Below are 56,951 nucleotides of genomic sequence, written 5' to 3' on the forward strand. Positions count from 1 at the left end.
GCGAAACAAACACCAGCGGTGCAAAATGGCGATTCACCCCGCGGCTTCGCCTTCGCGCTGACGGCCTATCTGCTCTGGGGCTTCCTGCCGTTCTTCATGAAGGCTGTCGCCCATATCCCGGCATTCGAGGTCGTGGCACACCGGATTGTCTGGTCGGTGCCGCTGGCCGGCGCCATCCTGATCCTGCTTGGCCGCACGGAGGATGTGAAGGTGGCGTTGCGCACACCGCGCATGCTGAAGATGGCGATGCTGACCGCCGTTCTGATCACCATCAACTGGGGCATTTATGTCTGGGCGATCGGGGCAGGGCGTGCGCTCGAAACGGCGCTCGGCTACTACATCAATCCGCTATTCTCGATTTTTCTCGGGGCGGTCCTTCTGAAGGAAAAGCTCAATCCGGCACAGATCGTCGCGATCGTTCTGGCCGCTATCGCTGTCGTGGTTCTCGCTTTTGATGCGGGCGGATTGCCTTGGGTCTCCATCAGCTTGGCGCTGTCCTGGGGATTGTATGCCTTCTTCCGAAAGACGCTGCCGGTCGGTCCTAACCAAGGGTTCTTCCTGGAGGTGCTGCTGCTCAGCGTTCCGGCCCTCGGCTATATCGCCTATCTGGAATTCACAGGTCAGGGACATTTCACAGATACCGGATGGGCCGATGTTGCCTGGCTGATGGCCTGCGGCGTCGTCACCGCGATCCCGCTGATGATCTATGCCAATGGCGCCAAGCTGCTCAAGCTCTCGACCATCGGCATCATGCAGTATATCGCCCCGACGATGATCTTCATCATCGCCGTCTTCGTCTTCCACGAGCCCTTCGGCACGTCGAAGCTGATCGCCTTCATTTTGATCTGGGCAGCGCTGGCGGTCTATTCGACGTCGATGATTATGGAAAGCCGCGCCCGGCGTGCAGCTGTAGCGAACCCTGCCGAGTAATCGGCCGGGCTGGTTCACAGTCTTCAAGCTTTTCCTTCAGAGCTTGGCGATAATGCCGTCGTCGCCGTCGCGGTCGACCTGGCTGGCCCAATGGGCAAGGAGTGCGGGGACGACTTCGTCGGCCGCGTCGATGACCAGCGGCTGGACGAGATGGGCGGTGTGGATAAAGCCGCTGTCGGCCATATGATGGATCAGCTTCATCAGCGGATCCCAGAAGCCGTTGATATTGACGAGTACGATCGGCTTGCGGTGACGGCCGAGCTGCGCCCAGGTCATCACCTCGACGATTTCCTCGAGCGTACCGATACCGCCCGGCAGTGTCACAAACGCATCCGAGCGCTCGAACATCTTGTGCTTGCGGTCATGCATGTCTGGCGTGACGATCAGTTCGCTGAGCTGTCCCAGGGAATGACGGGTGGCCTCCATATCCATCAGGAATTCTGGTATGATGCCGGTAACGCGGCCGCCGTTCGAAAGAACGCCGCTTGCCACCGCCCCCATGATGCCTTTGGTGCCGCCGCCATAGACAAGGCGGAGATGATTTTCGGCGATGGATTTGCCGAGAATCCGGCCGGCATCCATGAAGGATTGGTCGCGACCGGGTTGGGAGCCACAGTAGACGCAAACGGATCGAATCGGGATATTTTTCTCACTCATGCCCCAAAGAGACATCGCGGGGCGGCATGCGTCAAGAAAAATGACGGGAAACAAGGCTTTCGACCGGTCTGAACATGCGGCGCTGCTTGTGGAAAACCTCGGGAATCGTTAGCATTTTTTAAACTTGAGCTGGCGTTATGGACAGGCTGATTCCGGTCAGCAAAAACAGGCGGAAAGCTGCGGGCATAAAGGCTTGGAAAAAGCTGTCCTTCTGCGCTCATGTCGGGCGCAGACGGTTCCGGGCCATTTGGAGATTTTGCATGATGAAGAACAAGGCCGGCTGGGTGGCCCTTATCGTCCTGGCAATTGCGTCACTGCTGATGATTTTCTTTGTCATGCCCAATATCAATGGCAGCAAGGACAAGGTCACGGCGGCAGCCCCGGCCGATGGTGTGGCCAAGCAGCCCGACGCAAAGGCAACCGACGTCAAGCCTGCGGACGCCGGCAGCGCCGACGCAAAGGGTGCGCGGCCGACAGCTGGCAGCGAAACGGCAAATGCCCCGGCGACGACAACCGGGACCGGCGCCAAACCCGCCGATCCGGCCGCTGCATGGACGGTGCCGGGCTTCGACGTGCTGCGCGTCGAGCCGGATGGCTCGACTGTGATCGCCGGACGGGCACAGCCCAATACCAAACTTGAGATCGTCAATGGCGAGACTGTGATCGGGACGGCCGATGTCGGCGCGACCGGCGATTTCGCTGCGATCTTCGACAAGCCGCTGCCGGCGGGCGACTATCAGCTGACGTTGCGCAGTGTCGGTGAAAACGGTGTGACCAAATCCTCGGAAGAAGTCGCGACCGTCTCGATTCCGGCGGACAAGACAGGCGAATTGCTCGCCATGGTGTCGAAGCCCGGCGAGGCAAGCCGCATCATCACCAAGCCGGCCCCTGACGCGACGGTCGCTGCCGCGGGTGACATGGCGAAGGTTGAACCAGCCCCAGCCTTGGCCGACACAGCGACAGGTGTCGCTACGCCTACTGATACCGCAGCTTCCACGCAGACCCCGGGAACGGGCGTTACTGCAGCAGGCGCAGCAACCGGCGACAAATCGCTCGTCGCGGTTTCTGCTGTCGAGATCGAAGGCAAGAAGATTTTCGTTGCCGGCAACGCCAAGGCCGGTGCGCTGGTGCGTATCTATGCCGATGACACGCTGGTCGGAGAAACCAAGACCGACGAGCAGGGCCGCTTCGTCGTTGACGGCACGATCGAGCTGCCTGTCGGCAATCACACAATCCGTGCCGATATGATGGGCGCCGACGGCAGCAAGGTCGAGCTGCGCGCCGCCGTGCCGTTCGATCGTCCGGTCGGCGATCAGGTGGCGGCTGTTGCGCAAGGCAACGCTCAAGGCTCCGTCGTGCCGTTCGATGGCGGCAGCTTCGATGGCTTGCGCCTGGAAGCAACCAAGGCGCTGAGCCTGCTGAAGGGGCTGTTTGCCGGTGGCAAGGTGCCAACGGCGGAAGAGCTGGCGGCTGCGCGTTCGGCCACCGAAATTGCGCTGAAGTCGCTCGCTGATTTCAAGGTCGCCGACAATCTGGATGCCAACGTCAAGGAAATGGCAGCCAAGACTGCCACGGCCGCGACGGATGCGCTGACCATGCTGAAGGCACTTCCGAAGGATGCGGCCAGCGTGTCTGCATCGCTTGGCAAGATCGAGACTGCGGTCGGATCAGCGCTGATGCCGCGCACCGATGGCACGGGTAACAATGCGGTTGCAAGCCAAACCGCGACGCCGGCGCCGGCTCAGGATACTGTCGCAGTTCCAGGTACGGCACCAGCCGAAGGCGGCGATGTCGCCAAGCCTGCGACGGCAGAAACGGCACAGAAGCCTGCCGCAGAGTCAGTTGCACCTTCCGCAGAGTCCGGTGCTGCCGCTACGGCAACCGGCAATGCGGATGCGGCGACCGGTCCGGCTTCTGCCGAACCGGAAACCGTCCAGCAGGCGCCTCTGCAGCAGAGCAAGACGTCGGTCATCATCCGCCGCGGTGATACGCTCTGGCAGATCTCGCGCCGCCTGTATGGCTCGGGCGTGCGGTACACGACGATTTACCTCGCCAACGAGGACCAGATCACGGATCCCGACCGGATCCTGCCGGGCCAGATCTTCGGCGTGCCGGACAAGGCAATGTCGGAATCCGAATCGGAAGAGATGCATCGCAAGCATGTGAAGCATCTGCCCTGACGGTTTTTACGTGCCGCTCCATTGCAGCGGTCATTGATGAGACCTATCTGAAACACAAAGCGGCGCCTTGAGAAAGGCGCCGCTTTTGATTGAAAAATTGTCTTTGTGCGCCACCGTTTGAATGTCCTTCATTGTCGTGACATTGAAGGCGCGCAAGAACTACAGCCCGTGACAAGCGGCTGGGGAATGAAGGCGGGACAGGACGTGGCAGCGCAAAAGAAGACGGTATCGGCGGATTCGGGCAATCCGCTGCAGACGATCATCAACCTCTGGCCCTACATGTGGCCGAGTGACCGCGTGGATCTGAAAATGCGCGTCGTCTGGGCGACCGTCATCCTGTTGATCGCCAAGGTCGTGCTGCTGCTCGTTCCCTATTTCTTCAAATGGGCGACCGATGCGCTGAACGGCAAGACCGATATCGTCGGTGTCCTTCCGGTCGTCTTCACTGGCGCTGTCATGCTGGTGCTGGCTTATAATCTCGCCCGACTGTTACAGGCGGGGCTCAACCAGTTGCGCGATGCGCTGTTTGCCAGCGTCGGCCAGCATGCGGTGCGCCAGCTTGCCTATCGAACCTTCGTCCATATGCATCAGTTGTCGTTGCGGTTCCATTTGGAGCGGCGCACCGGCGGCCTTTCGCGCATCATTGAGCGCGGCACCAAGGGCATCGAAACCATCGTCCGCTTCACCATCCTCAACACCGTGCCAACCCTCATCGAGTTTCTGATGACGGCGATCATCTTCTGGTGGGGCTATGGTTTCAGCTATTTGCTGGTTACTGCCGTCACGGTGGTTATCTATATCTGGTTCACCATCAAGGCGAGCGACTGGCGTATCTCGATCCGCCGCGCGATGAACGACAGCGACACAGACGCCAACACCAAGGCGATCGATTCGCTGTTGAACTTCGAGACGGTGAAATATTTCGGCAACGAGCAGATGGAAGCCCAGCGCTTCGACCAGTCGATGGAGCGCTACGAACGCTCGGCGACCCAGGTCTGGACCTCGCTCGGCTGGCTGAATTTTGGCCAGGCGGTTATTTTCGGTGCCGGTACGGCAGTCATGATGGTGATGTCGGCGCTGGCCGTCCAGCGCGGTGAGCAATCACTTGGCGATTTTGTCTTCATCAACGCCATGCTGATGCAGCTGTCCATCCCGCTCAATTTCATCGGCTTCGTCTACCGCGAAATCCGCCAGGGCCTGACTGATATCGAGCAGATGTTCGACTTGCTCGAAGTCGAGGCCGAAGTCGTCGATAGCCCGGATGCGAAGGAGCTGGCGATTGACAAGGGCGCCATCGCCTTCAAGGACGTGCACTTTGCCTATGATCCGGCCCGGCCGATCCTCAAGGGTATCTCGTTCGAGGTGCCTGCCGGAAAGACTGTCGCGGTTGTCGGTCCCTCCGGCGCCGGCAAGTCCACATTGTCGCGGCTGCTCTACCGGTTCTACGATGTGCAGGAAGGTGCCATCACCATCGATGGTCAGGATGTGCGCGATGTGAAGCAGAAGAGCCTGCGTGCCGTCATCGGCATGGTGCCGCAGGATACCGTGCTGTTCAACGATACCATCGCCTACAATATCCGCTATGGCCGCACCTCCGCCAGTCAAGCCGAAGTCGAGGCCGCAGCCGACATTGCCCAGATCGGCGGTTTCATCAAGAGCCTGCCGGAAGGCTATGGCGCGATGGTTGGCGAGCGTGGCCTAAAGCTGTCGGGAGGCGAAAAGCAGCGCGTGGCGATTGCCCGGACAGTTCTGAAAAGCCCGCCGATCCTGATCCTCGACGAGGCAACCTCGGCGCTGGACACCCGCACCGAGCAGGAAATCCAGACCGCGCTCGACATCGTCTCGCAGAACCGGACAACGCTGGTCATCGCCCACCGGCTATCGACCGTCATTCATGCGGACGAAATCATCGTCTTGAAGGACGGTGGCATCGCCGAGCGCGGCACCCATGGCGAACTGATCGACCGCGACGGGCTCTATGCCTCGATGTGGAACCGTCAGCGCGAAGCGACGCAGGCCGAGGAGACGTTGAAGAAGGTGCGCGAGAGCGACGATCTCGGCGTCGTGGTGCGCGGCCTTCCAGCAGCGGAGTAGTCAGTCGTTCGGACTGGCAAAGAGGATCAGGTTGCCGTCGGGGTCGGGGATGATGAAGTTACGCGCGCCCCAGGGCTGCTTTTTCAGCGGCATGTGAAATTCGACCCCGGCCGCCTGATAGTCCAGGAAAAGGCGCTTGAGTGCCGCAGCGCTGTCGAGCGTGATCGACGCCGACAGCAGTTCCTCGCGCCGGCGGATGTCGCCAACGAAGACGGGCTCTGAGACGAACCGCAGGCAAAGCCGCGCCTTGTCCCGTTGTATGACGCCGTAAAATGGCGGATCGCCATAGGTGAAATCGGTGGTGAAGCCGAGTTTCGCCGTGAAGAAGGTGAGGGACGCAGCGAAATCTGTCACGTAGAGGACCGCTTCCGTTCCGCTGAGGTAAGGGCGTGCGGGGATCGTTTCTGCCGGGTTATTCATGGCATGGGCACCTGTTTTGAGCTCCTCCCACCGGTCGAAACCGTTTTGACGGGCGACAAGCTCCTGCGCATCGGTGAGCGAGAACGGCGCGTCCAGCGTTTCGCTGTCGGCGAGATGGTTGAAACGCGGCAGGGTGGCGCGGATGACCGCCGCCACCGGATGATGCCGTTCGCGATGCCAGCGCAGATATTGCTTGGCTTGCTTCTTGAGGTTTTCGAGGTTTGGCATGGGCGCAGCTACTGTTTCTGTCGTAGGTGGGCATAGCCCCTTCGGCTCTTGCCGACGCGCCCTACAGCAACGAAGAGATTTTCTCGCGGCGGGCCGAGATTGTCAACATGGTGGCAAAGCGGCGTCGCTGCATTGCTCCCGCCTTGTTTTCAGGTTAGGTCCATGGCGACAAATTTGCAGGAGATGCCGTAAGATGAGCTTGATCAATACAGTGCGCAACACGTTGGTTCCGGTGCACAAGGAAGGCTATCCCTTCATTGCCGGTTTCTTCGTCGTTTCGCTGGTTCTCGGTTTTCTGTGGGAACCGCTGATGTGGATCGGCTTCGTCCTCACGGCCTGGTGCGCCTATTTCTACCGTGATCCCGAGCGCATGACGCCGCTTGACGATGATCTCGTTATCAGCCCGGCCGATGGCCGCGTGTCGTCGATCGCCATGATGACGCCGCCGGAAGAGCTTGGGCTCGGAACAGTGCCGATGCTGCGCATCACCGTGTTCATGAATGTCTTTAATTGCCATGTGAACCGTGCCCCGATGCGTGGCCCCATTCGCCGTATTGCCTACCGGGCCGGCAAGTTCGTCAATGCGGAACTCGACAAGGCAAGCCACGAGAACGAGCGCAACGGCCTGGTGATCGATACCACCCATGGCGAAATCGGCGTGGTCCAGATTGCCGGTCTCGTCGCCCGCCGTATCATCTGCTGGTCCGCCCCCAACGACACGCTGCAGGCTGGTGAGCGCTTTGGCCTCATCCGGTTCGGCTCGCGTCTTGATGTCTTCCTGCCGGAAGGCGCCGAGCCTCGCGTCAGCCTTGGCCAGACAGCCGTTGCCGGCGAAACCGTTCTGGCGGAGTTCGGCTCCGCCAAGGGCCCTGTCATCAGCCGTCGCGGTTGACCGCTCACACACAGACAGAGGAACACACTATGGAAACACCCTTTCCGTCCTTTGAACCGAACGGTCCCAACGATGAAGCCCGGGGGCCGCGCCTGCGGGAAATTCCGCTGCGGCTGATCGTCCCCAACGTGATCACGGTGCTGGCCATCTGCGCCGGTCTGTCGGGCGTGCGGCTTGCCTTTGAAGGCCGGTTCGAACTGGCTGTCGCGATGGTTCTTGTCGCTGCCTTCCTTGATGGTATTGACGGCCGGGTCGCCCGTCTGTTGAAGGCGACATCGAAGTTCGGCGCACAGATGGACTCGCTCGCCGATATCGTCAACTTCGGTGTGGCGCCTGCACTCGTCCTCTATGCCTATGTCCTCGATCAGGCGCGTTCGCTGGGTTGGATCGCGGCGCTGATTTACGTGATTGCCATGGGCATGCGCCTTGCCCGCTTCAATGTGATGTCCGAGCGCGAAGTCAAGACCTCCTGGCAATCCGAGTATTTTGTCGGGGTTCCGGCGCCCGCCGGCGCCATGCTGGTGCTGCTGCCGATGTATGTCGGTCTTCTCGGCATTGTGCCCGATCACACCATCGGTCTCATTTCCGCGGCTTACACCGTTCTGATCGCATTTCTGCTGGTCAGCAGACTGCCGGTTTGGTCGGGGAAATCGGAAAACCGGGTGCGCCGCGATCTCGTCTTGCCGATGATCCTGATCGTCGTGCTCTACGTCGCGACGCTGATGAGCTTCACCTGGGAGACGATGGTGGTCACAGCGGTCGGCTATCTCTGCACCCTGCCATTCGGTGCACGCAAGTGGCAGAAGAAGTATGGCAACTGGCCGCTGCATCCGGATCATCCGACCCCGGTCGAAGACGGCCTGCCGGATGAAAAGAAATAGGCTGAACTATCCCATCATGAAAAAGGCCGCCGCAGTCATCCTGCGGCGGCCTTTTTCATTGGAGTGTAGCACCGCTCAATCCGGCAGACGGTAATCCATGATGCGGTTTTCGCGGACGATGAACAGCTTGCCGGTTTCCGTCTGATCCGGGCCGACCAGCGGCATCAGCTTTGCGGCGACCTCGGACGGATGCGGAACAGTTGATGGGTCTTCGCCGGGAATGGCCTGGGCGCGCATCGCTGTGCGGGTGGCGCCTGGATCGACCGAGAGGATGCGCAAAGGCAGGCGCTGCGTCTCGCCGGCCCAGGTGCGCGCCAGAGCTTCAACGGCTGCCTTGGAGGCGGAGTAGGGGCCCCAGAAGGGCTTGCACTTGTGAGCAGCGCTCGACGACAGGATCAGCGCGCGGCCGGCGTCGGATTGCTGCAGCAGCGGATCAACGGAACGGATCAAACGCCAGGTGGCCGTGACGTTGACGGTCATTACCTTCTCGAACACCTTGGCCTCGACATGGCCAACGGGCGAGATGACGCCGAGAACGCCAGCATTGGCGACGAGAATGTCGAGCTTGCCCCAGCGCTCGTTGATGGCGCCGCCGAGCTTGTCGATTGCGGCCATGTCTGCAAGGTCGAAGGGAACCAGCGTCGCCGGCAGTCCACCAGCCGATTTGATGGCGTCGTCAAGGTCTTCCAGCCCACCGACCGTGCGGGCGCAGGCAATCACCTGCGCGCCGGCCTTGGCCAGTTCAAGTGCTGTAAAATAGCCGATGCCGCGCGATGCGCCTGTGACCAGTGCTATGCGGCCCTTGAGATCGATCATGTCTGGGTGGCTCCGAATTCATTGATGCGGGCTTGCTGTGCCACACGTCCGGGTTCCGACGCAAGTCAGGAACCTGAGTTCAGGGCGCAAGCGCGGTTTCCTCAAGCCCTTTCGGGCTCAAGGAAGAAGTTCAGCCATTGCTGGCGAGCATGGACAGTTTCGGGCTGGTCGTATCGCCGTTCTTGTCGAGCAGCCGCGTCGGATAGTCGCCGGTGAAATAATGATCGGTGAACTGCGGACGGGCATTGTTGCGATCTTCGCCGCCAACGGCGCGGTAGAGGCCATCGATGGAAAGGAATTCCAGCGAATCGGCGCCGATGAATTTCGCCATCGCCTTGATGTCGGTGTACTGGTTGGCGAGCAGCTTCTCGGCGTTCGGCGTGTCGATGCCGTAGAAGTCGGGGTAGAAGATCATGGGGCTCGCCACGCGGATGTGAACTTCGCGGGCGCCGGCATCGCGGATCATCTGGACGATCTTCAGCGACGTGGTGCCGCGCACGATCGAATCATCGACGAGAACAACCCGCTTGCCTTCGATCATGGCGCGGTTGGCCGAATGCTTCAGCTTGACGCCGAAGGCACGGATCGACTGTGTCGGCTCGATGAAGGTGCGCCCGACATAGTGGTTGCGGATGATGCCGAGTTCGAAGGGAATACCGCTCGCCTGGGCATAGCCGATGGCAGCCGGCGTGCCGCCATCTGGAACGGGAACAACCACGTCGGCCTCGACAGGAGATTCCTTCGCGAGGTTGATGCCCATGTTCTTGCGCGCCACATAGACGTTGCGGCCGCCAACGACGGAATCGGGACGGGCGAAATAGACATATTCGAACAGGCAGAGCCGTTCCGGCTGCGGATTGACCGGCTTGCGCGCATCGATCTGGATCGAGCCGTCAGCCTGGATTTCGCAGATGATAACCTCGCCGTTTTCAACGTCGCGGATGTATTTCGCGCCGATGATGTCGAGCGCGCAGGTTTCCGAGCAGAAGATCGGCTTGCCGTCGAGTTCGCCCATCACCAGTGGCCGGATGCCGGTAGGGTCGCGGGCGGCGATCAGCTTGGTGCGGGTCATGGCCAGCATCGAATAGCCACCTTCCATCTGCCGGATGGCATCGATGAAACGGTCGGCCGTCGAGGTATGGCGCGAGCGGGCGATGAGGTGGAGGACGACTTCGGTATCCGATGTCGACTGACAGATGGCGCCGGTAGCAATGATCTGGCGGCGCATCGTCAGGCCGTTGGTGAAGTTGCCGTTATGAGCAATGGCGATACCGCCGACTTCCAGCTCGGCAAACAGCGGCTGGACGTTGCGGAGCGCCACTTCGCCTGTGGTCGAATAGCGCGTATGGCCGATGGAGATGCTGCCGGGCAGCTTTGCAAGGATCGCCGGGTCGGTATAGTGATCGCCGACGAGGCCCATGCGTTTTTCGGTATGGAACTGCTGGCCGTCGAAGGTGACGATACCGGCCGCTTCCTGGCCGCGATGCTGCAGGGCATGCAGCCCGAGCGCCGTCAGCGCCGCCGCATCCGGATGTCCCAGAATGCCGAAGACACCGCATTCCTCATGCAGCGTATCGCCGTCCATTTCATCGTGAATTTCCGCGGCTCGCAAATGGGTCATCGCTGTTGGCCTTTGTGTTAACGGCTGGAAGGCGTTTGGCATATCGTATCGGGTCTCGACAGCGCTACGTGTCGGTCATGACGCGTGGCGCTGCAGCAGTTTCAATTTACTGCATAATTCTCAAATCAGCTTGGATTTAAGAAATATGCCGTAGGCCTTCAAGTCACAATGACCTGAGGGTTTCACATATCATCCTTGCAAAATGGACAGAGCCCGCAAAAGCGGGCCCTCATTCTATCGTTCGGCCTTAGCCGTTGGTCGCTGCACCGTTGGTGGCAGGCGTTTCTTCAGCCGGAGGCTGGGTGGTCGTGCCGGCCGGGGCTTCGTTCTCACCTTCGCCGGTCGTATCCTTGCCGCGCAGGCGGTCGAGGATCGTCGCATCGGCATTTTCAGGCAGGAGCGCGATCAGCTTGCCGCCGAGATTGTCGAGCAGCGGCTTGGATTTGGCGGTCGTGACCCAGACCGGCTGCTGCGGCGGTGCCACCAGCCAGTTGAAGAACAGCATGGCGACGACAACGAGCAGGACGCCGCGCGCGGCACCAAACAGAAAGCCGAGTGTCCGGTCCAGCGCGCCGATGCGGCTGTCGATGATGAAGTCAGCGATCCGCATGGTGATGAAGGAAACGACGATCAGCGCAACGAGAAAGACGACGCCGGCCGAGCCGATCATCGCCACCGTGTCGCTGCTGGTATAGTTCTTCGCGTAGGGCAGGAGGTACGGATAGAGGAAATAGGCGGCAGCCGCAGCGCCGACCCAGCTTGCGACCGACAGAACTTCCCGGGAAAAGCCGCGAACCATGGCCAGGATGGCTGAGAAAAGCGCGACGCCGAGAACGATACCGTCGAGAATTGTAATGGGCATATTGTCCTACTCCGAAACCGCCTTCAGGCGACCTCACGCTGATTATCCGCGAACCATATATGATGACGCCGGAAGCGTCTTTCGATGGTCCATGATTGAACACTGTTTTCACCGGAATTCGCCATTTTTAAGTGGCGGTTTCCTCAATCATCATTGTCGGCCTGTTTCAGGGCTCCCTTCGAGCCGGCAATGCGCGCCACCAGATCCGGCAGACTTTCCATCTCCGCCCAACTCATGCCACTGCCTTTGGGCAGGTCGGCGGAAGCGGCAGGCAGGACGGCCTGTGAAAAGCCGAGTTTTTCGGCTTCCTTCAGGCGCTGGGCGGTATGCGCAACCGGCCGGATGGCCCCGGACAGACTGACTTCGCCGAAATAGACGCAATCGGAGGGAAGGGCAAGACCGGCAAGCGAGGAAACCAATGCGGAAGCGACCGCAAGGTCGGCTGCAGGCTCCGAAATACGGTATCCACCGGCAATATTGAGATAAACGTCGTGCTGACCGAGCCTGACACCGCAATGGGCCTCAAGCACGGCAAGGATCATCGACAGGCGCGCTGAGTCCCAGCCGACGACGGCACGGCGCGGCGTTCCGAGCGATGTCGCTGCCACCAGCGCCTGGACTTCCACCAGCACGGGGCGGGTGCCTTCCATGCCGGCAAAGACCGCGGCACCTGGCGATTTCGAATTGCGCTCCCCGAGAAACAGTTCAGACGGATTGGTGACTTCGCGCAGTCCCTTGTCAGACATTTCGAACACGCCGATCTCGTCGGTCGGGCCGAAACGATTCTTGACGGTGCGCAGGATGCGATAATGATGACCGCGATCGCCTTCGAAATAGAGCACGGCATCGACCATGTGTTCGACGACGCGCGGTCCGGCGATCTGGCCGTCCTTGGTCACATGGCCGACCAGCACGATGGCGGCACCCGTCTGCTTGGCAAAGCGGATCATTGCCTGAACGCCGGTCCGGACCTGCGTCACTGTGCCGGGCGCCGAATCGGCGGTGTCGCTCCACAGCGTCTGGATCGAATCGATGATAGCAAGATCCGGCCGCTTGCCTTCGCCGAGCGTCGCCAGAATATCCTCGACATTGGTTTCAGCGGCGAGAAGTACCTCGGTATCTGCTGCACCCAGCCGTTGCGCCCGCAACCGCACCTGCGCCACGGCTTCTTCGCCCGAGACATAGATGACCCGGTGCCCCTGACGCGACAGGGCGGCGGCGGCCTGCATGAGCACGGTCGATTTACCGATGCCGGGATCGCCGCCGATCAGCACCGCCGAACCGCGCACGAAGCCGCCACCGGTTGCCCGGTCAAGCTCGGAAATCCCCGTCATGATGCGCGGGGCTTCCTCGATCTCGCCTGACAGTGTCGTCAGCGCCACCGGGCGGCCCTTCTTCGGTGTTCGGCCTGGGCCGCCACCGATGCCGCCCATCGGGTCTTCCTCGACGATAGTGTTCCACTGATTGCAGCCTTCGCATTTTCCCACCCAGCGGGCGTGAACGGTACCGCAGTTCTGGCAGATGAATTGTGTCCGGGCTTTCGCCATCAAATTTCGCTTTCGGGGAGGTCCGTGGAGGACATGCTGCGTCGTGACCGTGAGTGTTCACGATATGTACATAAATGCAGCGGGGTCGATAAGGAAGGGGCTATGAGCCGTTCTTTGAGATCAACCGCAAGTTTGCGCCGTCTGTCTGGCGTTCGGGCTTGGGGAAAACCTGATTTCGGCCGGCCCGCTTTGCCTGATAGAGCGCAGTGTCGGCACGGCCGATGGCATCGTGGATCGATTGATCGTTTGTAGTCGAGACATCCACGCCAAAACTGGCCGTGATCTGCGTGGATATGCCCAGATCGCTCCAGTCGAGACCGGCAAGCACCAATCGGGCAGCATTGGCCAGCGTATAGGCATCGTGCAGCGTGCAGTCGGCGATGCAGGCGACAAACTCTTCGCCGCCGAATCGGGCGATGTGGGCGTTCTTCGGTAGGGTATTGCGCAACAGCGCAGCCACACCCTGCAGAACAGTATCTCCCGTCGCATGTCCAAGCGTATCGTTGATGCGCTTGAAATAGTCTATATCGCAGGTGACGACCGCGAGCTTGGCCTTGTTCGTCCAGCCGATGGCCCGCTCGAAGCCGCGACGGTTGAGAAGCCCGGTTAGAGCATCGCGTTCGGCGGCCTCGCGATAGCGGAAAATAACGTTGACGGTGACGGCGGCAAGGGCGGTCAAGGCCATGATGATGCCGCCGAACATCGCCCCGACATTCATGACGAAGGCGTAGGGCGATGAGACGAACGTCTCCAGCCCGCCGGTGGTGCCTAAAAATACGAAGACGGCGTTACGCACGAGCAATTCGCCGACGACCAGTGACACTACCACGAGCAGCGTCGTCTCGACGCCATGCCGGCCGCTTTTGCGCACGCAGATGACCGGAATAGCCAACAGGTAGGCGCAGGTGAGATCGCTGACCAGCAGCTCGGCCTGCAGGTTCTTCTCGACGATGACGACATAGGCCAGAACACAGAGACCAAGGAGAAAGGCACCAAGCCGGTGCGCCAGATGCGTCGGTTTGCCGAAATGGACAAGCATCGCCTGACCGTAAAAGAAGAATGCCGACAGGAACAGGATGTCAGCGGTGAGTGCCTGCACTTCGATCGGCACGATACCGGTCAGGAACTGGGCGGAAAAGCCAAGGGCAGCCGAGAGATAACCGCAGCCCCAGTGAAGCGCTGGCTTTGATCCCCAGCGCCAGACGATCAGGAAGGCAATCCCGAAGAGCGCCAGCACCACTGGCAGCAAGAATGCGAATTGGTCACCTGAGTTCATCGCCCGTCTTCCAGCGCCACTGCGGCCGTCCGCCGCGCCGCATCCCGGAGAATGCATGGATATGCTGCGGTATGATTTCGGCTCAGCCCATATGAAGCGCGAAAAGTTTAAGAATTTTGTCTGCCGGCATGCCTAGATCATGCCGGCAGACGGTCAGTCCTCGATATAGGCGCGCTCGTAGCGCAACCCAAGGCTGGTCAGCATTTCGTAGCCGATCGTTCCACCGGCCCGGGCAACGTCGTCGATGGCGATATTGTTGCCGAACAGTTCGATATAGTCGCCGGGGCGAACGGCATTTTCCGGCAGGTCGGTGACGTCGAACAGGCTGAGATCCATGGTGACGCGGCCGAGATGCGGCACTTGTCTGCCATGCAGAAAGCCGTAGGCACCGGATGGTGTTGCCTGGCGCAGTGTCACGCCGCCGCCGGAAACCGAGCGGTGATAGCCGTCGGCATAGCCGATAGCGACGATCGCCACGCGGCTGTCGCGGACAAACTGGGCCGAGCCGCCGTAGCTTGCGGTGTCGCCGGTCCGGACGCGGCGGATCTGCAGGATGCGGGCTTCGGCGGTCACAACCGGTTTCATCGGATTTTTCACACCGCTGACGGCTTCGCCCCCATAGACGGCGATGCCCGGACGGGTCATGTCGAAATGGAAATCCGGTCCCAGATGCACGCCTGCCGAATTGGCCAGACTTGATTCGACACCTTCGAAAGCGGCTGTAACCGCCCGGAATGATTCGAGCTGCCGGCGGTTGAGCGGATGGGTCTGATCGTCGGCGCAGGCGAGGTGGCTCATCACCAGGATAGGCGAAAAACTGGCGGGGCGGGCGGGATCACCTGCAAGTGCCAGCGCTTCATCAAGCGTGAGACCCAGGCGGTTCATGCCGGTATCGATATGCAGGACGCATGGATGGTCGCCGCGCTCCGACAGAACCGACATGAAGAAGGCCAGCTGTTCCTCGGAATTGATGATCGGCACGAGGTCGTTGTCGAAGAATAGCTGTTCGTTGCCGGGCCACATGCCAGCGAGAATGTGGATGCGTCCGTCAGGCACGATCGGGCGCAATGCCACGCCTTCCTCGACGCTGGCAACGAAGAAATCCCGCGCCCCGGCGGCATAGAGCGTGCTTGCCGCAGGCTCGATGCCGATACCATAGGCGTTGGCTTTCAGCACCGCTGCCGCCCGCGCCTTGCCGGACAGCTTGTCCATACGGCGCCAGTTGGCGGCGAGCGCACCGAGGTCGATGGTCAGGCGGTTGGACGCAGCCTCAAAGGCAGGATCGGCGAAGGGGGGAGTGTGCAATATGGCCATGGCGAGAGAAATACAGCCAAGCGGCAGCGGCTGCAATCGTCTCAATTGGTCAATCCGCGAGCACTTTCGAAGGCATCGCGGATTGTCGTTGCAGGCAGGAAGTCCCGCCGTCTTTCAGCCAAGAGGCCCGATTACATCAGCGAAGACGTGATCAGCGGTTCGACTTCCATGAAACCTTCGTAGATCATCTTCAGCGCCACGAAGAGGATGATGGCCAGACCCAGATACGAAACCCAGGGGAACTTGTGCAGCAGCTTGGCGATGTAGGATGCGGCAATGCCCATCAGGGCCACGGACACGGCGAGACCAAGGATGAGGATATTCGGATGTTCGCGGGCAGCACCGGCAACGGCCAGAACGTTGTCGAGTGACATCGAGACATCGGCGATGACGATCTGCAGGGCTGCCTGTTTCAGCGTCTTGCGGGGCGCGCCGCTTCCAACCGAGCCGTCCTTGTTGACGTCTTCACCTGTCAGCGATTCCAGCCCGGCATTTTGTTCCTGAGCGGCGGTGCGCAGTTCGCGCCACATTTTCCAGCAGACCCAGAGCAGCAGAATACCGCCGACCAGCAGAAGGCCGAGGATTTGCAAAAGCTGGGTGGCGAGGAGGGCGAAGATGATTCGCAGGACGGTGGCGGCGGCGATACCGATCAGGATTGCCTTGCCGCGCTGTTCTTTAGGAAGTCCGGCTGCTGCAAGACCGATAACAATGGCATTGTCGCCAGCCAGAACGAGATCGATCGCAAGCACTTGCAGCAGCGCGATAAAAGCTTCCATGAACAGATTTCCCCAGGCTGATGACGGCAATCGCGGCAAAATGCCGCGAAGGTTTTGCTAATTTTCTTTCCGCTTATCCGCAAGCCTGGGGATTTGCAACACGGCCAGTGACCGTTGTGCGGTTCAGCGGCATTTTTCGCCGGTTACGCTTCCTCGTATTGCGTGAACGACGGATCGGCGAGATCGGTGAAGCGGGTAAACTCCGCCTGGAAGGCGAGCTTGACCGTGCCTGTTGGTCCGTGGCGCTGCTTGGCGATGATCACGTCCGCCGTGCCCTTGACCGCTTCGAACTTCTGCTTCCACTCTTCGTATTTCGGGTCGAATTCGTCGCGTGGTTCCATGTTCTTCACATAGTATTCCTCGCGGAACACGAACAGCACGACGTCGGCATCCTGCTCGATCGAGCCGGATTCACGAAGGTCGGAGAGCTGCGGGCGCTTGTCTTCGCGGCTTTCCACCTGACGGGAGAGCTGCGACAGCGCGATGATCGGCACGTTCAGTTCCTTGCCGAGCGCCTTGAGGCCCGTAGTGATCTGGGTGATTTCCTGCACGCGGTTGTCGCCGGATTTTCCGGAGCCGGTCATCAGCTGGATATAGTCCACCACCAGGCAATCAAGACCGCGCTGACGCTTCAGGCGGCGGGCACGGGCCGACAGCTGGGCGATCGAGATGCCGCCGGTCTGGTCGATATAGAGCGGTGTCTTCTGCATCGTCTGGGAAAAGCCGACCAGCTTCTCGAACTCGGCTTCGGAAATATCACCGCGCCGGATTTTGGAGGACGAAACGTCGGTCTGCTCGGAGATGATACGCGTGGCCAGCTGTTCGGACGACATTTCGAGCGAGTAGAACCCGACAACGCCGCCGTTCCTGGCCTTGAACGATCCGTCGGCCTGAACCTCCGGTTCATAGGCATGCGCAACGTTCCAGGCGATGTTGGTGGCAAGCGAGGTCTTGCCCATGCCCGGACGTCCGGCAAGCACGATCAAGTCGGAGCGCTGCAGGCCGCCCATGCGGGCATCAAGCGACTGGATGCCGCTCGAGATGCCGGAAAGATGGCCGTCACGCTCGAAGGCCTGTCCGGCCATGTCGATCGCCAGCGCCACCGCGTCGTTGAAGGCCTGGAATCCGCCGTCGTAACGGCCGGTTTCAGCCAGTTCGAACAGACGCCGTTCGGCATCTTCGATCTGGCTCTGCGGCGGCATGTCGAGCGGCGCGTCAAAGGCGATGTTGACCATGTCTTCGCCGATGGTGATCAGCGAGCGGCGCAGCGCCAGATCGTAAATCGCCCGGCCATAGTCTTCCGCGTTGATGATGGAGACGGCTTCCGAGGCGAGGCGGGCGAGGTACTGCGCCACCGTCATGTCGCCGACCTTCTCGTCGGCTTTCAGGAAGGTCTTGATGGTTACCGGATTGGCAGTCTTGCCCATGCGGATGATGTCGCCGGCAACTTCGAAGATCTTGCGGTGCAAGGGTTCGTTGAGATGCACGGGCTTCAGAAAATCGGAGACGCGGTAGAACGCATCGTTGTTGACGAGGATGGCACCCAACAGCGCCTGTTCCGCCTCAACGTTGTTCGGCGCCTCGCGGTACTGTGCTTCGGCCTGATCCTTGGCGATGGGTGCAAGTCTGCGCGCGATCTCGTTCATGGCGTCCCGTCTCTGTCTGTCGTCATTCTTTGGTGTGCTACCGGTCTGCGGGTCTTGCAGCCATGCGTCAATGACTTGGCGGCAACAGTGACCGCGGCATTGGCAGCGATGGCAAGCCGTCACCGTTGTTCACAGGGGCTTATGGTCGAACTCGAAATATCTGTCGATAGCGCTATTTTCGATTGACCGGATTTCTCCCGAATCGGTGCCCGTCAATGGATTGCCGCATTCTAGCCCGGTTGGCTGCGCTTTACACGGTTTTCAGCCCGGGTTGGATCAACAGCTTGAAAGTCGGGCTTCATTCAACTAAGTAGGACTGAAATAAGTAGTGTGCTACTAATATGAAAAAGGTATGAAATGCTCAACTCTGCCGTTAATCGCGAGCTCTTCGATGCGCTGGCCTCGGTGAACCGCAAGCTGCGAGCGCTGTTTGATGCACGGGTGAAGGAGCGGGGACTGACGCTGTCGCGTGCAAGAGCCCTGTTCGCCCTGTCCAAGCGCGACGGTCTCAACCAGCGTGAACTGGCCGACGAACTCGGCATCGAGACGCCGACGATCGTGCGGTTGCTCGACGGTATGGAGAAGCAGGGGTTCATTGAGCGGCGTGTCGAGGCAACGGACCGGCGCGCGAAACAGATCCACATGACTGCCCGTGGCCGCGACATCGCCGGCGAAATCGACAAACTGGCCTGCGAAATCCGCGAGCAGGTTCTGGGGGGCGTCGATAACAAGGATAAGGCCATAGCCTTGCAGGTCGTCAGCCTGATGGCCGGCAATCTCGTTTCCATCGGCAGGGATTGAGCGGCAGATGAACACGGCGGCACAGCCCATCGCCAACGATAACCGCGTCGCGCAGGAAACGCCGATTGCCGATCCAGTGCCGCAACCCATTCAGCCACCACCCGAACCGATGAGCCCTGCAAGGGCTGCCATTTACATGGCGTCCTCGCTTTTGCTGTTCCTGACCCAAGGCTTGGGCATGAACCTGCTCAATGCCAATATTTACCAGCTTCAGGGTTCGCTCTCGGCAACGACATCGGAGATCGCCTGGCTCTCGGCCGCCTACATCGCGCCCTATGCCTCGATGTCGATTGCCCTGTTCAAGATCCGTATGCAATACGGTCTTCGGCGGTTTGCCGAACTCAGCATCGTCTGCTTTGTCCTTGCCTCCGTTCTCAATATCTTCGTCTCCGACCTGCATTCGGCAACCGTCGTGCGCTTCCTCAGCGGCATGGCCGCAGCCCCTTTGTCGACGCTCGGTTTCCTCTACATGCTCGAAGCCTTCCCGGCGGCCCGCAAGCTGTCGGTGGGCTTGAGCCTCGCCTTGATGAACACCACGCTCTCGGCGCCGATCGCTCGCATCATCTCCCCACCGTTGATGGATCTTGGCGGCTGGCACGCGCTCTATACGTTCGAGATGGGGCTTGCGCTGATGGCGCTGCCGGTCGTCTATCTCCTGCCGCTGACGCCGCCGCCACGCGCAAATGTCATCCAGAAGATGGATATCCTCAGCTATCTGCTGCTCGCCACTGGTTTCGGTTGTCTGGCAGTGTTCCTGACGCTCGGGCGGCTCTACTGGTGGTTCGAGGTGCCTTGGCTCGGGATGCTTTTGGCCGGATCCATTGCAGCGTTGACGCTGATGGTTACCCTTGAACTGCCCCGCAAGATGCCGTTGATCGATCTGCGCTGGGTGTTTTCGAGAGAGAACATGCACATGGCCGGCATCTTGCTTTTGTTTCGCGTCGTCAGCTCCGAGCAGACGACGACAGCGGCAAATTTCTATATGCAGCTTGGCTTGCTCAACGAGCAGACGCAGACCATGTATGCGATCATCTTGCTGGCTTCGATCGCCGGTGGGCTGGTTTGCACGGTTCTCATGCTGACACGCTATGTCGAAACGGCGCATGTACTGGCGCTGGTCTTGATCGCCACAGGTGCTTTTCTGGACAGCCAATCGACCAGCCTGACCCGGCCGGAGCAGATGTATCTGAGCCAGGCGATGGTTGCGGCGGGCGCAGCGATGTTCCTTCCGCCGGTTATGTCCAAGGGATTTGCCACGGCTATGGCCAAGGGTGCCCCTTTCATTGTCAATTTTCTGTTGATCTTCCTGTTCACCCAAAGCATTGGCGCACTCGTTGCGCAGGCGGCGCTCGGTACCTTCGTCACTCTGCGGGAGAAATTCCACTCAAACGTCCTGGTCGAGCACATCCTGCTCACCAATCCCTTCGTTGCTCAACGCGTGTCACAACTCTCGGGGTCCTATGGCAAGGTCATTACCGACAAGTCGCTGCTGAATGCCGAAGGCCTGCAATTGCTCGGCCAGCAGGTGACACGCGAAGCCAATGTTCTTGCCTATAATGATGCCTTCCTCGTCATTGCCATCGCCTCCGTTACCGGCCTTGTCCTTCTGCTCGGACATCTGGCCTGGCAGCGTCTTATCCCGCACACGTCAGCCGCACCCGTGGTTGCCGCCCAGTCCTGATCCGTTCAGAGTATAGTTCATGCTGAAAACACTGCGTTCCCCCACGACTATCCTGACGCTACTGGCCGGTTTTGCCGGTGTGCTTTTGGTTCTGTACGCGTGGCGGCTGCCACCGTTCGCGACCACCGTCGAAATGACCGACAATGCCTATGTCCGCGGTTATGTGACGATCGTCAGCCCGCAACTGTCCGGTTATATCGATGCGGTCCCGGTCAAGGATTATGAGGTGGTCAGAGCGGGGCAGGTTCTCGTCAAGATCGATGACCGGATCTATGCCCAGAAGCTGGCGCAGGCAGAGGGAACGCTGGATACGCAGAAAGCGTCGCTGTCCAATTCCTATCAGCAGGAGCTTTCGGCAAAGGCAAGCATCGTTGCCAGCGAAGCTCAACGCGATAGCGCTGCCGCCACGTTGAAGCGGGCTCAACAGGCGTGGGCCCGTATCCAGCCATTGGCCGAAAAAGGGATTGCCACATCGGTTGATCTCGATACCGCGCGCGCGACGCTCGAGCAGGGAAGAGCAGGCGTCGATCAGGCAACGGCTGCCATCGAGGTGTCCCGCCAGAACCTCGCCACCACCATCGGTTCGCGCGCCGGTCTGGAGGCGGCCGTGCGCAGTGCGGAAGCGGCCGTTCAGCTGGCGCAGATCGATCTCGACAACACCACGATCACCGCGCCGCAGGATGGAACGCTCGGTGAAGTCGGTGCGCGGCTCGGCCAATATGTGACGGCGGGTACCCAGCTGATGGCCATCGTGCCGAAGGATGTCTGGATCATCGCCAATTTCAAGGAAACCCAGCTCGACGGCATGAAGATCGGTCAGCCGGTGGTATTTACCGTCGATGCACTCAACAAGGCGAAGCTGAACGGCCATGTCGAGCGGTTTTCACCGGCTGCCGGCTCCGAGTTCAGCGTCATCCGGGCCGACAATGCTACCGGCAATTTCACCAAGGTCGCCCAGCGGGTCGGCGTCCGCGTCTCGATCGATCCGGGTCAGCCGCTGGCAGAGGCTTTGGCGCCGGGCATGTCGGTGGAAGTTCATATCGACAAAGCGGCCGAGCCGCAGGCCAGCGTCAAGTAACGGCCAATTAAACCCTGAAATGCGAAAGGCCCGCGATCTGCATCGCGGGCCTTTCGTTTTTACCGATCCGGCAAGTCGGGCGCCGTAGGGGCGCCCGTCCTGTGACGATTACTCGTCTTCGCCGTCGAATTCGGCTTCCGGATTGAAGAAGTCTTCCGGCTTCAGGGCGTCTTCGTCAACGCCGTAGATGGCGTCGGCCGACGTCAGGCTTTCGCCCTTCGTCTGGCGTTCTGCTTCTTCAGCCGAACGGGCAACGTTCATCTGAACCTTGATTTCGACTTCCGAATGCAGGTGCAGGACAACGTCGTGCAGGCCGATGGTCTTGATCGGGTTGTTCAGGTCGACCTGGTTGCGGCCGATGTTGAAGCCTTCAGCAGCCAGAACGTCGACGATGTCGCGAGCAGCAACCGAACCGTAGAGCTGACCGGTTTCGCCGGCCGAACGGACGACGATGAAGGACTTGCCGCCGAGGGTTTCGGCAACGGCCTGTGCTTCGGACTTGCGCTCGAGGTTACGGGCTTCAAGCGTCGAACGCTCGGCTTCGAAACGCTTCTTGTTGGCTTCGTTGGCGCGCAGCGCCTTGCCGAGAGGAAGCAGGTAGTTACGGGCAAAGCCGTCGCGAACCTTGACGGTTTCGCCCATCTGGCCGAGGCGGGCAACGCGTTCGAGAAGAATGACTTGCATGATAGTGTCCTTTCGTTTGTCTGTTTTAGAGGTCTTTTGTTTCAGTCTCAGTGGTTTTCCCCGCCGGTGACAGCGCGATGGCGCGCCGCGTGTCCATCAGACCCGACAGGAGAAAGAAGAATGCCGGGATCGTGAAGAGCACGACCGACAGATAGCCAAGCCACAATACCGGAAGCCGCCAGGACTTGCCGCGTGTGCGGAAATGGAAGACGGCGAACCCGGCAAGCAGGAAACCTGCGCCAAAGGTGCCGCAAACGAGAGCGCCGACGATCGCCGGAACGCCGCCCATGAAGGCCAGCACCAGACCGCCGAGGAAGGCGAAGATCGAGAAGCGGTGCATACGCAGCGTCGAGGGCATGTCCTCGCGCGGACGCAGGCTCTTGCCGGAGGTCTGGACGATGCGGGTGGCGATGTAATAGGCGGCAAACAGCATCAGCACCCAGATGGCGCCCTGAACCATCGGCAAGGCGACGGAAAAGATCGACTTGATCTGCGCGATCGAGGCGGCATCCGGGTTGTAACCGGGCTCCTGCGCCTTCAGCGCTTCCATGACGATGTCGATCATCCGGTCCGACATGGAGCCGTCATAACCGATGATGACGCCGACGATGATCATGCCGAGCGTGACGAGTACGGCGAGATTGGTGAGGATATCCGAGAGGGGATACCAGGCCAGTGCGCCGTCGGGACCGCCCAGCTCCGATGCCGGCCGGGCCAGATTGGCAAGGTGGCTGAGCCATGCGGCCGGGATCAGGGTGATGACCGCGATCAAAAGGGCGAAATAGGGGGAGACGAGCACGGTGCCTGTGAGGCCGGCAACGACCACGGCGGCGATCGCAGCCGTATTGCCCCAGCCAAGGCCGGCAATCAGGATTGGCAGGGCGGACGCGGCATAGAGCACGATCGCAAACGACGACTGCGTGTTCGCGCCAAGCGAAAGCAAGGCGGCGGTCACGCCGGCGAATGCGCCGGTCAACAGCGATGTCGAGTTCAATGTCTTCACTGGTCGCTGTCCTGCTATCAAGCAGTTAGAGGCGTTTCTTTTATCAAGAACCAAGCCCCAACATGGGTTTTAGCGCTGTCTGCGCCGGTGTTTCCGATCCACGCCCAACGCGGAAGGGAGAAGGTGAGGCGATGCCGTCGGCTGTTCGCCTCACCTTGAGTCAGTTTCCGCAGAGTCCGAAGACCTCCGCAGAGTCAGGTCTTAGGACATGACGTAAGGCAGGAGGCCGAGGAAGCGGGCGCGCTTGATGGCCTGGGCCAGTTCGCGCTGCTTCTTCTGGGACACTGCCGTGATACGCGAAGGAACGATCTTGCCGCGCTCGGAAATGTAGCGCTGCAGCAGACGGATGTCCTTGTAGTCGATCTTCGGAGCATTGGCGCCGGAGAAAGGGCAGGTCTTGCGACGGCGATGGAACGGGCGGCGTGCCGGAGCGGATAATGTATCAGCCATAATTTCTCTCCTTATGCCCGGTCTTCGCGCGGACGGCGCGGACGGTCTTCACGGTCGCCGAAGCCACCTTCGCGCGGCGGACGCGGACCACGGTCGCCGAAGCCACCACGATCAGGACGGTCGCCATCGCGGCGCGGACGGTCGTCACGATCGCGCTTCTGCGTCATGGCGGACGGGCCATCTTCGTGCTTTTCAACAGCGATGGTCATGTAACGAAGAATGTCTTCGTTGATGCGCATCTGGCGCTCGATCTCGTGAACGGCCGGTGCCGGAGCATCGATGTCCATCAGAACGTAGTGAGCCTTGCGGTTCTTGTTGATGCGGTACGTCAGGGACTTGAGGCCCCAGTTTTCGACGCGCCCGACTTTACCACCGTTAGCTTCCAGTACACCCTTGTACTGTTCGACGAGAGCGTCGACCTGCTGAGCGGAAATATCCTGCCGGGCAAGGAATACATGTTCATAAAGAGCCATGAGGCTTTGCCTTTCTTGCGTTAATCGTCACCCGGAAATCGGCGGCTAAGCCTCAACGACTGTTCAAGTGGCTGCATGCAGCCGGCAAGAAAGTGTTGTTTCGAGACGGTCGAGAGCGGAGACACGGGAGGCTGGACCCCTTTAGGTCCTGACAGGTCTCTTAAGGAAACCGGCCCTCCGTTCAGCCACCAGCCAGAAGACCGGGTGTTGCGAACAGCGCGCTTATACGCATTTTTGGCCAGGAAGCAAGGGGCGGGAGGAATTAAGGGGGCAGTCCGCTTTTCCCTCCCCCTTGTGGGGAGGGTGGCCCGACGGGCCGGGAGGGGCTCTTTTGTTCTGGGTTTGCGGCTCTACCCCTCCCCAACCCTCGCCACAAGGGGGAGGGATTGGTTCGGTACCCGTCGCTACCCTCATACTCCGGCATCCTCCCCAAAAGGGTCGGGATGACGGAGTATGAGGGCAGGTGGGTCATCGAACAGCCACACCCCGGTTCACAACGTCCTTCATCCCCGCGCGACAACGTCGCCGTGGGTGTCAAAGAGCAAGTTGGACGGCGCGCTGAAAGCTGCCTCGTAAAGTAAAAGTAGGTGACACCTCTCAGCGCCCCGTTCGATGTGTTTTGCCGCGCTTCTCAGGTTCTTCTGCGCTCTCCCTTGTCAGAGGAAAGCCTCCAATGCCCCAGCCCGCCGCTTATCCGCGGGCTTTCCAATCGGCGGGGTTTAGTCCTGGACCGTCGAAGACGGCGTGACCACCCGGCACGCCCGGTTCATTTCATGAACCGGAGGAGAACCACCTTCCACGCAGCCCCGGGGATTTTGCGCGCGTTTCGCCAAACCGTCCGGGCACCGGTCTCACCTCGCCGGCAACGCAAACCGGTGTATCCGTGATGGGACGGAACAAGTATGGCACGGGTTTTGAGGGCGGGGATTTGCGGGGATGTTTTTTTGTTGGGAGAGGTGGCGAAGGGGGAGCTCGCAAGCCCAAGCTGCTATTTTGAGTTGTTGTTACCGTTACGTACTTCTGTTTGGCACAGCAAAATGCGAGGTTCCATGCTGTCCCCATTTTCGCTGGAGCCGGTCATGAGAGCAAAGTTTTGGTTACAGTCCTTCAAATTGTCCTCAGTGGCGGCGTTGCTTGCAACGCTCGCCATGTTGACGCCGGTTGTATCGGCGAGCGCCGCCGACAAGAGAACGCCTCCACCCGAGCTTGGCAAGCTGGAGGGCCCCGAGGCGCAGGCTTTCTATCTCGGCCTCAACGCCGTGATGTGGGGTTATCCATCGGTGTTCTTCGAAGACCTGATGCATGGCCGTACCGAAGCGGACGCAGAGAAGAAGACCGGAAACCCACGTTCTCAAGTCAACCAGTTTGCGCTGGTGCGCCATCTGCGCGGACCGGAATTCAAACAGATCGCCACCCCCAACAACGATACACTCTATGCGCAGGCCTTCAGCGACCTCAGCCGCGAACCTCTGATTCTCTCGGTCCCCGCTGTGGAACCCGATCGATACTATGTACTTCAGCTCTGGGACCCGAATGGTGACACATTCGCCTATATTGGCTCGCGGACAACGGGTCACGATGCAGGAAGTTTTGCTTTGGTTGGTCCGGGATGGAAGGGCGAGCTGCCGAAAGGCGTTACCCGCATCGACAGCGAATACAACACAATGGTTATCTGGGGACGCATCGGCGTTCGCGGACCGGACGACGTCAAAGCCGCGAACGAGATTCAGGACAAGCTGCGGCTGGTACCGCTGAGCCAGTATGGCAAGTCCGAAGACCAGCCGCCACCGGACATGGCTTTCTCGGAGCAACGGGTTGTCTACACGAGCCCTGCTGATCTGCCCGACGGACTGGAGTTCTATGACAAGCTCGCGCGTTCGCTGAAATATACGCCCCCAAAACCGGTGCAGGACAACGTGGTCGCCGATAGTCTGAGCCAGATTGGCTTTCGCGATGACAATACCCGGTTCGACTACAAGAGCCTGTCAAAAGCCGAGATTGCCGGACTGTCCAAGGCCTATCAGTTTGGCCTTCACCTCATGGACGTCAACGCGCAGAGCGCCGGCGTTGATGTCAACGGTTGGCGCTGGAGCCCGAAATCCGGCATCATGGGCACCGACTATCTGTTCCGCGCCGCCTGGGCCAAATGGTACACCGGCGGCAACGCCGCGGTGGAGGCCATCTATCTGGATGGGCGCAAGGACGACAAGGGTCACGCCTTCGACGGCTCCAAGGACTATACGATGCGCTTCGAGAAGGGCGAGCTGCCCCATGTCAGCGCCTTCTGGTCGCTGTCGATGTATCACCTCTCCGACGGCTCGTTCGTCGAAAACCCCATCAAGCGTTATTCCATTGGTGGCCTGACGCAGGGCCTGGAAACGGCCAGCGATGGCTCCGTGACGCTCTATATCCAGCACAATGCGCCGGACGACCCCGCCCAAAAGGCCAACTGGCTACCGTCACCCGCAGAGGGCTTCTATCTCAACCTTCGGCTTTATGGTCCGGATGACAGCCTGAAGGACGGCACTTGGAAGCCCCCGGTGGTGGTCCAGAAATAAATTTGACGTGGGTTACGACGAATATGCCGGCATTTCTATCGGTGACATCGGAACTGTCGGAGGGGCTGGATGTCAATCTCTATTCCGATCGGATCAACAAGCCGGAGTGCATGGAAGCCCTGCGTTGCAAACCGGATCCCAATGTTACGCCGTCAGTTACAGTCGCACTTGCGGGGGACGTTAAGTCGGGCATTATCTGAAGCGATAGCAGAGGAGTTTGCCAGAATCTCTGCTTTCCGTCGTGGCGTGCCTTGTCCGGTCCCGGCTCCGATAAGCGCAAAATTTCTCAAGAAGGCGCGACGCACCGTTTGCCTCCGTCTTCCACTGTGTTTCCAATACCCGTCATGCAAAAGGAGAACCGTAATGCGCCTCCACGTCAAATTGATTGCAACTGCGGCATTGGCAGGCTTCGTAGCTGCCGCCTGCCCGACGCTGGCGCAGGACGGAACCTCAACACTTGGTGGGCAGCCGCCTGCCGGCGCGACATCATCGGTCAAGGATTTTGACTACCAGATCAAATATCAGCGGGCGTTTGAGGCAGTCCTATGGAGCTTGCCGCTTATCCAAATTCGCGGTTTCAGGCGCGGCGCGTTTGAAGATCTGGGGGTAAAGGATAACGACATCGTTGCCTATTCCGGGACGGCAACACCGAAGCTGGAAGCAATTACCGCCAACAGCACCACGCCCTATATTGCCGCGTATACGGACTTGCGCAAAGGTCCGGTGGTTCTTGAAATCCCCCCAGCCGGAAAAGACGGTAGTGTCTATGGACAGGTGGTCGATGCATGGCAGTTGACCATCGCTGATGTTGGTCCGTCCGGTCTCGACAAGGGCAAGGGCGGAAAGCTTCTGTTCACGCCGCCGGGTTATACCGGCAAGGTACCGTCGGGCTATGTTCAGGTTGCCTCGCCTAACTATCAGATTTCCCTTGCCTTCCGTTCGGTACCTGCCCCCGGCAAGAGCGCGGCAGACGCCTATGCCTATTCCAAGAAGCTGAAAATGTACTACCTGTCAGATGCGAAAAAGCCGCCTGAACAGCGCTTTATCGATCCGCTCCATGAGCGTTATGCGACCCTGCCGTATTATGACGAACGGTTCTTTGCAGAATTGCACGACGTTATTCAGGTTGAGCCAGTCAATCCTCAGGATAAGGTGATGATGGGCATGCTCATGTCGCTCGGCATCGAAAAAGGAAAGCCCTTCGCGCCGGATGCGAAAACCACGCAGGCGATGCGGCAGGCGGCCGTGGATGCGTGGTTCTACCTTCAGCAGTGGTTCGACAACATTCCCAGCGACAAGCTCTATTGGCCAGACCGGCATTACGCCTCGCTGTTGATGACAGACGCCAACCGCCGGTTTGATTTTACCTATGACGGCCATATCGATTTGATTGCACGCGCCGCTGAATATTTCTGGTGCACCTACATGCCCAAAATGCTGTCAGACAATCCTGCTACTCAGTATTTGATGGCGATGGCGGACAAGGATGGAAAACTGCTTGAAGCTGGAAAGCTCTACAAGATCGACATTCCCGCTCAAATGCCGGTCAAGCATTTCTGGGCGCTTACTGTCTATGACCGCGCAACCATGTCGTTCATCTATTCCGACTCAGGACGCACAACGCTTTCGTCCTACGATCTGGAAAGGATGACGAAGAATGCAGATGGCAGCGCGACGATCTATGTGGGGCCGAAAGCTCCCCAAGGGCAGGTAAACAACTGGATACCGACAGCAGGAAAGCGCCCGCTGCCAGCAATGCGATTTTATGGTCCGACCGAGGCGTTGAACAACAAGACGTTCAAAATTCCGGATTTCGAATTGGCCGAATGATTTGATGGCAGGATGGTTTCTGTCCGCAATCGGTACAAAGCGTGGCATCAAGCTACCATCTGCCTCAAATCGGCGCCGGAAACTCCTTGTGCAGCTTTGCAATGCCCTTCAGCACGTCGGCTGACGGCACCACGTCCTTTGCGCCGATGTTCGTTTTCAGCTGCTCCATGCTGGTGGCGCCGATGATCACCAAGGTCATGAAGGGCGGGTGAGACTGAAGGCGAGCTGCATCTGGGCGAGATAGAGATTGCGCGCGGGCAAGGGCTGCGTAGACCGGCTCCGGTGCGGGGCACACTCCACGACTTTGATTGTCTTAAGAGTTCTCCTAGCAAATGCGAAGCAGACGTCAGTTCGCCGCGACATCATTGGCGATGTCGTCGAGATTGATCGCCGGTCTCTGGCTTGCCTGCTGGAATAAATTCCTCACGGACTTCATCCTCAAATCAGTCTGGGCATCCTCGCAATCCTCTTCGCCTAGGATCGCAAGCACAGCTTGAAAGCGATCAAACACTTCGACTTTGGTCAGTTTTCTCATAGTTCCACTCCCGGCCGATAAAGCCGAGTATCGCCGTAAAGGCGCGAAAGTCACGGTAGTGGGGGCCAGTTTTGCGCACTTTTCCACGCAATCCCCGCGATTTCATGTGCGGGTACAAGCTCTCCAGACGGTTTTCATCGCAACCGAAATGAAACGTTTGCGCTGCATGCTAAAGCCAACTGAGCGCAGTTATGAACTCGAGTGTAGGAATGGTCCATGCCTGGCAGTCTTCAATCTCAAAGCGAAAGCTGTCTTGAGGCAACGAAGGCAGATGCCGGTGGACATGTTTGCTCTGCTACTGCGAATTCCGAACAGTTCCATCGGCTGCAAAACCTGTTTGACAAGTCATTCAAGGCGGCTCGCGTCGGCATTTGGGAATGCACTCTGCCGGATGAAACGCTCACATGGACCGATACCGTCTACGAGCTGTTTGAGCTGGAACCGCGATCGCCATTGGTGCGGGAGGCGACTGTCGCGCTCTATCTGCCCGAATCGCGCAAGAAACTGACCGAGGTGCGCAGCGCAGCGATCCGCGATGGAGACGGGTTTACGCTCGACGCCCAGATCGTGACTGCGAAGGGGAACCTCCGTTGGATCAGGATTACCGCGATCGTCGAGCGAACCGATGGCCAGCCGGTGCGGCTATTCGGCATGAAGCAGGACATAACGGCCGAGAAAAACCTGTTTGAACACATTCGCCGCCTGGCGGAAACCGATCCTGTAACGGGACTTGCATCCCGGACAAAGTTTGACACGGCGTTCGATGAGGCTGTCACAGCCAGCTCGTCGAGGCAAAAGGCGCTTCTGCTCATTGATCTCGACAGTTTTAAAGCTGTCAACGACAGGTTGGGGCACCAGGCCGGGGATGATTGTTTAAGAGACGCTGGCCGGCGAATTTGCGAAGCAGCCCCCGATGCTGCCGCGATTGCCCGCCTTGGCGGCGACGAGTTTGCAATCATTCTCGATTGTGAATCGGTGGAAAGCCTGGACGCCACTGCCCGTCGCGTCGCAAGCAAATTGGAATGGTGGGTCGGATCGTATCCCGACAAACTCAAGGTGAGTGCTTCCGTCGGCACTGCGATGATCCTGCCGGGGAGAGCAGCAAAAGACATTTTTGCGGAAGCAGACCGGGCTCTGTATGTGGTCAAGGCAAAAGGCAAGAACAGTTCGGATCTGCCATCAATTGCCGTCAGGACTGTGGGAGCCGCCTGATCAAGGACTGACGGACATCGTTGAGATTTAAGGCCGTGCCTAGAAGGTTGCGCGACGAGACCAGCGGGTTTTACCCCTTGTGATCTGGCCCCGCGCATCCGTTTTGCGTGTCTTTCTGCCGATCTCCCGTCATCGATTCCGGGCATCAGAAGGCTGCGCGTCGACCGATCAAATCGGTGCCGGAAACTCCTTGTGCAGCTTTGCGATGCCCTTCAGCACGTCAGCCGACAGCACCACGTCCCTTGCGCCGATATTGGTCTTCAGCTGGTCCATGCTGGTTGCGCCGATGATCACCGAGGTCATGAAGGGGCGGGTCAGGCTGAAGGCGAGTTGCATCTGGGCGAGGTCGAGGCCGTGTTCGCGGGCAAGCGCTGCGTAGGCCTGGACGGCGGGTTCCTGCTGCTCGGTGTAGCGGCCGCCGAGATCGCCGTTGATGGTCAGACGTGAGCCTTCAGGGCGGGCGCCGTTGAGGTATTTGCCGCTGAGCAGACCGGCGGCGAGCGGCGAGTAGGCGAGCAAGCCGACATTTTCGTGGTGGCTGACTTCGGCAAGATCGAGGTCGAAGGCGCGGTAGAGGAAATTGTATTCGTTCTGCAGCGAGGCGATGCGCGGCAAACCGTGTCTTTCGGCAAGCGCCAGCATCTTCATCGTGCCCCAGGCAGTGTCGTTCGACAGGCCGATGGCGCGGACCTTGCCTTCCTTGACGAAGGCGCCGAGCGTTTCGAGGATGGCGGAGAGATCATCGAGCGTCGCTGATGTGTCCTGATGCGAGGGGTCGTAGGTCCAGGCTTGGCGGAAATGGTAATGGCCGCGGTTGGGCCAGTGCATCTGGTAGAGATCGACATGATCGGTCTGCAGGCGCTTCAGGCTGATGTCGAGCGCTTCGCGCATGGTTTTCGGGCTGGCCGGCGAACCGTCGCGGATATAGGGACGGCCTGGCCCTGCGACCTTGGTGGCGACGATGATCTCATCGCGCTTGCCGGATTTTTTCAACCAGGTGCCGATATAGTCTTCCGTCAGGCCCATGGTTTCGGGGCCTGCCGGTGTGACGGGATAGAGCTCGGCGGTGTCGAAGAAATTGACGCCTTGCCCGACGGCATAATCCATCTGCTCGTGTGCCTCAGCCTCGCTGTTCTGCGAGCCCCAGGTCATGGTGCCCAGGCAGATTTCCGAAACGGTGATGCCGGTACGGCCGAGTGTCTTGTATTTCATGGTGATCAACGTGCCTCAAACTTGTTCGGCGGCGAATGTAGAGGCTGTTTGCTGCGGCGCAAGAGAAAACCGGTTGCCGTGCACAGGTGCGGGCTTTGGGCCTCCAAAGCTTGACTCGGGCTTCAGGAATGTGAATGGAGAGGAAAAAGCCCGTGCCTGCCTTATGTTTGCCGGTAATGGGTTGGAATGAAACGGCGCGGCGCAAGCGCGCATGACGGGGAAAAACCTCATGGCAATCGCATTCACATTTCCAGGACAGGGCAGCCAGGCGCTCGGCATGGGCAAGGATCTGGCCGATGCCTTTCCTGAAGCAGCCGCCGTTTTCGCCGAGGTCGATGACGCGCTCGGCGAAAAGCTGTCCGACATCATGTGGGATGGCCCGGAAGAAACGCTGACGCTGACCGCCAACGCCCAGCCGGCACTGATGGCCGTATCGATCGCAGCACTCCGGGTGCTGGAAGCCAAGGGGCTCGACCTGAAGTCGAAGGTTGCTTATGTCGCCGGCCACTCGCTCGGCGAATATTCGGCGCTCTGTGCTGCCGGCACGTTTTCTTTGGCAGACACCGCACGGCTGTTGCGCATCCGCGGCAATGCCATGCAGGCGGCGGTTCCGGTCGGCAAGGGCGCGATGGCCGCGATCATCGGGCTCGAGCATGCAGATGTCGATGCCGTCTGCAAGGAAGCATCCACTCTCGGTTCCTGCCAGATCGCCAATGACAATGGCGGCGGCCAGTTGGTCATCTCAGGCGAGAAGGCTGCGGTCGAAAAGGCGGCAGCGCTGGCAACGGAGAAGGGCGCCAAGCGCGCCATCCTTTTGCCGGTTTCGGCACCCTTCCATTCGACCCTGATGGCGCCGGCTGCCGATGCTATGCGCGAGGCGCTTGCAACGGTTGCCAAGAACAATCCGGTCGTGCCGCTGATCGCCAATGTGCGCGCTGCCCCGGTCACGGATGCCAGCGAAATCGCTGCACTGCTGGTCGAGCAGGTCACCGGTCAGGTCCGCTGGCGCGAAACCGTCGAATGGTTTGCCGCCAATGATGTGACGACGCTCTATGAGATCGGTTCCGGCAAGGTGCTGACCGGTCTTGCGCGCCGCATCGACAAGACTGTGACCGGCATAACCGTCAATTCCCCCGCCGACATCGACGCGGCGCTTCAAACTCTGCTCGGCTGAGCCAAACCCAACAAGGACCCAAGACCATGTTCGATCTGTCTGGCCGCAAGGCCCTCGTTACCGGCGCATCCGGCGGTATCGGCGAAGAGATTGCCCGCATCCTGCATGCGCAGGGCGCTATTGTCGGCCTGCACGGCACCCGCGTCGAAAAGCTGGAAGAGCTGGCCAATTCGCTCGGCGAGCGTGTTCACCTGTTTCCCGCAAACCTTGCTGACCGCGCTGCTGTCAAGGCGCTCGGTGAAAAGGCGGAAGCCGAACTCGGCGGTGTCGATATCCTCGTCAACAATGCCGGGATCACCAAGGACGGCCTGTTCGTACGCATGAGCGACGAGGACTGGGATGCGGTTCTGGAAGTGAACCTTGCTTCGGTCTTCCGGCTGACCCGCGAACTGACGCATCCGATGATGCGCCGCCGTCATGGCCGCATCATCAACATCACCTCGATCGTCGGCGTCACCGGCAATCCGGGCCAGGCAAACTATTGCGCCGCCAAGGCCGGTATGATCGGCATGTCGAAGTCGCTCGCCCAGGAAATCGCCACCCGCAACGTCACGGTCAACTGTGTTGCGCCGGGCTTCATCGAAAGCGCGATGACCGGCAAGCTGAACGACAAGCAGAAGGACGCCATCATGGGCGCCATTCCGATGAAGCGGATGGGAACCGGCGGCGAAGTGGCCTCGGCCGTTGCTTACCTGGCTTCCAATGAGGCCGGTTACGTCACTGGCCAGACGATCCATGTCAACGGCGGCATGGCGATGATTTAATACCGTCGCACAGGCCGTCAAAGGCCTGTGCCGCCACGTTTCCGCATCAATCGGAGGCGTGGGGCCGAAATACCGGGAATTGCATGTTGACCAAGCCATTCCCGGAGATTTTCGGACTTTGCGACAGACATAAACCGTGTTAAGCGGGCCATGACTGTGCGCAGTCGATCGGAAGATACGTGGTATACGCTGGTTTTGGCAGGCGTGGTTTGCCCGCTTCCGGTTGAACGAATTGCCGGGCGGATCGTCTTGATCTGTCAGGCGTTAATAGGGTACCGATGTCAGAACGGCATCGTTGAGAAAAACAAAGGTCGAGGAATCCGACATGAGCGACGTAGCAGAACGCGTAAAGAAAATTGTTATTGATCATCTTGGCGTCGATGCCGAAAAGGTTTCGGAAGGCGCAAGCTTTATCGACGATCTGGGCGCTGACTCGCTCGACACCGTCGAACTGGTCATGGCATTCGAAGAAGAGTTCGGCGTCGAAATTCCCGACGATGCAGCGGATTCGATCCTGACGGTCGGCGACGCTGTCAAGTTCATCGAAAAGGCACAGGCCTAACATCAGGCCGTGTTGGGGCGGGGCGCTCTGCGGCCCGCCTTTCGTCCCCTTAAAGGGACCTGCTCCCCATTGCGGGAGCTAAAAGCGTGGTCAAGGAAAGCCTGATGGCTTCCGTACCTGAGATCACGCAAATATAGCATTCACAGAAAAGGATGTACGGATCCGGTTTTTTGCGCAAGGGTCCGGTCCGGTTCTGGAACGAACAGGCAGGATGGATCGCGGGCATGAGACGTGTCGTTATCACCGGTACCGGCATGGTATCTCCCTTGGGCTGCGGAACCGAGATATCCTGGTCGCGGCTTATCGCCGGCGACAATGCAGCCCGCAAAGTCACTGAATTCGAAGTCGAAGACCTGCCTGCAAAGATCGCCTGCCGTCTGCCGTTCGGCGATGGTACCAATGGCACCTTCAATCCCGACAACTGGATGGAACTGAAGGAACAGCGCAAGGTCGATGCGTTCATCATCTATGCGATGGCGGCTGCCGACATGGCGCTTGCCGACGCTGACTGGCATCCGAAGACCGACGAAGACCAGATCGCCACCGGCGTGATGATCGGCTCGGGTATCGGCGGTCTTGAGGGCATAGTCGACGGCGGCATCACGCTGCGTGACCGCGGCCCGCGCCGGGTTTCCCCTTTCTTCATTCCCGGCCGCCTGATCAACCTTGCCTCCGGCCAGGTGTCGATCCGCCACAAGCTGCGCGGCCCCAATCATTCCGTCGTCACAGCCTGTTCCACGGGCGCCCACGCCATTGGCGACGCAGCCCGCTTCATCATCATGGGCGATGCCGACGTGATGGTCGCCGGCGGTACGGAATCACCGATTTCGCGGATTGCGCTGGCCGGCTTTGCAGCCTGCAAGGCGCTATCCACCCAGCACAATGACGATCCAACCAAGGCATCGCGTCCTTATGACAAGGATCGCGACGGCTTCGTCATGGGCGAGGGCGCTGGTATCGTCGTTCTCGAAGAGCTCGAACATGCCAAGGCGCGTGGCGCCAAGATCTATGCCGAAGTCGTCGGCTACGGCCTGTCCGGCGACGCCCACCATATCACCGCTCCGGCCGAAGATGGCGACGGCGCCTATCGCTGCATGCAGATGGCGCTGAAGCGCGCTGGTCTGTCGGCATCCGATGTCGATTACGTCAATGCGCATGGAACCTCGACCATGGCCGACACGATCGAACTCGGCGCCGTCGAGCGCGTCATGGGTGACCATGCGGGCAAGGTTTCGATGTCATCCACCAAGTCGGCGATCGGGCACCTGCTCGGCGCGGCCGGTGCCGTCGAAGCGATTTTCTGTGCGCTGGCGATCCGCGACAATGTTGCCCCGCCGACGCTCAATCTCGACAATCCCTCGGTCGAAACCAAGATCGACCTGGTGCCGCATGTGGCGCGCAAGCGCGAGATCAACGTTGCCCTGTCGAATTCCTTCGGCTTCGGTGGCACCAACGCCTCGCTGGTTCTGCGCCGCTACGCCTGATTTAGGACACAACGGGTCTGCCGGATGGCGGCCCGTTCATCGACGCCAATACTGGCCGGTGTGCCTGGGAAGCATGATAATTCTCCCATTATCGTGCTTTTGCCGCATTGCTCGGTTCAAACATGGCATAAGGGCGATTGCGAGCGAGCCGGTAGCGCCTGCAAGTGGCTTTGTGGCCATTCTGACACAAGGCCAAGGGCTTAGTGTCGCTACACTCGTGACAAGATGATTCTCTTTCCTGTTTCTCTTCTGGAGTTCGCATCAGGGATGGAGACGTGCATGATGCGAATTCCAGAACCAGGACACCAGTGAACGACGCAAACGAAAACAACGCAGCGCCTTTCGGCCGCAACGAGGCGGGCAATAACGGCCCGATCATCCCGAAATCGGCGAGCGAAGCTCTTCGTCCGGAAAAAGTGCCGCAGCCGCCAAGGCGGTCGCGCAAGGCAAAAAGCCAGGTCGTTATCTTTCTGAATTTCCTGATGACTGTGATTGTCTGCCTGACGATCGCTGCGGCTGGCACAGTTTACTATGCAATGTCCGCCTATGAGGACAACGGCCCACTGACGACCAATACCAATTTCATCGTGCGCAACGGCGCCGGTATCCAGGAGATCGCCAGCAGCCTTGAGCGCAACGACATCGTTTCCGATGGCCGTGTCTTCCGCTTCATGTCGGAAGCCTATCTCGATGACAACGATACCCTGAAGGCCGGTGAATACGAGATCAAAGCTGGCTCCTCGATGCAGGAGATCATGCAGCTCCTGAAATCGGGCAAGTCCATCCTCTATTCGGTGTCGCTGCCGGAGGGCCTGACGGTCAAGCAGATGTTCGGCCGATTGAGCAGCGATCCGGTTCTGGAAGGCGACCTTCCGGCGGAGATGCCGGCAGAAGGCACATTGCGCCCGGACACCTACAAGTTCTCGCGCGGCACCAAGCGTGCGGAAATCGTCACGCAGATGACTGCAGCGCAAAAGCAGCTTGTCGACCAGATCTGGGACAGGCGCGACCCGGACCTGCCGATTGCCAGCCGTGAGGAGTTTGTCACGCTTGCATCAATCGTCGAGAAGGAAACGGGCATTGCCGATGAACGCTCGCGGGTTGCTTCGGTCTTCATCAATCGCCTGGAAAAAGGCATGCGTCTGCAGTCGGATCCGACGATCATCTATGGAATTTTCGGTGGTGACGGCAAGCCGGCCGACCGTCCGATCCTGAAATCTGACCTCGACAAGAGCACACCCTACAACACCTACCTGATCAAGGGCCTGCCGCCGACGCCAATCGCCAACCCCGGCCGGGCGGCGCTCGAAGCGGTTTCCAATCCGTCGCGCACGTCGGACCTGTATTTCGTCGCCGACGGCACGGGGGGCCATGTGTTTGCGGCTACGCTCGACGAGCACAACAACAATGTCCGCCGCTGGCGCAAGATCGAGGCTGAAAAAGCTGCTGCCGCGAAAGCGGCAGAGACGGCGCCCGCCCAGGAATAATCGGGCTTCTATCAGGCTTGTGGATGACACGGCTCCGGTACGCTTGACCCTTGCGGTTGACCGTGCCGGAGCCGTACACATTCAAGCATCAATTCAAAGTTCCACAGTCTCCTTCGCCTGTTTTGCGCGCGGATGCTGACGGGGCGGAAGGAGACAACGATGCCGCTGCAGTCCATGACGGGATTTGCCCGCCGCGAGGGGACCTCCGGACGCTATCGATGGGCGTGGGAACTGCGCTCGGTCAATGGCAAGGGGCTGGACCTCCGACTGCGGCTGCCGACAGGCACGGAGCATCTGGAGGCGGATGTTCGCAAGCTTGTGGGCGGCAGCTTTTCGCGTGGCAACATGCAGGTCAATCTCAGTGTCAGTGCCGGCGAGGCCGGTTTCGAGACCGTGATCAACCAGGGAGCACTGGCCTCGGTTCTATCGCTGCGTGAGCAGCTGCGCGACGTGATCGACCCGGCGCCGCTGCGCCTCGATACGCTTCTGTCCATTCGCGGCATCATCGATTTTCGCGAACCGGAAGAAAAGGAAGGCGAACGCGCCGCCCGTGACGGCGAGATCATCTCCGGCCTGCAAGCGGCGATCGCCGACATGACCGCGATGCGTGAGGGGGAGGGCATGGCGCTCTACCGGGTGTTTCTGGAGCAGATCGACAGGATTGAGATGTTGACCGGCGAGATCGAGGCGGACCCGTCGCGTAGCGTCGCCGTAATCACCGCGCGTCTGGCCAGCCAGATTGCATTGGTGATGGAGGGCGGTTCGAAGATCGATCCGGAGCGCCTGTATGGCGAAGTGGCACTGTTGGCGGCCAAGGCCGATATCCGCGAGGAAATCGACCGGCTGCGCACCCATGTGACGGCTGCCCGCGAGCTTTTGAAAAAAGGCGGACCGGTGGGCCGCAAACTCGATTTCCTTTCTCAGGAATTTAACCGCGAATCAAATACCATCTGTTCCAAGTCAAATGCCGCTGCGGTCACCACCGCCGGCATCGAACTGAAGGTCGTCATCGACCAGTTCCGTGAACAGGTCCAAAATCTGGAGTGACCATGAGCCCCGCGAGCCAAACCTCTACCAAAGCCATTCAGCGCCGCGGCCTCATGCTGGTGATCTCGTCGCCTTCGGGGGCGGGGAAATCGACGATTGCGCGTAACCTGCTCGAAGCCGATCCGCATATGAGCATCTCGGTGAGCGTGACGACGCGCAAGCGCCGCGCGAGCGAGATCGACGGACGGCATTATTTCTTCAAATCCATCCGTGAATTCGAGGGATTGCGCCAGACCGACGCACTTTTGGAGTGGGCCGAGGTTCACGGAAATTTCTACGGTACACCGCGTGACGCCGTTGAGGCCGCAATGTCGGAGGGGCAGGACATGCTGTTCGATATCGACTGGCAGGGCGCCCAGCAGCTGCAGGAAAAGATGGGTGGCGATGTCGTCTCGATCTTCATTCTGCCGCCGACCATGGCCGAACTGCAGTCCCGCCTGCACCGCCGCGCCGAGGATACTGAAGAGGTTATCGCCACGCGGCTGGCGAATTCACGCTCCGAGATCGAGCACTGGCTGGAATATGATTATATCGTCGTCAACGAAGACCTTGATAGCGCCTTTGCCTCGGTTCAGGCCATCGTCGAAGCCGAACGCCTGCGCCGCGACCGCCGCCCCGGCCTGTTCGAATTCGTCAACGGATTGCTGACCGAGACGCCGAAGCTTTGAGGGATACTGGTGGTTCGTGGGCCGGAAGTGCTTGATGCCTCTGGAAAATCCTGCGGAATTCTTGTTAGGAGGGTGGCTATCCATCCTCCGTCATGCTCGCCCTTGTAGCGGGCATCCAGCCACGCGACGTCTGTCGCGTGAAAAGTGTCTGCTGCGTTCAAGGACTTGAACGCACTGGATGCCCGCCACAAGGGCGAGCATGACGGAGACTGGAGAACCTCTCCGGCAAAACGATATCTTTAGGCGGCGGCAGCCTGAGGCAAATGCGTCCCTCAACGGGGCCGCATGCCGTTCACAGGCAATTGGCCAGCCGGCAGAACTCTTCCACAGACAGCGTTTCTGCCCGGCGTTTCGGGTCAATCTCCGCTTTGGCCAGCAAGGCCTCGCCGCCGATCGACTTGACGCTCTGGCGCAGCATCTTGCGGCGCTGGCCAAAGGCAGCCATCGTCACCTTCTCCAGATCCGCCGCAGAGCAGGGGATCGGGTTTTCAATCGGCTCCAGATGGACCACAGACGACGTCACCTTCGGTGGCGGCGAGAAGGCCTGTGGCGGCACATCGAAGGCCATGCGGGCATTCGTGCGCCAACCGCAGAGAACGCCGAGGCGGCCATAATGGTTGTCATCGGCGTTGGCGACGATCCGCAAGCCGACTTCGCGCTGGAACATCAGCGTCATCGACTGGTAGAACGGCGGCCACGTCTTCGGCAACAGCCAGTTGACCAGCAGCTGCGTGCCAACATTGTAGGGCAGGTTGGCAATGATCTTGACCGGGCCTTCGGTTACGAGATCCTCGAAGGCGATCTTCAACGCATCGCCCTCGATCACCTCGAGACGGCCGGGATAGAAATCCGAAATTTCGGCGAGGGCCGGCAGGCAGCGGGAGTCACGCTCAATCGCAATGACCTTCTTTGCGCCAAGCGACAGGATGGCGCGGGTCAGGCCACCTGGGCCTGGACCGACCTCGATCACCGTCACGCCCTCCAGCGGACCGGCCGTGCGGGCGATCTTCTGGGTGAGGTTGAGATCGAGCAAAAAGTTCTGGCCCAGCGCCTTCTTGGCATCGAGACCATGGCGCGTGATGACATCACGCAGTGGCGGCAGTCCGTCGATCGCGGCCATCAGGCTGTCCTTGCGGCGTTGTCGGCCAGTTGCTGTGCCATCCTGAGCGCTGCGAGCAGGCTGTCGGCGCGGGCTACGCCCTTGCCGGCAAGGCTGAAGGCCGTGCCGTGATCGGGCGACGTGCGGATGAACGGCAGCCCGAGCGTCACGTTGACACTGTCGTCGAAGCCGAGCGCCTTGGCGGGGATCAGCGCCTGATCGTGATACATGCAGATCGCCACGTCATAGGTAGCGCGGGCGCGGTCATGGAACATCGTGTCGGCGGGCAGGGGACCAGTGATATTGATGCCTTCGGCCTTCAACCGTTCGACGACCGGGCGGATGACCGCGTCGTCTTCCAGGCCGAGAGCACCGTTCTCACCGGCATGCGGATTGAGACCGGCAACGGCTACGCGCGGGGAGGTAAGACCGAAGCGATCCTTGAGGTCGCGCACGGTGATTGCGCAGGTCCGGTAGATCAGGTCGGCGGTCAGTTGCGCAGGCACATCCTTCAACGGGATATGGATCGTCACCGGCACGGCCATCAGCTTTGGCCCGGCCAGCATCATGATTGGCTGCAGGCTGTCGCCGGTCAGGCGCTCAGCGATATCGGCGAGGAATTCGGTATGGCCGGGAAACTTGAAACCCGCATCATAGAGAACCGATTTGGCAATCGGATTGGTGACGATGGCGGAGGCCTCGCCGTCCATCGTCAGCCGGACGGCCGTTTCGATGGCGCCGGTAATGGCTCCTGCATTGGCGGAATCGGGCTCTCCCGGCGTCACGGCTGTAGCGCAGGTCAGCGGCAGAACAGGCAGAGCGTCCTGAAAGACGCTAAGGGCTCCGCCACAATCCGTTACGCGGATGGCAACATCGTGCCCGAGAAAACGGGCACGCTGCGCAAGTGCAGCGGGATCACCGATCAGGATGAACGGCGGCGTCTGCCAGGTCTGCCTGTTGATCCAGGTATCAAGGGTGATATCGAGGCCGATCCCGGCCGGATCGCCCATGGTCAGGGCGAGCGGCCTGTCGCGTGTCGGGCTCATGATGCTACTTTTTACTTTTCGACGATCTGCGCGCGCTTGCGCAGTTCCTCGATATAACGCTTGCTGTTGGTGTCTTCACCATCGGTCTTCTTGCCGAGATCTTCGGCGCGGAAGACCATTTCAGCGGCGAGGTCGTCGGAGACTTCACGCTTCTTGCAGATGCCGAGATATTCGACACCGCGTTCGGTGACACGGGTTGCTGTCGTCGAGCTGTCGCCGGCCTTTTCGATCAGCGGCTTCCAGTCACCGGGAAGCTCCTGCGCCATCATGCGGCCGAGGTTGCGGATCGAGACGTCGCGCATCGTGGCGGCAAAGACCTTGGCCTGCTCGCAGCCAGGATAGTTGGCGCGCGAGGCATTGGCTTCGGCCTGGCGCTTGCCCATGATGGAGTTGCGCTTGGAAGCGGGAACAACAAAAATGACCTGCTGCAGGAAGTATTCGGTGGTCACCGGCTTGGTGCCGCCTGCTTCCTGCATGCGCCGGACCAAATCTTCATTGGACAAACGGCCGCCGCCTCCGCCGCCGTAGCGGGCATTGACGACACGCGGCCAGCTCATGGCCACGGCGACATAATTTCTGAAGTGATCGATACCGACGCCTGCCTGGTCGAGGACCTGCGACAGCTGCTGAACGGACAGCTTGTTACCGGCGGCGAAGCGCCCGACGGCGCCCTCGACTTCCGAAGTGCTGACGGAGGCGCCGACGCGCAGAACTTCTTCGCGCTTAAGAGATTCATCGATCATTTGCTGACGGGCTGCATCCGCACCGCCGCTCTGCTTCTGCAGGCGCATGAAAGCGGCGCGCTTGGCAATGTCGCCGGATGTGATGGGCGAACCGTTGACGACGGCAACAACCTTGCTCGCGGCGTAGGTGGCCGGCGCCGAGGAAAGTGCCAGGCCGCAGGCAAGGATCATTGCCGAAACCGTGCGCGTGATCGAAAGCTTCCCGCCCATTCTTTGTCCTTTTCATTTTCCACCGGACATCGCGTGTCCGGGGCCATGGTCTTCATGCCAAGCGCCAACATCCTGCGCATTTCTGCGCAACAGATGCATATTACATGCGGCCGAACAATGACAAGACCTGCCGGCCGCTGCAAAATAGCGCTTCGGCTGCCAATTCCCTGCGGCAGCGCGCCCCAAAAAAGCGGCTGCTACAGAGGAGGAGACGAGGGTGCCGTCACTGCGGCACGCCTCAGTTCAAGCCGTCGAACTTCGTGTCGCCCACGTCGATATCGCCGAGTGTGCGGAAGCTGATGCGGGCGCCGATCGACCAGTCATTGGCGATGGATTGATCGCTGTCGCGCTCTTCCTTGTACACCAGCGAAAAGATCGTATCCCGGTCGTCATAGGTGATGCCGATGCCGTTGCGGGTGATGACATTGCTGTTCAGGTCATAGGTGACCGATCCGAATACCGACCAGTAATCGGCGAACTTGTAGGCCGCCGCCGTCTGGATTTCATCCTGATCCTTGGTCGAGCCATAGAGTGGCTGCGCCTGGATGCTGGTATAGGTCACGGCCGTCTGCCACAGGATGCCCTGATAACCGAGCGACGCATCGGCGCGGCGCAAGTCCAGGTCACGCTCGTCGAAACGGCTGCTGAAGCTCGCCGTGATGCCTGAAGGAGCGTCGATACCAATCATCGTCACATAGTCGGAGCGGTCTGTCTCGAGGCCGGAATTGGCGCCGGCCTTGACCAGGTCGTCGGTCGCGAACGAATTGACGCCGCCGAGATGGAATGACTGTCCGGCAATGGCGCGCAGGGCATAACCGTTGCCAAGGGCGCCGGTATAGCGGACGCCAAGATTGGCGCGCGTTCCGCCTTCGATGCGGTCAAAGCCCGAGAACTTGTCGCGGTCGAACAGCGATGTCGCGTCGAAGACGAAGCTTTGCGCATCCTCGTTCGGCAGGCCGCCGGCATATTCCTCATTGGGCCGGGCGAAGATCTGGGCGATCGGCTCGATGATGTGGCTGCTGTAATCGGTGGTCAAAAGAATAGGGTAACGCGCATCGATACCGGCTGTGAGCATCCGCCGCGTTGTCGCGTCATCGCTGTTGAAGTCACCGGTATAGTCGATGCCCGGATTGGTCATCGACGATCCGATAACATCGCCACGGGCCGCGAAGATCGGCGTCAACGACAGGCCACCTGGCACGATGAAATTGCGTTTCCATTCAAGGTCGGCCGTCAAGCGGTGATAGGTACCCTCAAGGCCGCGAAAGCGATCAACGATGCCCGGTATTTGCAACTCGTCTTCGCGGTTGCGATTGACGTTGGTCAGGTTGATATCGGCTGTCAATTCGCCGCCGAGCACCGGTTCCGGGTGCGTGTAGGAATAATCGAGAACCTGGGCAACGGCCTGCTTGTTTTCAGCGATGCTGTCTGGATCCGCATCCTGGATGTCGAAATAGAAGGCGCGCGCATCGAAGGAATTGCGCTTGCCGAGACCGCTCAGGTAGACTTGGTTCGTAAAGGTCGTGCCGTCAAAGGTCGAAAGCTCGTAGGTCTTGGCGAAGTTGTTATCGCTCTGAACGAGAACATCCCAGCCAAAGGTCCAGCGTGGATTGATATCGAATTTGGCCTTGGAGCCGATCATGCCACGGTTGGTTTCCAGGGCGTCGACGGTGTTGCCGGTGAAACTGCTGCGGTTCAGCTGGCTGATGCCGGCCATGCTGAGGATGTGTTCGCCGTTTGCGAAGCGCTGGCGGAATTCGCCCTGGAGCAGAAAGCCCTGGCGTGACAGGCCCGTCGCGGTGACAGTCGCATCCATATAGGGCGAAATCGCCCAGTAATAGGGGATGCTGACACCGGCACCAAGTTTCTGGGTATAGCCGAATTTCGGAACCAGGAAACCGCTCTTGCGCTTGACCGTCTGGTCAGGCACCTCGAGAACGGGAAGATAGAGGATCGGCTTGCCGAACAGCTCGAACTTGGCATTCTCCATGCGGATCGTATGGGTTTTGCCGTTCTGAACGATGCGCTGCGCCTTGACGTGCCAGAGCGACTTGTAGTCAGGATTGGTCGCGCAAGGTGTGCAAGCGGTATAGACGGCGTTGTTGAGGATCATTTCCTCGCCATTGCGCCGTTCGCCTGAGACTGCGGCAAGCTTGGTCAGGTCGGTGGTTTCAAGGCGCAGCCGCTCGATAAAGCCGTTGCCGAAGTCATCGGTCACGTCCATCTGGTCGGCATAGACCTTGTTGCCGCCGGGTTCGATCAGCTCGATTTCGCCGGTCGCAATGATGCGCCCGGTCTTCTGGCTGTATTCGACCTGCTGGGCGACCATCTGGTAGCCGCCATAATTGATCTGGACTGCGCCGCGCACGATGACGCGCTCCGCATCCTTGTTGTAGACAAGCTCGTTGGCCGACAGAAGCATCTTGGCGTCTTCGGGCATCTTGGGATTGAACGAATCGATCCGGGTATCTTGTGCCCATGCGGGAGCGCTCGGGGTAAACGTTTGGAACGCAACACCTGAAAGCAGAACGGCCGCCAGCAGCCTGATATGTTTGCGGTTGCCTGCCGCCACTAGCCATCCTCCTCATGCAATAGAATCGTCGAACCCAAGGCCATTGCTACAACAACTGGCAACCAGGCTGCAACGAACGGAGGCACTATGCCGCTGCTCCCGAATGCTTTGACAAGCACGGTGACGACATAAAGCACGAAGCCCGACAGGATTCCACCGAGAATTACCGGTCTCGATTGGTTAAACCGGCTAAATTTTAACGAGACGCTCGCAGCGATCAGAGTCATGGCGACCAGAAGCAATGGAAGCGCCAGCATCGAGTGGAATTGGGTTTCCATCGCATTGGTCGGGAAGCCAAAAGACTTCGCCACTTCAATCTTGCGTCTCAAATCAAAAAACTGAATAGAATCAGCCTTAGTCAACGTTTCCTGAACGAATTCAGGCTTGAGATGCGTCGGCAGTTGTACCGTTGCGAGGCGACGCGGCAGCTCTCCGTTGCGGGTTTCCGTCACCCCGTTAAGGAGCCAGTAACCATCTTCCAGTTTTGCTGTGGCTGCATCCTGTCTCGAAACGATCGTGCCGAGCGGATCGAAATGGATCACTGTTACGTTGACCAGCGTCTTGCCCTCGTCCTGTACGGACCGGGCGCCGATGATCGTATCGTCGTTGCCGTAGATCTGGCGCAGCCAGGGGATGGAGATCGCCAAGGTAGCCGACGACGAGCTTCCCCATTCGGCCTCAAGCGCTTCTGCCTTTTTGGTGCCCCAGGATGCGATCGGATTGAGCGCAATCACCGTCGCAACGCCGAACAGGAATGCGCCGATAATGAAGGGCTGCAGAAACTGCCAGGCGGAAATCCCGGCGGCGCGCGTCACCACCAGTTCGTAGCGTCGATTGAGCGAGATCAGTGATGCCATGCCGGCAAACAGTGCGACGAACGGCACCGTCTGCTGCAGGATCGTCGGGATGCGGAACGTCGTCATCAACAGCGCCCCGGTCACCGAATAGCGCGGCAGCTGCGACATCCGGTTCGAGAGTTCGCTGAAGTCGATGATGAAGATCAACGCGAAGATGCCAGCGAGAAACCAGAACGTGGTGATCGCATATCGCTTTAGAAAATAACGCCCGAGCGTCGTGAAGATCATTTCACCTGGTTCCCGTCAGATGCCGGGTTGGCCTTGGTCAGGCGCAGGCGAACCAGAATCTCGTTGACCTTCTGCTCCAGCGTGAGCGGAATTTCAAGCCGCCTGTTGCCGATCAGCTGGCGGATCGCAAGATAGCCGGTGCCAAGCGGGATCAGATACATGATCGGGACGAAGAAGCGCGATTCCTCTGCGCTATTGGCCGCATAGAAGGTCGTCCAGCGGATGAAAAAGCAGGTCAAAAGTGCCGTGATCATCGGATGGACGCGGGCTTCCCGATGCGACCTTGCATCGCTGCTGAACACCAGCGCGATCAGGACGAACAGCAGGGGAAATGTCCATTCCGTGAGGCGGCGATGCAGTTCGGCGGTGAAGGCCTCAGGATTTTTTTCGTAGACCGGGTCTTTCGGATCGGGATTGATCAGGAAAGGCAGGTCACGGTCCTTGGCACGGATTGTCGCCTGGCCGGCCATTTTGGTCATATCGGTCAGGTCGAAGGCGTAGCTGTCGAATTTGATGATCGAGACGTTGCCATCCGGAAGTTTGCGGTGCACTTCGCCGTCCTTCATCACCAGTGCCGAGCCGCTGTCATCGACGGCGCCTTCGCGGGCGTAATAGACGAGCTCATAGGCCGGGTTGCGCGAATCGGCGACGAAGATTCCGTGCAGGACGCCACCGTTGCGCCGTGAGGCGACCTGGACATAGAGGCCATCGGCGATCTTGCGAAAGGTGTTTTCCTGAACGACGGATGACAGAAGGTCGGCATGCGCGGTGGCGATCATCTTGCGCACGGCCATGCGCGAATAGGGTTCGACGAAGTTATCGACGGCGAACGATACCACGCTGAGGGCAAGACCGAGATAGATCACCGGACGGATGATGGTCATGCGCGAGCTGCCAGCGGCATTCAGAACCGTCAGCTCCGAATCGGCATTCATCGCGGTCAGCGTCTGTGCCACGCCGATAACCAGCGCGAAGGGAAGAATGAGCGGAATGATCGATGGCAGCACGAGCGTCGCAAGATGCATGAAAGCCAGCACCGACTGGCCGCTATCGGTGACCAGATTGACGCTGGTCAGCGCCTGCGTTGTCCAGACAATCGCCATCAGCGGCAAGAGCGTGGCAAAGAACATGCCCGTTGCCCGCTTCAGGATATAGCGTTCGATCAGTTTCATGCGGGGTCCTGGCCCATTTTCTTGCCGTTTGTCCGGTTCGGTAACGCCTGCCTGGACATGGCCGGGCCGGATGTCCCTATCGCGCTGAATGAACCGGTTTGCAAGTTTTCCACGATAACCAAATTGTAAAGGGGCAGGGCTAAAGCTCGGCAAAGAATGATAGTTAACAGCATGTAAACATAAGGTGGCGCCTTGCCAAGGTCATCGAAACCGACAACGGTGCATGAACCTGTTTCCGGGCTTGCGGTTGATGGCGAATGTTTGCCACTGTAACCGCCATGTAACAGACCGGCGTCGGCCCAAGGCAATTCTGGAGTTTCTTCATGTCATTGAAATTTGAAATCGGTTTCAGCAAGTCAGCGCGCCTGTCGGGCGGCTTGGCGATCCTGCTCAAGACTCTTGACGGAAAAGAGGCGGCCGGGGCTGCGGAAGCTGATCCGGATGCAATTATTGCCAAAGCGACGCGAATCGCCAAGTTCAAGGCGAAATCGCTGCGCAGCCTCGACATCGTTGCGCCGCAGGGCGCGCCGGTCGACCGTATTCTGGTGCTAGGCATCGGCGACGGCGCCGATATGACGGCGCATGACTGGCTGAAGGCTGGCGGTGCTGCAGCGTCGAAAATCCGCGGTGCCGAAAGGGTCGCGATTTTCCTCGATGCGCCGGGCGTCGAGGTTTCCGGCAAGGCTGCGGCCGATTTTGCGCTCGGCATGGAGATGAATGCCTACAGCTTCGACACCTACAAGACGGCGAAGAAGGACGATGACGACCAGAAGGGACCGCCGAAGCCGGTGAAAGTGACGATCGTCACCGGTGCGGTGATCGCTGCCAAGAAGGCAGCGGCCAATTCGCAGGCGATCGCCGAGGGCGTTTTCATCGCCCGCAATCTGGTCAACGAACCCGCTAACATTCTCGGTCCCGTCGAATTTGCGGCCAAGGCCAAGGAACTGGAAAAGCTCGGCGTCGAAGTCGAAATCCTCACTGAACGCGAAATGAAGAAGCTCGGCATGGGCGCGCTGCTCGGCGTGGCGCAAGGCTCTGTGCGGCCGCCACGGCTGGCAATCATGCAGTGGAAAGGCGGCAAGCCGAAGGACCGGCCGGTCGCCTTTGTCGGCAAGGGCGTGGTGTTCGACAGTGGCGGTATCTCGATCAAGCCGGGTGCGGGCATGGAGGAGATGAAGGGCGACATGGGCGGGGCTGCCGCCGTCACCGGCCTGATGCATGTTTTGGCGACCCGCAAGGCCAAGGCGAATGTCGTCGGCATTATCGGCCTTGTGGAAAACATGCCGGATGGCAACGCCCAGCGCCCCGGTGATATCGTCACCTCGATGTCCGGCCAGACCATCGAGATCATCAATACCGATGCGGAAGGCCGGCTCGTGCTGTGTGACGCGCTCTGGTACTGCAACGATCGCTTCAAGCCGCTATTCATGATCAACCTGGCGACATTGACCGGTGCCGTCATGGTGGCGCTCGGCAGCCATCACGCGGGCCTGTTCACCAATGACGACCGGCTGGCCGGCCAGTTGACGGCGGCCGGGCAGACGACGCAAGAGCGCCTTTGGCGCCTGCCGCTCGGCAAGGAATATGACAAGATGATCGACAGTAAGTTTGCCGACATGAAGAACACCGGCGGCCGTTACGCCGGATCGATCACCGCCGCCCAGTTCCTCAAGCGCTTCGTCAAGGATACCCCTTGGGCCCACCTGGACATCGCCGGAACCGCGATGGGGTCGCCGACCGACGAGATCAACCAGTCCTGGGCCTCCGGTTTTGGCGTGCGGCTTCTCGATGAACTCGTTCGCGCCAACTACGAGAGCTGACAGCCGACGTGACCGAAATCCTGTTCTACCACCTGACGGAATCCAAGCTCGAAGACGCGCTGCCGCCGCTGCTCGACCGCTGTGTCGAGCGCGGCTGGCGTGTTGTCGTGCAGACGTCGGATGACGAGCGCCGGGACATGCTCGACAATCATCTCTGGACCTATCGCGACGATAGTTTTCTGCCGCACGGGACTGATGCGACCGATTTTTCAGACGATCAGCCGATCCTGCTCACCGCCGGAGACGGCAACGCCAACAGCGCCACCGTCCGCTTCATTATCGACGGCGCGGTACCGCCGCCGGTCGCCAGCTATGAGCGGGTCGTGTTCATGTTCGACGGTTATGATCAGGCGCAGCTGGAAGGGGCGCGTGCACACTGGAAAGTGCTGAAGGGCGAGGGGCATACCCTGACCTATTGGCAGCAGAACCAAGACGGGCGCTGGGTGAAGAAGGCTTGAGTCTTCACGCATCAAACGAAAGAAGGTCAAGGTCGCTCAGTTGGCCTATTATTTGAATGTCGAAGACGCGTCGTTGCGGGAATTGGTCGCCAAATTCGAAATCGTGCGACTCGTTTGCGGCATGACGTCGGCTTTGCGCCATGAGTGGACATTGCGGGGCGAGGCTAAGTCTCGCCCCGCAATGTCTTTTATCTGCCTAAATACAGAAGCGCATTCTCGAAGGGAAGGCCGTCATCATCAGTCGGCCTGCAAGATACCTGCTGGAAGCCGAGCGCCTTGTAGAACTCTACAGCCTGTTTATTCTGCTTATAGACTTCGAGCGAAAGTTCGCCCTTCTGTCCCATTGCATTGGCAATTAACGCACGTCCAACGCCTCTGCCTTGGTGACGAGGCGCAACAAATATTCCGCCGACAAACGAGCCCATCAAACTCATGAAGCCGACAGGCTTGGCCGCAAAGCAAGCTACCAATGTTTCGGCGTTTGGCAGGTATTTTTTCTCGATCAACTGTTGTTGTTCGAGAAGTCGATCTTCCCCAATGAAGGGATGCGCAATCATGGATGCATCGAGCCATATGGTCGATAGTTTCTTGATGTCCGTCGCCGCATTATAAGGCCGGATCACGATGTTCTGGTTCTTCATTAGAACTCCACAGAAGTAAGCATGCAAAGAGGATCGGCACCGGGCTGGTGCCGAGTGAGTCCGCTGTAGCGGTCAATCAAAGCCTCTGTGCATAAATCTCCATCTGTGACTGCGGCGTATCTACGTGCCTCACATCGTTGCGTCAACGGCCGCTACGGGCAAAAGCGGACACGTTACTTCGGCAGCCTCATGCCCCAGAACGGACGCGGTATTTAAGGTCGCGTCCGAAGGTCAAGATTGGTGTCGGGCCTCATCGAGGGTGATTCGGTCAGCCGTCATACGCGGCTTGTCTGAAATCACCAAAAGGCTTCACACAGCCGAGAATTTCACCGTTACGCCCCGCTGCCGAAAGTAGGCCTGCATGAGCTTCCTGCCAGAACGATTGTTCTGCACGAGCCTGGCCGGGTCGAAATCGGCTTCTTTCAAACCCGCCTTCGTCAACGCCGCCTTGAGAACCGCGATATGCGTGTCGATGTCGGCATTATCAGCCTGGAGCGATTCATAAATTCGGTTCGTTGCCTCTGCTACGGTCGGTTCGCTCACGATTACACTCCTGTTGATGTTTGGCTGGCGCTTACCACATTTTTCGGCTTGACCCTATTGTGGTGAAGAATATCCACATCAATGAGTGACGATGGAGTCGAACGCTGCATCGGCTGTCGGAGACGTGCCGCCAGAAGCAGACCAACGGGAACTGGCGCCTTCTGGTCTACCGGCTTGGGGCAGCTTCGCACCAACAACAGACGTCGGTCCTTATCGCAGAGGAGTAATGGATGCCGGATGACGAAGCCAATCCCAGTGTTGCTCGTGGCCTTTACCGGCTGAGTGTACTCTTCGGATGTGTCGCTTTTGTCGTATTTTTCTTTTGGGAGATGTATAGCACTGCCGCTGCCGTTAGCCGGCTTTCAGCCGCAGCAAAAAACTTTCCCTATGTCGAGAGGTGTGATGCCAATGGCAATCTGATCGAGACAGGGGAACCGAACTGCGTTGATCTTGGCCGCTATCTGCTGATTAGCGGGCCTGTTCTCAAGGCCTTTCGCAGAGCCTGTGGCGGAAGTGACTATCTCCCAGGTGTCGTGGTGCTTGAGGAGGGCATGGCGGCGAGGGCAGATATTGTCAGCGTGGGAAAAGCCTTGAGTTATCGAAAGCGTATCAGAGGAAGGATGCCATGCTAACCGCCTGCTGCGTCACCCTGAAAAACGTGGTTTGCAATCTCTTCACATTGGCAGCTCACGACAAAAAGCGGAAACATGCTGTTGTCGCAATGTTGGTGTCAGACGCTAACTCTATGTGCAGGATGCTTGATGCCGGTATTTTTCAGCAAGTAAAACTGCTTGCAAGATCTGGGTTACAGGCGGTTCGATATCAAAATACGCTTTGGTTTCACATTCCGTTTATGGGCCGCGGATCGCTCCGCGGCCTTCCTGATTGTGCAGACAATCCGAAGACTCAATCGAAAAACGCATCCACGAATTTGCGCCGTCCGAGCATGAAAGCATCGGCGACGTGGCGCAGCGGCGAGAGATCGACGTCGGATGTCTTTGCCTTGATGATGTCGGCGAAGCGGGCGTAAAGCGCCGGGTATTCCTGTTCCGGTTCGTCATGCACCAATTTGCCGTCGATCGACAGTTTGGCGCCGCCTTCCGAGAGAACCATCATGCCGGCATCGGTTTCGGCGACGATGTCCCAGCTCTGGTGGCCGGTCTGGCGCCAGTCGAATTCGGCCGAGACCGGCAGGTCGTTGGCATCGCTGAAGACGATCGAGGCGGCGATCGGCGCGTCGCGGTTTTCCGGGAACTCCAGCGTTGCAGACGTGATGAACAGCGGGTTCGGCAGGATATGGGTGACGATCGACAGGGCGTTGATGCCTGGATCGAAGACGCCGAGGCCGCCAGCCGCCCAGATCCAGTCCTGGTTCGGATGCCAGTGACGCACGTCTTCCTTCCAGATGACCTTGACGTCGTTGATCTTGGTCGACGCGAGGAATGCTTTTGCCGCTTCGACGGCCGGCGCATAGCGCGAATGCCAGCTGGCAAACAGCGACAGGCCCTTGCTATCGGCAAGCGCCTGAAGGTCAGCGACTTCGCTCAGCGTCGCGCCCGGCGGCTTTTCCAGGAACACATGCTTGCCAGCTTCCAGCGCCGTGCGGGCGGCCGCATAGCGGAACTGCGGCGGCATGCAGAGCGACACCGCATCGATGGACGGAACCGCTTCGAGCATGGCCTCGATCGACTTGAAATTGTCGATGCCATCGACGACGCCGTGACGGCTGGCGGCAGCGATCAGGTTGTAGTCGGCATTCTTGGCGATGGAAGGAAGATGCTGGTCGCGGACGATCTTGCCGACGCCAACGATCGAAATATTGATGGGGCTCATGGTGTGTCGCTCGATTTGTATGACTTTATGATGGGCGTTGTAGCAGAAAGAGAAGGCCGGGCAAGCGGCTGGCGCTGTCTGTCAACGATGAGCTGCGAACAAACGTCACTGCGGGTGGCGGACACTGGCCAGGTTGCGCTATCTGGGTAGTCTGCATTGTCAAACAGGAGTCTCCATGCCCCCGATCATCCGAAAAGCCAGCCGCGCCGATCTTGATGTCGTGATCGACTGGGCAGCCAGAGAGGGCTGGAACCCGGGTCTCGCCGATGCACCTGCGTTCTGGGCCGCAGATTCTGAGGGCTTGTGGATTGCCGAGGAAAACGGCACTGTTGCCGCAGCGCTGTCGCTGGTGCGTTACAGTGAAACCTATGCGTTTCTGGGGTTCTACATGGTACATCCCGATCATCGCGGGCAGGGGATCGGGCTTGCCTTGTGGCAAAGGGCGCTCGCGGAAGCTGGAAGCCGAACGGTCGGGCTCGATGGCGTGGTGGCCCAGCAGGACAATTACCGCAAGTCGGGCTTTGCCTATGCTCATGCCAATTTTCGCTATGGCGGCGAAATCCAGTGCACCGAACCGCCCGGCACCGATCTGGTCTCGGTCTCTCCGGTGCTGGTGCCGATGCTGGCCGACTATGATGCGCGGTTCAATCCGGCGCGGCGCGACACGTTTCTGCGTGAATGGCTGAAAGCCATGGATACCCGCGAAAGCTTTGCCCTGCTGCGCAATTCCGAGGTTGCCGGCTACGGCACCATCCGTGCCTGCCGCGAGGGCTACAAGATCGGTCCGCTCTTCGCCGACAGCGAAACAAACGCCGATCTCATCTTCCGCAAACTGGTGACCAGCGTTGGCGGTGGCCAGATCTATCTCGATATCCCCGAGCCGAATGCTGCTGCGCGCGCTCTCTGCGATCGCTACAATCTGAAGCCGGTATTTGAAACGACGCGGATGTATCGCGGTCCGGTGCCGGACCTGCCATTGGGGCAGATCTACGGGATTACCACGTTCGAATTGGGGTAGGGCGCGTCAGCGCCAGAACGGCAGGCCGCGATGGCCGCCAAGGATGACGATACTGGCGAACACGGCGATCACCAGAAGCACGACAAGAACCCAGAACAGGCGGCTTGACGCCTGGGGTTCCTCGACGAAAACCGGCTCCTTGTTGCGCAACGCGTTCATCGCGTGGCGGGGATCGCCCCATTTGACGCGCCTGAACCGGAAGGCATTTTGGGTTTCGTGCTTCATGGAACACGAAGGTAAAGCCTCCATTTGAATGGTGGCTTAAAGGTTTTGGTAAAATTTTAGCATTTGCTTGTGGATAAGCATTCATCCGGTATCGCGGCAACCATTTACCGCTTCCGGGCGATGGCCTTGCGCAGGGCCGCAAAGATGCGATCGTCCTGCGATTGCGAGACATTGAACCGCAGGAAGCCTGCTGCCGACTGCGACAGGCTGAAGACGTTGCCGGGGGCAAGAACGATATTGTCGGCCAGCGCTTCCCGGGCAATATCCGCCGAATCAAGGCCATCCGGAAGCTTACTCCAGAGAAACATCCCGGCCTGCGGCTCGATCCACGGTTCAAGCCCCAGATTTTTCAACCGGGCACCCACGTCGGCCATGGCACGGGAAAGGCGCAGGCGCAGCCCTTCCATATGTTTGCGATAGCTGCCGTCGCGCAACACGTTGAGCACCAGTTCGGCGGTCAGGCGGCCACCGCCGAATGTTGTAGCGATCTTCAGGTCGATCAGCCCTTCGATCCAGTCCGGCCGTGCCGCAATGAAGCCGCAGCGCGCCGAGGCCGACAGGGTCTTGGAAAAGCTGCCTATGTGGATGACGCGGTCAAGGCCGTCGAAGGCGGCGAGCCTTTGCGCGGGCACATGTTCGAAATCGGCAAAGATATCGTCCTCGATAATGGTCAACCCCGCCTGTTCGGCCAGTTTTAGCACCCGGTGGGCTGTCACCGGCGACAGCGTCGCGCCGGTCGGGTTGTGGATGGCCGAATTGGTGACGTAGAGCCGGGGCTTATGATCCTGCAGCGCCTGTGCAAACAGCGTGATATCCGGGCCTGTCGGCGTATAGGGAACGCTGATGATGCGGGCGCGATGGGCGCGCAGCAGCGCATGGAAATTGAAATAGCAGGGATCGTCTACCATGACGGTGTCTCCCGGCTCGAGCAGGAACCGGCACAATAGATCCAATGCCTGGGTTCCCGATTCCGTCAGCATGATCTGGTCCGGCGATGCGTCGATACCGTGATCGCCCAGTCTGCGCGCGATCAACTGGCGCAACGGCGGCAGGCCCAACGGTGTGCCATAGTCAGCGAGTGACGGACCGTCTGCGCGCGACAAAGTGCGCAAGGCGCGGCGCACACCGTCATCCGGAAGCCACGACGGTGGAAGCCAGCCGCATCCCGGTTTGAGATCGTCGCCAGCCGCATCGAGCGATTGGCGCGATACCCAGAAGGGATCGACCGCCCGGTCCAGTTTCGGCCCGATTTCCGACAAAGCAAGCGGCGCTGCCTGGCTCGCCACATAGAACCCGGAGCCGGGACGCGGCTGGATCACTCCTTCGGCGGCAAGCCGGTCATAGGCTTCGACCACGGTGGATGTGGAGACCTGCAGGGTCCGTGCAAAGGCGCGGATCGACGGCAGCTTGTCGCCGGATGTCAGGCTGCGGCTGGCAATGCGCTGCCTGATCGCGGCGATGACCGTGGCGATACGGGTGCTGCTCTTTACGTCGTCAAGCATCTGTACTGGATCCGATACCATAACAGTTTCATCAAACTGTACATGGCTGTTGCTGGTTTTGCCAGCCTCCACCGTCGATAAGGAGGAAACGAGGGAGTGTCGAATGGACCGGATGGCGAGCGGATGGATCAACGGATTGATCGGCGTGGTGATCTTCAGCGGCTCGCCGCCCGCAACGCGCGTCGCGGTGATGCAGCTGGATCCGGTGTTCCTGACAGTCGCACGCGCGGCGATTGCCGGCCTTCTGGCACTCTGCCTGCTTCTCGTCTTCCGGCAGAAGCGGCCCTCGCGCAACGATATCGTCTCGCTCGTAGTCGTCGCGCTGGGCGTTGTCGCCGGTTTTCCGCTTTTGACGGCGCTGGCTCTCCAGCATGTCACCTCGGCCCACTCCATTGTCTTCATCGGTCTACTTCCGCTATCGACGGCAATCTTCGGCGTGCTGCGCGGTGGTGAGCGGCCAAAACCGGCATTCTGGATATTTTCCACTCTCGGCAGTGCGCTGGTCGCCGGTTTTGCCCTGGTGCAGGGCGGCGTGGCTTCGCCTGTCGGCGATGGACTGATGCTTGCCGCCATCATTGTCTGCGGGCTCGGTTACGCGGAAGGGGCAAGGCTGTCGCGCACACTGGGTGGTTGGCAGGTGATCTGCTGGGCATTGGTTCTGTCGTTGCCGGTGATGATCGCGCTGTCGCTCGCCTTTATGCCGGAAACGTTCTCTGACGTCGCGCTGCCCGCATGGCTCAGCCTTGGTTACGTGTCGTTGTTCAGCATGCTGATCGGTTTCATCTTCTGGTATCGCGGCCTCGTGCAGGGCGGCATCGCCGCTGTTGGCCAGTTGCAGCTGCTGCAACCGTTCTTCGGTCTGGCGCTGGCGGCAACCCTGTTGCATGAGCCTGTGAGCTGGACGATGCTGGCAGTCACCGTTGCCGTTATCCTATGCGTCGTGAGTGCGCGAAAATTTGCCCGGTAGGATCAGCTTGCCTTGCCTGTGGCCGATTGCGTTCGCCAACAGAGCTTTTACACTTCGGTCTTCATCGAAGCATTCCGGCGTCAAGGTCGATATAGCAGGATGGAACTTGGCAATCCCTCTGATGCGAGACGATCATGACACCGGACACGATAAACCTGAAAAAGGAACTGGCGCTGCTTCTGGCGCTCGCAACGCTCTGGGGCGCATCCTACACCTTCATCAAGATCGGCGTGGAGACGATTCCACCGATCACGCTGATTGCCACCCGCACATTGATCGCCGGCCTGCTGCTGCTTGCGGTTCTGCGCATCCGGGGGCTTTCGCTGCCAAAGGATAGGGCGACGTGGGGTAGGTTCCTGTTTCAGGCCTGCCTGAACAGCGCGATCCCTTTCACCCTGATCGCCTGGGCGGAAAAGACCGTCGACGCGGGTCTCGCCGCCATCCTGAATTCGACGACGCCGATTTTTGCGTTCCTGCTGACCGCTGTGCTGACCCGCCACGAACCTGTGACGGGCCGCAAGCTGTTCGGGGTTCTCGCCGGGATCGCGGGCATTACCCTTGTTGTCGGTCTGGAAGCGTTGAATGGCGCCGGTGATCAACTCCCGGCTCAACTCGCCATCGTCGCCGCGACCATCTGTTATGCTGGTGCTGCCATCTTTGGCCGTGGTTTCAAGTCGCTCGATCCGATGATGCCGGCCGCCGGTTCGCTGATCTGCGGCGCTATCATCCTGATGCCGCTGAGTTTTGCGATCGACCGGCCATGGACACTGGCGCCGTCCACAGGCTCGATCCTCGCCTTGCTGTGCCTCTCGGTCTTTTCGACAGCACTGGCCTTCGTCATCTATTTCCGGCTGGTGCACACGCTGGGCTCCGTCGGCACGACGGCGCAGGCCTATCTGCGCGTCCCGATCGGCGTGGCAATCGGCGTTCTCTTTCTAGGGGAAAGCATCAGCAGTACCGCGCTGGTGGGACTGGCATGCGTCATTGCCGGCGTCGCAGCGATGACGATCCCGGCACGCAAGCGGATAGCGGCTACTTAAGGAGAAAGCTGGTGCGGTTTGATAAGGCGGGCACCTCAATATTCCGTCTTCCTCGCCCCTGTGGCGGGGACCCAGCAGCGGCGCGTCTGCGCTGCTAGAAGAGTCGTTCCACGCGACGGACGTCGCGTGGCTGG

The 56,951-nt window shown here is 59.7% G+C and carries 52 protein-coding genes (1 of these 52 cut by a window edge); 24 read left to right on the plus strand and 28 right to left on the minus strand.

From position 1 onward, the window contains the following. A protein-coding gene (rarD, locus tag R6X40_RS28770) for an EamA family transporter RarD (RefSeq protein WP_318418308.1) crosses the window boundary here: on the plus strand, positions 1-930 show its 3' portion. Its footprint begins 9 nt before the window's first position; only the last 930 of its 939 coding nucleotides appear in the window; its start codon lies beyond the left edge, outside the window; it ends in the stop codon at positions 928-930. A 36-nt stretch (positions 931-966) separates the two neighbouring features. Here the strand turns inward: rarD and R6X40_RS28775 are convergent, their stop codons facing one another. Continuing rightward, on the minus strand, positions 967-1,587 hold the full coding sequence (locus tag R6X40_RS28775) for a TIGR00730 family Rossman fold protein (RefSeq protein ID WP_318418310.1): 621 nt from the start codon (positions 1,585-1,587) through the stop codon (positions 967-969). Positions 1,588-1,847: 260 nt separating this feature from the next. Here R6X40_RS28775 and R6X40_RS28780 point away from each other — a divergent pair, with 260 nt between their 5' ends. Beyond that, positions 1,848-3,767 carry a LysM peptidoglycan-binding domain-containing protein gene (locus R6X40_RS28780; RefSeq protein ID WP_318418312.1) on the plus strand — a complete coding sequence of 640 codons (1,920 nt, stop codon included), beginning with the start codon at positions 1,848-1,850 and terminating at the stop codon, positions 3,765-3,767. 186 nt (positions 3,768-3,953) lie between these two features. Further along, a complete protein-coding gene (locus R6X40_RS28785) occupies positions 3,954-5,861 on the plus strand; it encodes an ABC transporter ATP-binding protein/permease (RefSeq protein WP_318418442.1) in 1,908 nt (635 codons plus the stop codon). Here the strand turns inward: R6X40_RS28785 and R6X40_RS28790 are convergent, their stop codons facing one another. Continuing rightward, positions 5,862-6,509, minus strand: a complete 648-nt coding sequence (locus R6X40_RS28790) for a VOC family protein (RefSeq protein ID WP_318418313.1) — start codon at positions 6,507-6,509, stop codon at positions 5,862-5,864. Positions 6,510-6,702: 193 nt separating this feature from the next. Here R6X40_RS28790 and R6X40_RS28795 point away from each other — a divergent pair, with 193 nt between their 5' ends. Beyond that, positions 6,703-7,401 (plus strand): phosphatidylserine decarboxylase, encoded by a 699-nt coding sequence (locus R6X40_RS28795; protein ID WP_318418314.1) that lies wholly within the window; start codon positions 6,703-6,705, stop codon positions 7,399-7,401. 29 nt (positions 7,402-7,430) lie between these two features. After that, complete coding sequence (gene pssA, locus R6X40_RS28800; protein WP_318418315.1) at positions 7,431-8,282, plus strand: CDP-diacylglycerol--serine O-phosphatidyltransferase; 852 nt, start codon at positions 7,431-7,433, stop codon at positions 8,280-8,282. Positions 8,283-8,357: 75 nt separating this feature from the next. Here the strand turns inward: pssA and R6X40_RS28805 are convergent, their stop codons facing one another. The 8 genes from R6X40_RS28805 to R6X40_RS28840 all read right to left on the minus strand — a co-directional run bounded on the left by R6X40_RS28805 (position 8,358) and on the right by R6X40_RS28840 (position 18,140). Further along, positions 8,358-9,098: an SDR family NAD(P)-dependent oxidoreductase gene (locus tag R6X40_RS28805; RefSeq protein ID WP_318418316.1), complete on the minus strand. Its 741-nt coding sequence runs from the start codon at positions 9,096-9,098 to the stop codon at positions 8,358-8,360. Between the two features lie 130 nt (positions 9,099-9,228). Next, the gene (gene purF / locus R6X40_RS28810; protein ID WP_318418317.1) at positions 9,229-10,719 is read right to left on the minus strand and encodes an amidophosphoribosyltransferase; all 1,491 of its coding nucleotides are present in this window, start codon (positions 10,717-10,719) and stop codon (positions 9,229-9,231) included. A 247-nt stretch (positions 10,720-10,966) separates the two neighbouring features. Beyond that, on the minus strand, positions 10,967-11,581 hold the full coding sequence (locus R6X40_RS28815; RefSeq protein WP_318418318.1) for a CvpA family protein: 615 nt from the start codon (positions 11,579-11,581) through the stop codon (positions 10,967-10,969). 143 nt (positions 11,582-11,724) lie between these two features. Then, positions 11,725-13,128: a DNA repair protein RadA gene (gene radA, locus R6X40_RS28820; protein WP_318418320.1), complete on the minus strand. Its 1,404-nt coding sequence runs from the start codon at positions 13,126-13,128 to the stop codon at positions 11,725-11,727. Positions 13,129-13,228: 100 nt separating this feature from the next. Then, entirely contained in the window at positions 13,229-14,404 is a 1,176-nt protein-coding gene (locus R6X40_RS28825) for a GGDEF domain-containing protein (RefSeq protein ID WP_318418321.1), read from the minus strand. A gap of 153 nt (positions 14,405-14,557) precedes the next feature. Then, positions 14,558-15,718 carry an alanine racemase gene (gene alr, locus R6X40_RS28830; RefSeq protein WP_318418443.1) on the minus strand — a complete coding sequence of 387 codons (1,161 nt, stop codon included), beginning with the start codon at positions 15,716-15,718 and terminating at the stop codon, positions 14,558-14,560. A 131-nt stretch (positions 15,719-15,849) separates the two neighbouring features. Then, entirely contained in the window at positions 15,850-16,494 is a 645-nt protein-coding gene (locus R6X40_RS28835) for a TerC family protein (protein ID WP_318418322.1), read from the minus strand. A 143-nt stretch (positions 16,495-16,637) separates the two neighbouring features. Beyond that, on the minus strand, positions 16,638-18,140 hold the full coding sequence (locus R6X40_RS28840; RefSeq protein ID WP_318418323.1) for a replicative DNA helicase: 1,503 nt from the start codon (positions 18,138-18,140) through the stop codon (positions 16,638-16,640). A gap of 357 nt (positions 18,141-18,497) precedes the next feature. Between R6X40_RS28840 and R6X40_RS28845 the strand changes: the two genes are divergently transcribed. The 3 genes from R6X40_RS28845 to R6X40_RS28855 are packed head-to-tail and all read left to right on the plus strand — an operon-like array spanning position 18,498 to position 21,700. After that, on the plus strand, positions 18,498-18,941 hold the full coding sequence (locus R6X40_RS28845) for a MarR family transcriptional regulator (protein WP_318418324.1): 444 nt from the start codon (positions 18,498-18,500) through the stop codon (positions 18,939-18,941). A 7-nt stretch (positions 18,942-18,948) separates the two neighbouring features. Then, positions 18,949-20,622: an MFS transporter gene (locus R6X40_RS28850; protein WP_412178483.1), complete on the plus strand. Its 1,674-nt coding sequence runs from the start codon at positions 18,949-18,951 to the stop codon at positions 20,620-20,622. Between the two features lie 19 nt (positions 20,623-20,641). Further along, complete coding sequence (locus R6X40_RS28855) at positions 20,642-21,700, plus strand: HlyD family secretion protein (RefSeq protein WP_318418326.1); 1,059 nt, start codon at positions 20,642-20,644, stop codon at positions 21,698-21,700. Positions 21,701-21,808: 108 nt separating this feature from the next. Here R6X40_RS28855 and rplI read toward each other — a convergent pair whose 3' ends face one another. The 4 genes from rplI to rpsF form a co-directional block, all read right to left on the minus strand. Next, positions 21,809-22,384 (minus strand): 50S ribosomal protein L9, encoded by a 576-nt coding sequence (rplI, locus tag R6X40_RS28860; RefSeq protein ID WP_318418327.1) that lies wholly within the window; start codon positions 22,382-22,384, stop codon positions 21,809-21,811. Positions 22,385-22,409: 25 nt separating this feature from the next. Continuing rightward, the gene (locus R6X40_RS28865; protein ID WP_318418329.1) at positions 22,410-23,387 is read right to left on the minus strand and encodes a DUF2232 domain-containing protein; all 978 of its coding nucleotides are present in this window, start codon (positions 23,385-23,387) and stop codon (positions 22,410-22,412) included. 201 nt (positions 23,388-23,588) lie between these two features. After that, positions 23,589-23,837, minus strand: coding sequence for a 30S ribosomal protein S18 (gene rpsR / locus R6X40_RS28870; protein ID WP_037107250.1), 249 nt, complete (start codon positions 23,835-23,837; stop codon positions 23,589-23,591). 11 nt (positions 23,838-23,848) lie between these two features. Beyond that, positions 23,849-24,310 carry a 30S ribosomal protein S6 gene (rpsF, locus tag R6X40_RS28875; RefSeq protein WP_113246009.1) on the minus strand — a complete coding sequence of 154 codons (462 nt, stop codon included), beginning with the start codon at positions 24,308-24,310 and terminating at the stop codon, positions 23,849-23,851. Between the two features lie 1,079 nt (positions 24,311-25,389). Between rpsF and R6X40_RS28880 the strand changes: the two genes are divergently transcribed. Together R6X40_RS28880 and R6X40_RS28885 are read left to right on the plus strand one after the other, a co-directional pair. Further along, the gene (locus R6X40_RS28880) at positions 25,390-26,868 is read left to right on the plus strand and encodes a DUF1254 domain-containing protein (protein ID WP_318418333.1); all 1,479 of its coding nucleotides are present in this window, start codon (positions 25,390-25,392) and stop codon (positions 26,866-26,868) included. 69 nt (positions 26,869-26,937) lie between these two features. Beyond that, positions 26,938-28,698, plus strand: a complete 1,761-nt coding sequence (locus R6X40_RS28885) for a DUF1254 domain-containing protein (protein ID WP_318418334.1) — start codon at positions 26,938-26,940, stop codon at positions 28,696-28,698. Positions 28,699-28,762: 64 nt separating this feature from the next. On the opposite strand, the gene R6X40_RS28890 is transcribed toward R6X40_RS28885, so the two are convergent. Both R6X40_RS28890 and R6X40_RS28895 read right to left on the minus strand, forming a co-directional pair. After that, the gene (locus tag R6X40_RS28890) at positions 28,763-28,897 is read right to left on the minus strand and encodes a hypothetical protein (RefSeq protein WP_412178484.1); all 135 of its coding nucleotides are present in this window, start codon (positions 28,895-28,897) and stop codon (positions 28,763-28,765) included. A 147-nt stretch (positions 28,898-29,044) separates the two neighbouring features. Beyond that, complete coding sequence (locus R6X40_RS28895; RefSeq protein WP_318418336.1) at positions 29,045-29,233, minus strand: hypothetical protein; 189 nt, start codon at positions 29,231-29,233, stop codon at positions 29,045-29,047. Positions 29,234-29,449: 216 nt separating this feature from the next. On the opposite strand from R6X40_RS28895, the gene R6X40_RS28900 reads away from it, so the two are divergent. Continuing rightward, entirely contained in the window at positions 29,450-30,445 is a 996-nt protein-coding gene (locus R6X40_RS28900; RefSeq protein ID WP_318418337.1) for a diguanylate cyclase domain-containing protein, read from the plus strand. 168 nt (positions 30,446-30,613) lie between these two features. Here the strand turns inward: R6X40_RS28900 and R6X40_RS28905 are convergent, their stop codons facing one another. Then, positions 30,614-31,657 (minus strand): aldo/keto reductase, encoded by a 1,044-nt coding sequence (locus R6X40_RS28905; RefSeq protein WP_318418445.1) that lies wholly within the window; start codon positions 31,655-31,657, stop codon positions 30,614-30,616. A gap of 229 nt (positions 31,658-31,886) precedes the next feature. Between R6X40_RS28905 and fabD the strand changes: the two genes are divergently transcribed. The 7 genes from fabD (at position 31,887) to gmk (ending at position 38,843) form a co-directional block, all read left to right on the plus strand. After that, a complete protein-coding gene (gene fabD, locus R6X40_RS28910; RefSeq protein WP_318418339.1) occupies positions 31,887-32,831 on the plus strand; it encodes an ACP S-malonyltransferase in 945 nt (314 codons plus the stop codon). Positions 32,832-32,857: 26 nt separating this feature from the next. After that, positions 32,858-33,595, plus strand: coding sequence for a 3-oxoacyl-[acyl-carrier-protein] reductase (gene fabG, locus R6X40_RS28915; protein WP_318418341.1), 738 nt, complete (start codon positions 32,858-32,860; stop codon positions 33,593-33,595). 325 nt (positions 33,596-33,920) lie between these two features. Continuing rightward, positions 33,921-34,157 carry an acyl carrier protein gene (locus R6X40_RS28920; RefSeq protein WP_018327362.1) on the plus strand — a complete coding sequence of 79 codons (237 nt, stop codon included), beginning with the start codon at positions 33,921-33,923 and terminating at the stop codon, positions 34,155-34,157. A 224-nt stretch (positions 34,158-34,381) separates the two neighbouring features. Continuing rightward, the gene (gene fabF / locus R6X40_RS28925; protein ID WP_318418349.1) at positions 34,382-35,641 is read left to right on the plus strand and encodes a beta-ketoacyl-ACP synthase II; all 1,260 of its coding nucleotides are present in this window, start codon (positions 34,382-34,384) and stop codon (positions 35,639-35,641) included. 308 nt (positions 35,642-35,949) lie between these two features. Beyond that, entirely contained in the window at positions 35,950-37,128 is a 1,179-nt protein-coding gene (gene mltG / locus R6X40_RS28930; protein ID WP_318418350.1) for an endolytic transglycosylase MltG, read from the plus strand. Positions 37,129-37,287: 159 nt separating this feature from the next. Continuing rightward, positions 37,288-38,175, plus strand: a complete 888-nt coding sequence (locus R6X40_RS28935) for a YicC/YloC family endoribonuclease (protein WP_318418352.1) — start codon at positions 37,288-37,290, stop codon at positions 38,173-38,175. A 2-nt stretch (positions 38,176-38,177) separates the two neighbouring features. Continuing rightward, complete coding sequence (gene gmk / locus R6X40_RS28940; RefSeq protein ID WP_318418354.1) at positions 38,178-38,843, plus strand: guanylate kinase; 666 nt, start codon at positions 38,178-38,180, stop codon at positions 38,841-38,843. Between the two features lie 292 nt (positions 38,844-39,135). Here the strand turns inward: gmk and rsmA are convergent, their stop codons facing one another. The 6 genes from rsmA to lptF form a co-directional block, all read right to left on the minus strand. Continuing rightward, the gene (rsmA, locus tag R6X40_RS28945) at positions 39,136-39,963 is read right to left on the minus strand and encodes a 16S rRNA (adenine(1518)-N(6)/adenine(1519)-N(6))-dimethyltransferase RsmA (RefSeq protein WP_318418356.1); all 828 of its coding nucleotides are present in this window, start codon (positions 39,961-39,963) and stop codon (positions 39,136-39,138) included. Then, positions 39,963-40,988 (minus strand): 4-hydroxythreonine-4-phosphate dehydrogenase PdxA, encoded by a 1,026-nt coding sequence (gene pdxA / locus R6X40_RS28950; protein ID WP_318418358.1) that lies wholly within the window; start codon positions 40,986-40,988, stop codon positions 39,963-39,965. Before pdxA ends, rsmA begins: the two co-directional genes overlap by 1 nt. An 11-nt stretch (positions 40,989-40,999) precedes the next feature. Continuing rightward, positions 41,000-41,941: a SurA N-terminal domain-containing protein gene (locus R6X40_RS28955; RefSeq protein WP_318418359.1), complete on the minus strand. Its 942-nt coding sequence runs from the start codon at positions 41,939-41,941 to the stop codon at positions 41,000-41,002. A 238-nt stretch (positions 41,942-42,179) separates the two neighbouring features. Next, positions 42,180-44,513, minus strand: coding sequence for an LPS-assembly protein LptD (locus R6X40_RS28960; protein ID WP_318418360.1), 2,334 nt, complete (start codon positions 44,511-44,513; stop codon positions 42,180-42,182). Beyond that, positions 44,513-45,598, minus strand: a complete 1,086-nt coding sequence (gene lptG, locus R6X40_RS28965; protein ID WP_318418362.1) for an LPS export ABC transporter permease LptG — start codon at positions 45,596-45,598, stop codon at positions 44,513-44,515. The genes R6X40_RS28960 and lptG overlap by 1 nt, the downstream gene beginning before the upstream one ends. After that, a complete protein-coding gene (gene lptF / locus R6X40_RS28970; RefSeq protein WP_318418363.1) occupies positions 45,595-46,770 on the minus strand; it encodes an LPS export ABC transporter permease LptF in 1,176 nt (391 codons plus the stop codon). Before lptF ends, lptG begins: the two co-directional genes overlap by 4 nt. A gap of 323 nt (positions 46,771-47,093) precedes the next feature. On the opposite strand from lptF, the gene R6X40_RS28975 reads away from it, so the two are divergent. Together R6X40_RS28975 and R6X40_RS28980 are read left to right on the plus strand one after the other, a co-directional pair. Beyond that, complete coding sequence (locus tag R6X40_RS28975; protein ID WP_318418364.1) at positions 47,094-48,590, plus strand: leucyl aminopeptidase; 1,497 nt, start codon at positions 47,094-47,096, stop codon at positions 48,588-48,590. An 8-nt stretch (positions 48,591-48,598) separates the two neighbouring features. Continuing rightward, on the plus strand, positions 48,599-49,048 hold the full coding sequence (locus R6X40_RS28980; protein ID WP_318418365.1) for a DNA polymerase III subunit chi: 450 nt from the start codon (positions 48,599-48,601) through the stop codon (positions 49,046-49,048). A gap of 188 nt (positions 49,049-49,236) precedes the next feature. On the opposite strand, the gene R6X40_RS28985 is transcribed toward R6X40_RS28980, so the two are convergent. Both R6X40_RS28985 and R6X40_RS28990 read right to left on the minus strand, forming a co-directional pair. Continuing rightward, entirely contained in the window at positions 49,237-49,689 is a 453-nt protein-coding gene (locus tag R6X40_RS28985) for a GNAT family N-acetyltransferase (protein ID WP_318418366.1), read from the minus strand. A 309-nt stretch (positions 49,690-49,998) separates the two neighbouring features. Then, on the minus strand, positions 49,999-50,235 hold the full coding sequence (locus tag R6X40_RS28990) for a hypothetical protein (protein ID WP_318418446.1): 237 nt from the start codon (positions 50,233-50,235) through the stop codon (positions 49,999-50,001). A 227-nt stretch (positions 50,236-50,462) separates the two neighbouring features. Here R6X40_RS28990 and R6X40_RS28995 point away from each other — a divergent pair, with 227 nt between their 5' ends. Further along, on the plus strand, positions 50,463-50,864 hold the full coding sequence (locus tag R6X40_RS28995) for a hypothetical protein (protein ID WP_318418368.1): 402 nt from the start codon (positions 50,463-50,465) through the stop codon (positions 50,862-50,864). A gap of 274 nt (positions 50,865-51,138) precedes the next feature. Here R6X40_RS28995 and R6X40_RS29000 read toward each other — a convergent pair whose 3' ends face one another. After that, on the minus strand, positions 51,139-52,065 hold the full coding sequence (locus tag R6X40_RS29000; RefSeq protein WP_318418370.1) for a Gfo/Idh/MocA family oxidoreductase: 927 nt from the start codon (positions 52,063-52,065) through the stop codon (positions 51,139-51,141). 175 nt (positions 52,066-52,240) lie between these two features. Here R6X40_RS29000 and R6X40_RS29005 point away from each other — a divergent pair, with 175 nt between their 5' ends. Then, positions 52,241-53,083, plus strand: coding sequence for a GNAT family N-acetyltransferase (locus R6X40_RS29005; RefSeq protein ID WP_318418371.1), 843 nt, complete (start codon positions 52,241-52,243; stop codon positions 53,081-53,083). A gap of 6 nt (positions 53,084-53,089) precedes the next feature. Here R6X40_RS29005 and R6X40_RS29010 read toward each other — a convergent pair whose 3' ends face one another. After that, positions 53,090-53,308, minus strand: a complete 219-nt coding sequence (locus R6X40_RS29010) for a hypothetical protein (RefSeq protein WP_318418373.1) — start codon at positions 53,306-53,308, stop codon at positions 53,090-53,092. A gap of 104 nt (positions 53,309-53,412) precedes the next feature. Beyond that, positions 53,413-54,810, minus strand: coding sequence for a PLP-dependent aminotransferase family protein (locus R6X40_RS29015; RefSeq protein WP_412178485.1), 1,398 nt, complete (start codon positions 54,808-54,810; stop codon positions 53,413-53,415). Between the two features lie 103 nt (positions 54,811-54,913). Between R6X40_RS29015 and R6X40_RS29020 the strand changes: the two genes are divergently transcribed. Then, entirely contained in the window at positions 54,914-55,777 is an 864-nt protein-coding gene (locus tag R6X40_RS29020; protein WP_318418376.1) for a DMT family transporter, read from the plus strand. A 134-nt stretch (positions 55,778-55,911) separates the two neighbouring features. Next, positions 55,912-56,817: a DMT family transporter gene (locus R6X40_RS29025; RefSeq protein ID WP_318418378.1), complete on the plus strand. Its 906-nt coding sequence runs from the start codon at positions 55,912-55,914 to the stop codon at positions 56,815-56,817. The last annotated feature ends 134 nt before the right edge of the window (positions 56,818-56,951 follow it).

The sequence above is a fragment of the Rhizobium sp. PL01 genome (assembly GCF_033447125.1).
In the GTDB taxonomy this organism is placed as follows: domain Bacteria; phylum Pseudomonadota; class Alphaproteobacteria; order Rhizobiales; family Rhizobiaceae; genus Pararhizobium.

Coding starts and splice junctions, on each gene's coding strand:
- R6X40_RS28985 (WP_318418366.1), bottom strand. CDS start 49,689: ATGAAGAACCAGAACATCGTGATCCGGCCTTATAATGCGGCGACGGAC.
- R6X40_RS29015 (WP_412178485.1), bottom strand. CDS start 54,810: ATGCTTGACGACGTAAAGAGCAGCACCCGTATCGCCACGGTCATCGCC.
- gmk (WP_318418354.1), top strand. CDS start 38,178: ATGAGCCCCGCGAGCCAAACCTCTACCAAAGCCATTCAGCGCCGCGGC.
- R6X40_RS28795 (WP_318418314.1), top strand. CDS start 6,703: ATGAGCTTGATCAATACAGTGCGCAACACGTTGGTTCCGGTGCACAAG.
- R6X40_RS28845 (WP_318418324.1), top strand. CDS start 18,498: ATGCTCAACTCTGCCGTTAATCGCGAGCTCTTCGATGCGCTGGCCTCG.
- pssA (WP_318418315.1), top strand. CDS start 7,431: ATGGAAACACCCTTTCCGTCCTTTGAACCGAACGGTCCCAACGATGAA.
- R6X40_RS28885 (WP_318418334.1), top strand. CDS start 26,938: ATGTCAATCTCTATTCCGATCGGATCAACAAGCCGGAGTGCATGGAAG.
- R6X40_RS28855 (WP_318418326.1), top strand. CDS start 20,642: ATGCTGAAAACACTGCGTTCCCCCACGACTATCCTGACGCTACTGGCC.
- R6X40_RS28835 (WP_318418322.1), bottom strand. CDS start 16,494: ATGGAAGCTTTTATCGCGCTGCTGCAAGTGCTTGCGATCGATCTCGTT.
- R6X40_RS28805 (WP_318418316.1), bottom strand. CDS start 9,098: ATGATCGATCTCAAGGGCCGCATAGCACTGGTCACAGGCGCATCGCGC.
- R6X40_RS28935 (WP_318418352.1), top strand. CDS start 37,288: ATGCCGCTGCAGTCCATGACGGGATTTGCCCGCCGCGAGGGGACCTCC.
- pdxA (WP_318418358.1), bottom strand. CDS start 40,988: ATGAGCCCGACACGCGACAGGCCGCTCGCCCTGACCATGGGCGATCCG.
- R6X40_RS28780 (WP_318418312.1), top strand. CDS start 1,848: ATGATGAAGAACAAGGCCGGCTGGGTGGCCCTTATCGTCCTGGCAATT.
- alr (WP_318418443.1), bottom strand. CDS start 15,718: ATGGCCATATTGCACACTCCCCCCTTCGCCGATCCTGCCTTTGAGGCT.
- fabD (WP_318418339.1), top strand. CDS start 31,887: ATGGCAATCGCATTCACATTTCCAGGACAGGGCAGCCAGGCGCTCGGC.
- rsmA (WP_318418356.1), bottom strand. CDS start 39,963: ATGGCCGCGATCGACGGACTGCCGCCACTGCGTGATGTCATCACGCGC.
- lptF (WP_318418363.1), bottom strand. CDS start 46,770: ATGAAACTGATCGAACGCTATATCCTGAAGCGGGCAACGGGCATGTTC.
- R6X40_RS29000 (WP_318418370.1), bottom strand. CDS start 52,065: ATGAGCCCCATCAATATTTCGATCGTTGGCGTCGGCAAGATCGTCCGC.
- fabF (WP_318418349.1), top strand. CDS start 34,382: ATGAGACGTGTCGTTATCACCGGTACCGGCATGGTATCTCCCTTGGGC.
- fabG (WP_318418341.1), top strand. CDS start 32,858: ATGTTCGATCTGTCTGGCCGCAAGGCCCTCGTTACCGGCGCATCCGGC.
- R6X40_RS28905 (WP_318418445.1), bottom strand. CDS start 31,657: ATGAAATACAAGACACTCGGCCGTACCGGCATCACCGTTTCGGAAATC.
- R6X40_RS28890 (WP_412178484.1), bottom strand. CDS start 28,897: ATGACCTTGGTGATCATCGGCGCCACCAGCATGGAGCAGCTGAAAACG.
- lptG (WP_318418362.1), bottom strand. CDS start 45,598: ATGATCTTCACGACGCTCGGGCGTTATTTTCTAAAGCGATATGCGATC.
- R6X40_RS28900 (WP_318418337.1), top strand. CDS start 29,450: ATGCCTGGCAGTCTTCAATCTCAAAGCGAAAGCTGTCTTGAGGCAACG.
- R6X40_RS28790 (WP_318418313.1), bottom strand. CDS start 6,509: ATGCCAAACCTCGAAAACCTCAAGAAGCAAGCCAAGCAATATCTGCGC.
- R6X40_RS29020 (WP_318418376.1), top strand. CDS start 54,914: ATGGACCGGATGGCGAGCGGATGGATCAACGGATTGATCGGCGTGGTG.
- purF (WP_318418317.1), bottom strand. CDS start 10,719: ATGACCCATTTGCGAGCCGCGGAAATTCACGATGAAATGGACGGCGAT.
- radA (WP_318418320.1), bottom strand. CDS start 13,128: ATGGCGAAAGCCCGGACACAATTCATCTGCCAGAACTGCGGTACCGTT.
- R6X40_RS28880 (WP_318418333.1), top strand. CDS start 25,390: ATGAGAGCAAAGTTTTGGTTACAGTCCTTCAAATTGTCCTCAGTGGCG.
- R6X40_RS28955 (WP_318418359.1), bottom strand. CDS start 41,941: ATGGGCGGGAAGCTTTCGATCACGCGCACGGTTTCGGCAATGATCCTT.
- R6X40_RS28840 (WP_318418323.1), bottom strand. CDS start 18,140: ATGAACGAGATCGCGCGCAGACTTGCACCCATCGCCAAGGATCAGGCC.
- R6X40_RS28785 (WP_318418442.1), top strand. CDS start 3,954: ATGAAGGCGGGACAGGACGTGGCAGCGCAAAAGAAGACGGTATCGGCG.
- rplI (WP_318418327.1), bottom strand. CDS start 22,384: ATGCAAGTCATTCTTCTCGAACGCGTTGCCCGCCTCGGCCAGATGGGC.
- R6X40_RS28975 (WP_318418364.1), top strand. CDS start 47,094: ATGTCATTGAAATTTGAAATCGGTTTCAGCAAGTCAGCGCGCCTGTCG.
- R6X40_RS28825 (WP_318418321.1), bottom strand. CDS start 14,404: ATGAACTCAGGTGACCAATTCGCATTCTTGCTGCCAGTGGTGCTGGCG.
- rpsF (WP_113246009.1), bottom strand. CDS start 24,310: ATGGCTCTTTATGAACATGTATTCCTTGCCCGGCAGGATATTTCCGCT.
- rpsR (WP_037107250.1), bottom strand. CDS start 23,837: ATGGCTGATACATTATCCGCTCCGGCACGCCGCCCGTTCCATCGCCGT.
- R6X40_RS28850 (WP_412178483.1), top strand. CDS start 18,949: ATGAACACGGCGGCACAGCCCATCGCCAACGATAACCGCGTCGCGCAG.
- R6X40_RS28775 (WP_318418310.1), bottom strand. CDS start 1,587: ATGAGTGAGAAAAATATCCCGATTCGATCCGTTTGCGTCTACTGTGGC.
- R6X40_RS29005 (WP_318418371.1), top strand. CDS start 52,241: ATGCCCCCGATCATCCGAAAAGCCAGCCGCGCCGATCTTGATGTCGTG.
- R6X40_RS28995 (WP_318418368.1), top strand. CDS start 50,463: ATGCCGGATGACGAAGCCAATCCCAGTGTTGCTCGTGGCCTTTACCGG.
- R6X40_RS29025 (WP_318418378.1), top strand. CDS start 55,912: ATGACACCGGACACGATAAACCTGAAAAAGGAACTGGCGCTGCTTCTG.
- R6X40_RS28895 (WP_318418336.1), bottom strand. CDS start 29,233: ATGAGAAAACTGACCAAAGTCGAAGTGTTTGATCGCTTTCAAGCTGTG.
- R6X40_RS28920 (WP_018327362.1), top strand. CDS start 33,921: ATGAGCGACGTAGCAGAACGCGTAAAGAAAATTGTTATTGATCATCTT.
- R6X40_RS29010 (WP_318418373.1), bottom strand. CDS start 53,308: ATGAAGCACGAAACCCAAAATGCCTTCCGGTTCAGGCGCGTCAAATGG.
- R6X40_RS28815 (WP_318418318.1), bottom strand. CDS start 11,581: ATGCCCATTACAATTCTCGACGGTATCGTTCTCGGCGTCGCGCTTTTC.